This window comes from Acinetobacter indicus CIP 110367, assembly GCF_000488255.1.
Lineage (GTDB): Bacteria > Pseudomonadota > Gammaproteobacteria > Pseudomonadales > Moraxellaceae > Acinetobacter > Acinetobacter indicus.
In genome coordinates this window covers 80,539-138,209 of the sequence record NZ_KI530757.1, presented here as the reverse complement: position 1 = coordinate 138,209, position 57,671 = coordinate 80,539, and the positions used below count along the sequence as shown (strand labels likewise).

Sequence of the window (57,671 nt, the reverse complement as noted above, 5' to 3'; positions counted from 1 at the left end):
TGGATGATGCTTTGTTCCAAAGTCCAAGTGAAAATCCTCTGTATGATATTATTTACTGTGGCTCTATTGCTGGACGTAATGGTCTTATAGAAGTATTGAGAAGGCTTGCAGGAAATTATAAGGTTGTTGTTGTTGGTCAGGTTAGTGATTTAGAAAGCTCTTTATTAAAGCATGAAAATATTACTATTTTAGGTCGGGTAGAACGTAAAGATTTACCAGAAATATATAGAAACTCTAGATTTGGTTTGAATTTTACTCCTGACTTATACCCTTATAACATCCAAACAAGTACAAAAACTTTAGAATATTTAGCCTCGGGTTTAGGGGTAATTTCTAATAAGTATAAATGGTCTGAACAGTTTTTCAATGAGATTGATTATCAACCTGTTTGGTTGGATGATTTTGATTTTCTAAAGACTATTGAAATGAATGGTAGATTGATAGTATCCCTTCCTTTAATACATAGATATGCATGGAAGAATATATTGTCTGATTCAAAATTTGATGTTTTTTTGAGAGAAATTCAAAATGAGAATGTTTGAAAGAATATCAAATAAAGTTTTATTTTTGTGTGTTGTTTTCTTAATTTTTATAAAAATTACTTTTTATTCTTTAATAAAGAATGATTATCTTTCCCTTGGTTTAGGTGGTGGTAACGACTCAGATTATTATCATGACTATGCTTTGGGTTATGTGGATTTTGCTGTAAATATATGGCCTGTTATTTTAAGATTTTTTAATGATTTTGGCTTCTATTCTCGTGATGGAATTTCTTATTTATTTTTATTTATAAATTTATTTATAATTCCATTTTTAGTAGCCAAGTTGTCTGGTCTCAATTTCCAAAAAAATCAGAAATATTATCTTTATAGTGTTTTGCTATGTCTAATCTATCCGACACTTTTTTTCTATACATTCGATATTTACCGTGATGTATTTATGGTGCTCTCTTTTTTGGTAGGGTGCTTAATTGTGAAAAAATGTTTAAGTCGTTCGAATTTTATTTCCTTTTCTTCTTTTTGTATACTTGCTATTTTAATGGGATTATTTTTAATGGCTTTGCGTCCTTATTTAGGGTACGCATTTTTATTGGCGTTAGCTTTGTGGAAAATTAAACTGACAAAAAAGCGTATTTACCTCTTTTCTTTTCAATATCTTATGGTTTTATTTATAGCAAACTATATTGGGGTTTTTGAACGATTAACAGAATACCGTTCTGGCTTTGAGGAAATTGATAGTGGCTCTACATTAGGCTTAGACTTTTCCAATCCTATAATGTTCATACCAAACTTAATTTTAAGTGCTTTAGGACAACTCTTTGGATTATATGTATCTAATCCATTTGCAATTATTTTACTGTTAGTTGAAACAGTTCCAGTCTTTGCTATGTTGGTTTATGTGATTAGAAATATAAAATTAGCTGATAGTTTTGTTCGATTTTTGATTATATTTTTTGTGCTATATGCGAGTGTATGGTTAATTGGAAATGATAACTTAGGCACTGCTGTTAGATTAAGAATATATAACTATTTAGCTATTTATATATGTTTTTTCTATATTTTGGTTTTAAAAGATAAGGTCAAATATCGACAGGTTGTAAATAAATGAAAGTGATTATAGTTGGAACAGTTGCATCTAGCTTCTATGGCTTTCGTGCAGATTTAATTCGTACACTGTTAAAAAAAGGACATCAAGTTTATGCGTTTACTTCTGAATATACGGCAGAAGACCTAAAAAAAATAGAAAAGTTGGGTGCTACACCTATTACATATACATTAAACCGTGGTGGGTTGAACCCACTCGCAGATATAATTGCAACATATCGGCTTTCAAAAAAAATTAAAAAAATTAATCCTGATTTATTATTCTCTTATTTTTCAAAACCTGTCATTTTTGGTACTTTAGCAGCCAAATTAGCTAAAGCCCCGCGTGTTATTGGTATGCTTGAAGGTTTAGGCTATACATTTACAGAGCAGCCAGAAGGCTTAAGTAAAAAAACGCAACTTATAAAAAAGATACAGGTTTTTTTATATAAAATAGCATTACCACAACTTGATCAGCTTATTTTTTTAAATCCTGATGATCCTAAAGATTTACTTAAAAAATATGCAATACAGGTCAAAAAAGTAGAGGTCCTCGGTGGAATAGGTTTAAATTTAGAACATTATAAGTATTCTACAAACTTTACTTCTGATATTTCTTTTATCTTTATTGCACGCTTACTTGCGGAAAAAGGTATTCATGATTACATCGAAGCAGCAAAAATTGTGAAGGAAAAATATCCCTTAGTTAAATTTATTGTGTTAGGTGCTATTGATAAAGAAGCATTAGGAAGTTTGAAAGAGGAAGAGCTAGCAAGTTTGGTAAAAACCAATATTATTGAATATCCAGGACATGTCAGCAACGTTTCCGAATGGATAGAAAATTCTAGCGTTTTTGTCTTACCTTCTTATTACCGGGAGGGTGTACCACGAAGTACGCAAGAAGCTATGGCTATCGGTCGTGCAATTATCACCACAGATGTACCTGGTTGTAGAGAAACGGTTGTAGATGGTGTAAATGGCTTTTTAGTGCCAAAATGGGATGCTGAAGCTTTGGCGGAAAAAATGATTTATTTCATTGAACACCCTGAACAAGTTAGATTGATGGGTGCTGAAAGCTATAAAATTGCCGTTGAAAAGTTTGATGCAGAAAAAGTAAATCAACGTTTAGTGAATATTCTAGGTCTATAAATGCTAAAACGCCTCCTTGATATTATTATTGCTTCTATTGCCCTCATTTTACTGTCACCGTTGTATTTTTATGTGGCACATAAAGTGAAAAAAAATCTAGGCTCACCCGTTTTATTCCGTCAGGTACGCCCCGGTTTACATGGCAAACCGTTTGAAATGATCAAATTTCGCAGTATGAAAGACGCTGCTGATGCGAAAGGGAATCCGTTGCCTGACAGCGAGCGTTTAACCCCATTTGGTAAAATGCTACGTGCGACAAGTTTGGACGAAATGCCAGAGTTATGGAATGTGATTAAAGGCGATATGAGCATCGTCGGGCCACGTCCGCTACTCATGGAATACTTGCCGCTATATAACCAAGAACAAGCCAAACGCCATTTAGTCCGCCCAGGCATGACAGGACATGCACAGGTAAATGGACGTAATGCCATTAGTTGGGAAGAAAAATTTAAACTTGATACCTGGTATGTCGAAAATCAATCAGTCTGGTTAGATTTTAAAATTATGCTAAAAACGGTGAAAAAAGTGCTCGCCAAAGATGACATTAATGAAGCGGGCGAAGCCACAATGTCTAAATTTACAGGTTCAGAAAAGGATTCAAATTCATGATTTCTTATATTGGTGTATATGGTGCAAGTGGTTTTGGTAAAGAAGTTATGCCTTTGGCGAGACAACAATATCCCACATTAGAGAAACAACAATTTGTATTTATTGATGATAGTGGGGCAGGTACTAGTTTAAATGGATATCAGGTCTTAAGTTATGAAGATTTCTTAAAGTATCCTGACCAAAAAAAGGCAGTAACGATTGCAATAGCCAATAGCCAGGTTCGTGAAAAACTGATGAAACGTTTAACTGAAGATCAAATTCAGCATTTGAATATTCAGGCAAGTAATACAGTTATTTTAGATGAAGTTCAGATTGGTGAAGGTAGTTTACTTTGCCCTTTCACTTGTCTGACATCCAATATTAAAATTGGAAAATTTTTTCATGCCAATATTTATAGTTATGTCGCCCATGATTGCGTGATCGGCGATTATGTCACTTTTGCTCCTGGTGTAAAATGTAATGGCAATATTCATATTCATGATCATGCCTATATTGGTACAGGTGCAGTCATTAAGCAGGGTACCCCAGACCAACCGCTTGTTATTGGTAAGGGGGCTGTGGTGGGCATGGGAGCTGTTGTCACAAAAAGCGTACCACCCGGTGTAACTGTTATTGGCAACCCAGCGCGTATACTTGAAAAGAAGTAGTTTTTTAATATTTAAAGAATCAGATTATTCTAGGATAAACCATGCTAAATACTGCCTTTGAACCATGGCCAAGCTTTACTCAACAGGAAGCAGATGCCGTATCTCAAGTATTGCTCTCGAACAAAGTGAACTACTGGACCGGGCAGGAATGTCGCGAATTTGAAAAAGAATTTGCCCGCTTTGCAGGGACTCAATATGCAGTGGCGTTGGCCAATGGTACAGTTGCACTGGATGTGGCCTTAAAAGCCCTGAATATTGGTGCAGGTGATGACGTGATTGTCACCTCGCGGACCTTTTTGGCATCTGCCAGCTCGATTGTGACGGCCGGGGCCAATCCGGTGTTTGCCGATGTAGAACTCGACTCACAAAATATTTCTGCCCGTACCATAGAAGTAGTCCTGACCCCAAATACCAAAGCGATTATTTGCGTGCATTTGGCGGGCTGGATGTGTGATATGGACCCGATTATGCAACTGGCGCAGGACAAAGGCCTGCATGTCATTGAAGATTGTGCGCAGGCACATGGTGCCATGTACAAAGGCAAGCCTGCCGGATCAATTGGCCATATTGGTGCCTGGTCATTCTGTCAGGACAAAATTATGACCACCGGTGGCGAAGGCGGTATGGTCACCACCAATGATGAACAGCTCTGGAAAAAAATGTGGTCGTATAAAGACCATGGTAAAAATTACGACAGCATTTATCACAAACAGCATCCACCCGGGTTTCGCTGGTTACATGACTCTTTTGGCACCAACTGGCGCATGATGGAAATGCAAGCTGTGATTGGTCGACTGCAGTTACAGCGGATGCCAGAATGGACGCAAAAACGCACTGAATATGCCCAACGTATTTTGAAGGTATTTCAGGACAGTCCGTATTTTAGCGTGCATTATCCGAACAATGATTATGTCCATGCCAACTATAAGTGCTATGTACAGGTCAACACAGCGCAGTTGCCAGAAGGCTGGTCACGTGACCGGATTATGGCCGAAATCAATGCACTGGGCGTGCCTTGCTTTAGCGGTTCCTGCTCAGAAGTGTATTTAGAACATGCATTTGATGGTACGCCATGGCGACCCGCCCAGCGTCTAGCCAATGCCCAGCAACTGGGTGAAAGCAGCCTGATGTTCCTGGTGCATCCAACCTTATCGGAAGATAATATTCGCACAACTGAACAGGCCATTGCTCAGGTGATTCAGCGTATATAATTCAATATACGCTACAATAATGTTATATATAAAATGCATCAACTGATGCATTTTACAAACTAAGTTTAATTTGCGGTTTAATCATTCCAATATTAATAATTGAACTGAGCTGTACTATTCCTATTGAGAAGACACATCAAGTGAAATCCGTCATCCTACCTCTCGTCGAATCCCCCCGTGCTGCCAAACTGGCTTTCCTGGTCATTCTGGATTTCTGTGTATTTCCAGTCCTGATCTGGCTGTGTTATGCCATTCGTCAGTTTGACCTTGGTGCAGAGGTGGTACCGAATATTCCGTTTGGTTCACTGTGGGTCAGTGCAATTGCGGTTATCCTGTTGTTTGTGTTTGGGGTGTACCGCTTTATTGTGCGTACTTACAATGAAGTGTTTATGGTCAAACTGGGCCTGGCAACTTTCCTGGCGGTGGCGGGACTCTATGCCTTGGCCTATTTAACAGATGCTTTTATTCCAACCTCAATTCCACTGATGTTCGGCTTTATGATGTTCGCCTGGGTGTGGTTTAGCCGTGGGATCATCCGTTTTATTGTCCGTTCTTATGTACAGGCCGGTGTACCGAAAAAACGCATTGCGATTTATGGGGCAGGCAATGCCGGTCAGCAGGTCGCTGCGACTTTAACCCGTTCCAACGAACATTTACCCATTTTCTTTATTGATGATAATCCGTCCTTAAGTGGACAGAATATTGGTGGGATTGATGTCTATTTGCCGAAAACAGCGCTTAAATGTTTTGACAAATTGCGCATTGATGAAATTTTAATTGCCTTACCCTCTGTGGGGCGTAGCCGCAAAAGTGAAATTGTCAAATTTCTGGAACCGGCACATTTAAAAATTACCGAAATTCCGGGCCTGACCAAACTGGTGGATGGTGAAATCCGCGTTTCCGATATTCAGGAAGTTGATATTATTGACTTGCTGGGGCGTGATCCGGTGCCGCCTGTGGCAGAGCTGCTGGAAAAAAATATTAAAGACAAAGTGGTGATGGTTACAGGTGCTGGTGGTTCAATTGGTTCCGAATTATGCCGCCAGATTATTAAAAACCAGCCGCAGAAACTGGTGATTTATGAACTGACCGAATTTGCGTTGTATAGCATTGACAAAGAATTACGCTTAACTAGCGATGTCACGATTATCCCAATTTTAGGTTCAGTGCTCGATCAGGCCAAACTAGAGCGGGTGATGGAACAGTATAGGGTTCAAACCGTGTACCATGCGGCTGCTTACAAACACGTGCCCTTGGTAGAGTGTAACCCATTGGCAGGTTTGAAAAACAACGCCATTGGTACGGCATTTAGCTTAAATGCAGCGGTCAAAACAGGCGTAGAAACCTTTGTACTCATTTCTACCGATAAAGCCGTGCGTCCAACCAATGTCATGGGGGCGTCTAAACGTATGGCAGAATTGTATTGTCAGGCGATGGCTGAAGCGCAAGATCAGACCCAAATTAGCATTGTCCGCTTTGGGAATGTTTTGGGTTCATCGGGTTCGGTGGTGCCATTGTTTAAACAGCAAATTGCCAAAGGTGGGCCCATTACCGTGACTCATCCTGAAGTGACACGCTACTTTATGACCATTCCAGAGGCCTCGCAATTGGTGATTCAGGCCGGTGCCTTGGGTCATGGTGGCGATGTGTTCCTGCTGGATATGGGCGAGCCAGTACGGATTCAGGATCTGGCCCGTCAGATGATTGCGCTGAGTGGCCTGAAAGTCCGTGAAGCCGACAGTCAGGACGGCGATATTGAAATCCAGTACTCCGGTTTACGTCCCGGCGAAAAACTTTACGAAGAATTACTGATTGATGCCGATAATACCGAAGTGACACAACACAGCCGGATTTTGCGTTCTTATGAAAAAATGTATCCTCTGGATGAGTTATTGCAGGTCTTTGAGCGTTTCAATGATTTAACCGCGGTGCAATCGGATATTGATTGGGCATTAAGCCAGCTGGAGCACTATGTTGATGGCTATCAGCGTGGTAAAGAAGTTAAAGTAAATTAAAATATCGAGATCAGGTTAAAGTATATGATTAAGAAGGCGATTTTACCTGTTGCAGGTTTGGGTACCCGTTTTTTACCAGCCAGTAAATCTATTCCCAAAGAAATGGTGACCGTGGTCGACCGTCCAGCGATTGAATATGTGGTGCGTGAAGCGGTTGCTGCCGGTATTGAACAGATTATTCTGGTCACGCATTCTTCCAAAGCGTCAATTGAAAACTACTTCGACCGTAACTTTGAACTGGAAACCACATTAGAGCAGAAGCAAAAGTGGGATTTGCTAAAAGAAATTACCGAAATTCTACCACCACAAGTCAGTGTAGTTAGTGTGCGTCAGCCACAGCCGCTGGGCCTGGGTCATGCAGTACTGTGTGCCAAAGATATTGTCGGTGATGAAGCTTTTGCCGTGTTACTGCCAGATGTGCTGGTCAAAGATCAGGCAGAAAAAAATGATCTGGCTTTGATGATTGAACGTTTTAATAGCACACAAGCAGCACAGATTATGGTCGAAGCTGTGCCGGAGCATCTGGTCGATCAATATGGCATTGTGGATGTTGCTGCTGCTCCTGCAGAAGGCCAAAGTGCGGCAATGCAGGGGATTGTCGAAAAACCGGCGGTCGGTACTGCACCTTCTAATCTTTCCGTGATCGGGCGTTATGTATTACCGGCCAAAATTATGCAGCTGTTAGCCACCACACCGAAAGGGGCCGGGAATGAAATCCAGCTGACCGATGCTATTGCCGCATTACAGCAGCTGGAAACAGTCGAAGCCTACCGCATGAAAGGCCAGACCTTTGATTGTGGCAGCAAACTGGGTTACTTAAAGGCAGTCTTGCATTACGGAGTGGACCATCCAAGTTTAGGTGAAGCATTTAAACAGTTGATTCAAGAACTTAAAGACTAATACAGGGCAGAGGTCAGCATGAAGGTTGCAGTTTTTGGTCGAACGCTTTATGCCGGGGTGATGGCGGCGCTATTGGCAGAATGTGGGCACAAGGTCTACTGGTGTGACATTTTCGAGCAAGATAGCCCGGAAGCGCCTGATTTTCAGGATGAGGCGGTCAATCGTCTGTTGCAGCAGCAACATGCCCAAGGCTTTCTGCATTACTGTAGCCTGAAAGAGCTGGGGCTAGAGATGGATGTCTATCTGTTTAGCCTGACGCCAGCAGAAGAGCCATTGATGATCGAGTTATTACAGCAGCTCCAGCAGCGCCTGATCATTCATCCGAAACTGATGATCAATGCTTCAACTTTAGGTCTGCAGGGTACGGCACGTCTGAAACAGCTACTGCCTGAAGATGACTGGGTGTATTTGCCGGATATGAGCCAGGAAGGCAATGCACTGGCCAGTATCACCCAGGCGGAGCAGCTGACCGTGGGCTGTATGAACCCGCAGGTACAGAGCAAAGTGCAAGAGTTTTTACGTCCACTATTTCCACGCAAGCAGCAATATCTGTTTATGCCGGTGCTGGATGCGGAATTTACCAAGCTGAGTATTTCCGGCATGCTGGCGACCCGGATCAGTTATATCAATGACTTGGCCGTGGTGGCCGAAAAACTGGGTATTGATATTGAGCATGTGCGTCAGGGCATGGCGGCTGATAGCCGGATTGGCGAGTCCTATATGTATCCGGGCGCCGGTTTTGGCGGAGAAAACTTCTCGCATGATGTCCTGACCTTAGCCAATACCGTTTCAACCACCGGTGTGAAAAGCCAGCTTTTGGCCCAGGTCTGGGAAATTAACGAGCAGCAAAAAGAGCTGCTATTTCGTAAACTGTGGAACTATTATCAGGGCAATTTAAAAGGCAAAACTATTGCCATCTGGGGCGCTGCGTTTAAGGAAAATACCTCACGCGTACACCATTCACCGATTCACGCCATGCTCAAGGCACTCTGGGCGCAAGGGCTCACGGTTAAATTACACGATCCGCAGGCCTTGCCAGAAATTCAGGCACTGTATGGCGAACGCGATGATCTGATCTTGTGTCAGGACCAGTATGAAGCCGTCAAAGACAGCCATGCGCTGTGCCTGTTAACCGCCTGGAAACATTACTGGAGTCCGGACTATAAAACCCTGCTCAACAGTATGCAGCATCCGTTAATTTTAGATGGACGTAATATCTATGATCCGCAATTTGTCAAAGCGCAAGGCTTTGCCTATATGGGAGTAGGACGCTAATGAGCAGTTCAGCAGCGGTACATACGCGTGATTCACTGTTATTACAGTTACAGACTTTAAAAAATCAGTTTGAACAGCGTCATTTAACCGATTTATTTGCCCAGGATGCGCAGCGTTTTGAACACTTTTCTGTAGGTTTAAAATCGCTGGCTTTTGATTATAGCAAGCAGCGTATTGATGCCGAAGTACTGGCGCAGCTGATACACTTTGCTGAGGCACATGACTTATCCGGCTGGATCAACACCCTGTTTTCCACCGATACGATTAACTATACCGAACAGCGTGCAGCCATGCATTGGGCGCTGCGTTTGCCGGAACAGGGCAGTACTCATCCGGAACTGGCACAGCAGGTACAGGCCCAGCTACAGCGTATGTATCAGCTGGTAGAAAAAATTCATGCCGGACAATGCCGCGGTGCCACCGGTGAAGTAATTCAGGATGTGGTCAATATCGGCGTTGGTGGTTCGGACTTGGGGCCTTTAATGGCCACTCAGGCACTGTCCGATTTTAAACATTCAAGTGCCAAGCCACTGAGCGTACATTTTGTTTCGACCATGGATGGCAGCCAGCTCTCAGATTTACTGCACAAGCTGCGTCCAGAAACCACGCTGTTTATTATTTCCTCCAAGTCTTTTGGCACCATTGATACCTTATCCAATGCACAAACCGTCCGTTTATGGCTGGAAAAAGCCTTGGGCAAACAGGCACGCGTATTACAGCATCATTTTGTTGGGGTCTCGACCAAGCCCGATAAAATGACGGCATGGGGCATTGCGCCAGAAAACCAGTTCCTGCTGTGGGATTGGGTCGGTGGCCGTTATTCACTCTGGTCCTGTATCGGCTTGCCAATTGCGCTGATTATCGGGGTGGAAGGTTTTAAAGCCTTTCTGGCGGGTGCCTATGCGGTGGATCAGCATTTCCAGACCGCACCCTTTGCACAGAATATTCCGGTGTTGATGGGTCTGCTCGGGATCTGGAACAATAATTTCCTGGATATTCAGACCCATGCAGTTTTGCCCTATGATGGCCGCTTAAAATATTTTGCCTCTTATCTGCAGCAGCTGGAAATGGAATCAAATGGTAAATCGATTCAGCGCAGTGGTGACGCGGTTGAACTGGATACCTGTCCAATTGTCTGGGGTGAAGTGGGACCGAATGCCCAGCATGCGTTTTATCAGCTGCTGCATCAGGGTACACAGGCGGTCAGCTGTGATTTTATTGCGCCGGTGAAACGCTACAATGCCAACCAGTTTACCTATGCCGAAAGTGCAGAGGCGCTGGTCGAGCAACATCATCTGGCGCTGTCTAACTGTCTGGCACAATCGCGCTTACTGGCTTTTGGTAATCAGGCGCTGGATCAGGCCGAGCTAGCCAGTTTGCCGGCTTATAAGCAATATGCCGGTAATCAGCCGAGTTCAACCTTTTTGATTCAGGAATTAAATCCATATAGCTTGGGGATGCTGATTGCCTTGTATGAGCATAAGGTCTTTGTCCAGTCGGTAATCTGGAATATTAACCCCTTTGATCAGTGGGGCGTAGAAAAAGGCAAGGAAATTGCCAATCAGCTGTTACCGATTTTAAATGGCCAGCAGCAGGATGTATCGGCACTGGATGCTTCGACACAGGGTTTATTACACATTTTATTAGGAAAATCAGATGGCTAATATTCTGGTTACCGGTGGCGCCGGTTATATCGGTTCGCATACTTGTCTGGAGCTGCTCAATGCCGGGCACCAGGTGGTGGTGCTGGATAACCTGTCGAACAGTTCGGCAGAATCATTACAACGGGTACAAGCACTGACCCAGAAAAGTCTTCATTTTATTGAAGGGGATATTCGGGATGGTGCCGGTCTGGATCAGCTGTTCCAGCAGCACAAGATTGATGCGGTGATTCATTTTGCCGGTCTCAAAGCAGTGGGGGAAAGTCAGCAAATTCCACTGGCTTATTTTGAGCATAATATTGCCGGGTCTATCAGTCTAGCGCAGGCGATGCAACGCGCAGGGGTGTTTAAACTGGTCTTTAGCTCGTCTGCAACAGTGTATGATGAAGCCAATATTTCTCCTTTAAATGAAGAAATGCCAACTGGGATGCCAAGCAACAATTATGGCTATACCAAACTGATTATTGAACAGTTATTGGAAAAACTGACAATTGCTGATGAGCGCTGGTCGATTGCCTTATTACGTTATTTTAACCCGGTCGGCGCGCATAAAAGTGGTCAGATTGGCGAAGACCCGCAAGGGATTCCAAACAACCTGATGCCTTATGTGACCCAAGTGGCTGTCGGTCGTCGTGAAAAACTTTCAATCTTTGGCAGTGATTATGATACCGTCGATGGCACAGGCGTCCGCGATTATATCCATGTGGTGGACCTGGCCAATGCACACTTATGTGCACTGAATAACCGTTTAAATGCACAGGGCTGTCGCGCCTGGAATATTGGAACTGGAAACGGGATTTCCGTGTTACAGGTGAAAAATACCTTTGAACAGGTCAATGGGGTGGAGATTCCATTTGAACTGGCGCCGCGCCGGGCAGGCGATGTGGCGACCTCTTTTGCAGACAATCGGCGTGCCATTGCCGAGCTAGGTTGGCAACCGCAGTATGGTCTGGAAGATATGCTGGCCGATAGCTGGAACTGGCAAAAACAGAATCCAAATGGCTATCGTTAAGTAGGTTCAGATCCTAGTACAATAAAAAAATGGAGCATTTATGCTCCATTTTTTATGTTAAGCCTGAATCAAACGGGTCAATTCATCAACATAGTCTTGCATTGGTTTGGGTTGCAGGTCACGGCGGCTTTCAATATTTAAACGCAATAACGGTTCGGTATTGGAAGCACGTACATTAAAACGCCAGGCACCGAAATCCAGACTTACGCCATCGGTCTGGTCAATGGCCGGGTTCTGATCGGCATAGTGTTTAAAGATCTTTTGAATGGTGGCTTGGGTGTCTGCCACTTTAAAATTAATTTCACCTGAACATGGGAACTTGGCAATCATCTCTTCAACCAGACTCGATAAGGATTGACCGGTTTCAGACAGCACCGCAATCGCCAGTAGCCATGGAATCATGCCGCTATCACAATAGGCAAAGTCACGGAAATAGTGGTGGGCACTCATCTCCCCGCCATACACCGCATTGTGCTCACGCATCACATCTTTAATAAAGGCATGCCCGGATTTGGACTGGATTGCTTCGCCCTGATACTGTTCCACCACATCAAAAGTGTTCCAGACTAGACGCGGATCATGCACAATTTTTTCACCGGACTGTTTCAACAAGAAAGCCTGTGCTAACAGACCCACGATGTAATAACCTTCAATAAACTGGCCTTTTTCATCAAACAGGAAGCAGCGGTCAAAGTCGCCATCCCAGGCAATGCCCAGATCTGCGCCATGCGCCAGTACCGCCTCGCGGGTGCTGTCGCGGTTTTCTACCAGAATCGGGTTCGGAATCCCATTCGGGAAAGTGCCATCGGCTTCATGGTGAATTTTGACAAACTCCACCGGAACATTCAGGGCCTTGAATTTGTCTTCAATTGCATCAATCACATGACCTGCAGCACCATTGCCGGCATTCACCACCAGCTTCATTGGGCGAATCTTGGCTGGATCAATATAGGTCATCAGATGATCTACAAATTCCGGCAAAATATTGTAGGACTGTGTGGTTCCTTTGGCTGTAACTTTGGTAAATGTACCAGCTTCTGCTAAGGCCTGAATTTCTTTTAAGCCAGTATCGGCACTGATTGGACGGGCATTCTCGCGCACCAGTTTCATGCCGTTATAGTCCATCGGGTTGTGACTGGCAGTGATTTCAATCCCGCCTTGGACATCCAGATGGAAAGCGGCAAAATAGACTTCTTCGGTGCCAGTCATACCCAGATCAAGGACATTTACACCTGCATCATTCAGGCCTTTGATGGTCGCCTGTTTTAAGTCTTCACTGCTTAAACGGATATCGCAGCCAATCGCCACAGTTTTTGGCTGGTAAATCTGGCCATAGGCACGGCCAATTTTATAGGCAATCTCTTCATTCAGTTCGCTGCCCAGTTTGCCGCGAATATCGTAAGCTTTAAAGCAAGTCAGTTGGGTCATTATTTGTTCTCCATGCAGAAGAAAAAAGGCCGGTGAACTGTAAGATGGTAATAAAGTTTCATCTTAAATTTCTTCTAACTAATTGATTTTCATGGTTCATGATTTGCCTTATTAAAAATAAAGTATCATCTTAAACCATAGTATACTCTTAATCCTATAGAAAAATTAGTAATAAAGTATCATCCCAAATGCAATTCGAAAGCCAAAACACGGATGTCATTGAGGTACAGTTAAAAGACTAATTACCATAAAATTAAGAAATATCCAAATAACACAACATATTTTCCTCAATAGCTCATGCTACAGAAAAATCCATTAAATAGATTTTAAAACTTCTGTAAATCGCTTTACCCAATCTTTAAACTCTTTATCAGACGTAGTTATCTCAAATTTGTTTTTTGGATGGTTAACGCCTTTGGGAATACCAATATTTTTTAATAGTTCTGCAGTAGGCCAACGCAAAGAACGTCTAATAATTTGTTCTTTAAAACTTGGAAAATTTTGATCCCACGCTTCAAAACTTTCGACCTTAACAATTAATGTTGAAAGTGGTTTGTGATTGTCACTTGTATCAACTTCTACAATGGAAAATTTTTTATCTTGAAATTCTAGCTGGACTTCCGCAATACTCCGAAAGTTGCCATCATCGGTCTTATGTAGCTTGGATCGATTGACAGCGGGAAGCTTGGAAATGGTAAATTTAATTTTTAATAGAATATTATGCTGTAATGTAAATTGCTCAATCATGGCTTTAAATGCTTCAAATCGTTTCATGAATAGCTCAAGGTCAACACTTTCATCTTGACAATTTTCAAACTCCCCTCGACCAATTTCTCCAAAAATAGTGGATTCACCTGTACCTACGTTAGGTTCCGGTAATATAGTTACATCATCGTTATTAAATTTACCCTTTTTACCAGAATGTTTAATTGCTGCTTTTTTCGTTTCAAAAGGAGATGAGAGTGATAGTGTAATTTTGGGTGAATCAATGATTGTTATTTGTTTATCACTATTGGCTTCTTTTTTATCATCAATTATAGGATCTTCATTTCGTGTGTGCTTACTACCTCTAGAAGAGCGCTCAGAGCTTACCTGAGTATTTTTTACAGTAAAATTTGGACTACAAAAAATGACAGTATGATTAATTTCACTGGGTAAGTTTGATATTGCTAGAATTTCATTTACATAATATTTGTTTGTCTTTGGACTAAAATATACTTTTAATGTGAGCTCAGCGCCTTTTAATGATGGTGGGATAAAATTAAAGTTCCAGAATTCTCGGAATTTTGTCTGCACTTTCTCACTCAAAAAATTTTTGGAGATGCTTTCAAAGGATGCTCGTGCCTCTGTATCGAGTAATATCCATGCGAGCAAGCGGCGCATCCCAATATTATCATATTGGGATGGTGGGAAGTTACAGAAGTCAAGAATATTGATCAGAGTTTGATTCTCTTCTTTTATGATATCAAATTCCCGAAAAAAACGCCTTTGATCCAATGCAGCACGAGATAGATAGGCAGTATGCAAGAATAATACTCTAGCGAGTTCTATTTGAGGTAAAACAATTTCGATGTCTGTTAGTGTTGCATGAATATCGCTAACAATATGACTAAATTGGTACTGCTTTGATTGATTAATTATAACATCCCATTTTTGCAAGTCATCTATTTTAATAGTGATAATAGACTCATTAAAAGGAGTGAATTTTTTATTCTGATTGAATCTCCGATTTCTTGCTAATAATGGCATATTAGAAAAACGAGCATGGTTAAGCAAATATCTCTGATCTTTAGTTAAATCTTCATCATTTTCTAATCCAATAGTGATATTCCATTCTTCATTCTTTATATCTTTGAAAATAGAACCTAAAAAAGTAATTCTCGCATTTTCAGGAAAATTTTTAATTTTTATCATCAGGATTTTACCATTTTAAACTTTGGTGAATTGACAAAAAATGACTACATATATTAAAGCTTATTTTATTGAAATCTCAAAACTTAATTTTATAAAGCCAGCGATTTAATAAAATTAATTTTGCATAATGTTAGAGAACTCATGAACGATGTATTCTAGAAATTTTTTCGTTTCAGATGTCATTCGTTCTTCACTTAATCCAGCTTTTCGTAGAATACGCCACTGAGGAATTGGTTGTTTATTGATTTTAATATCTATAAACACTTTTGTTAGGCGCCTGATTTGATAACAGCTGATATCTTCACTATATCGTTCTAGAAAAAGTTGAATCAGAGGTAATTTATGTAAATTTTTCTCTAATGTATTTGACATTAAAGTCTGTTTTAACCACCATTTTGCGGAGCGTCTTGATCCCTCTAAATCCCAAATTAAAGCATTATTGAGCTGGATAAGTTGCCGGACATAAAAAAGATCGCGTTTTTGCCAATCAATTTTAGTCCCTTGAGGAATAAACTTCTGATGGAAATTTTGGTTCGTCTGCAATAGCCAGGTTTTATCGTTTCGATATAACCATGCATAAAGAGCTGCCTGCAGGTGACGAGCCGGTTTAACCCCATGGTCTTGTACTAAATCTAACCATTTTTTACGATTTTCAGCTCTAGTTATTTCAAAATTAGTATCCTGGTATTTTATTCGATTATTCTGTTGAGTAATTACTTTCTTGAAAGACTTAACTTGATTGAATATCTCTGCAAAAGACCAGTCAGCATTTAGAAACGCTTCGATTACAAGAATATGCTCAAGATAACTAAAGCTTTTGCGATGCTTTCTGAAAATATTATGTAGCCAGCTGCTTTCAGAAGCTAAGTCATCCAAATGATATTGACTAAGAAATTTTTGTGACCACCGTAACGATATTTTTTCTAAAATTTGATCAAAAGCAATTTGGTTTTGCCCGCGAGTACAGTTATTCCTCTTGGCTAATTCATTATAGAACATCGTCCACTGTTCATAACTTGGTGATACAAAAGGTGGTATAGATAACAATTCTATTAATTTAGAACTAATGAAAAGTTCATCACTTGTTGCTGGTATCTGATTCCATTCAATACAAAAAATATCTGAAGGTACCATGAAGTCATGTCTGTGTAATGATCTTAAATCTAGGGTTGATTCTACAAGCTTACCGTGTTGCGGGCAGCAAGCTCCCTGTATTTGCCATAATCGTACCCAGTAGAATTCGCCTTTTTGAAGTGCTTGCTCTTTCAAACATTGTGGGCAGTAACGTAGTCTATGAATAATAGGGACTCGTGAAGCATTAATTCCCAAAGAAAGATGTACCGAGCCTTGTGAAATATTGGCCATCCATTTGAAACATTGTTGTCGCCTTGCTTCAGGTACAAAAGGTGCATATATAGGAAATAATGTGTGTTTATATATTATATTTTCTAGACTTAATTGTCCCTCAGTATACTGATTAACAATCGAATTCAGATGACAGAGTAAATCAACCGTAGCAATAACCTTTCTATTTTGAAACACTGCGTCAAGTAACTGCTTTGGACTTTCAAATGCTAAACGAACTCCAGCTCGAGCCACTGTACTGTAAATCAACTCTTGTTCATAAGGCATAGGAAAATTTAGCATAACTAACTCACCTGTTTTATCCAATTAGATATATCAAAGATCAAATCAGTTTGAGTTTTTAAATGATCATAAAAGCTTTGATCATTCTCTTTTTGTGAAAATTGAAAACGTAAGTCAACCGAATCCAATGTTTGCCATTGATCATATTTAAGCAGTTTGGTTTTTGATAATTTTGGTTTGGATAATGAGGAATTTTTTGTTGAATCTACATCCTGATTTAACCAATCAATAATAATGGGTAGTAGCTCAGTCAAGTGTTTATCGGGATGCTTAACAAATACTTTTTTGACCAGTGGTACTAAAAGATTGGTGTCATAACCTAATTCAAGCAACAGATTATGCAAACGGATGGATTCTGCATGCCCCTGATATTCAGCAAGCTCATCTCCTTGATCAACAGCACTTTCTTCGATTTTAGAAAAAAGTTTTAACAATTGTCTGTCAATTTCAGGTGTAATTAAATCAGGATATTGTGCAATCCGTCGAGCATCACCTGAACGTAAAGCATCTATAATGTGATGAATGGGTTTAAAATCTTCTTGATATGTAGTTTTGAGCAATTTAACAGTGATTCGTTCTAAACCAGACTCAATTGCCCGTATTTGTGCAAGGACAAAAAGCTTAACAGTTATATCTAAAATACCTTGAGTTAGATCAAACCAACATTGCCGTAACTCATCGGACAATAGAGAATCACTTTTCCTTAACCATTGATATTTCCAAAGAGCATCTGTAAAAGTCATCCACTCTGATTTTCGTACTTTTCCATCCGGGGTTTTTATTGCAGGTTCATTTTTTATAGGTTCCCAATGAATTGAACCAAAACCTACAGCTCTACGTGATGAACGCAAATCACGTTCAAATATGTTACTGGCTTTTGGCGTTCCTACCATAATAATTGGCAAGCTATAAACATTCACTAAAGTCACAAAGAAATTTAACATTTCATCAGAATTTTTCGATCTGTTTGCTATGAGATGTTGAATTTCATCAATCACCAAAAGACCGATTGCATGAAGATGAGCAATGTGTCCCATAAGTTGCAATAGCTTTTGTTCATTATGTCGCTTTTGGGTGTATTGCTGTTCATAGTTAGTTCCTAAAGCACGATCAACGGCACTAAAGAAATTTAAATATAGTGATTTGAGTGATCCATTATATGGACAGTCAATTTTTAGATAGACCAGTTGTGTGAAATTATGTTCAGGATGGTAAATTTTTTGTTTGTAATTTTTAAGAATACGATTTAATGTGGTTGTTTTGCCACTACCAGAGAACCCAATAAAAACCAGACTTTGTGCTGTTGATATTAAATCTGTATGGCGAGAAGCATTAAAATCATTGCTTCTAATATGTTCAAAACTATTCTGTAAATGCCGATTTAAATCCCCTGTGGTAATATTTCGCCCTACATATCCTTTTCTCAGCATAATAGAAATTTTTTGTTCTAATGTTAAATGTCGTTTAATAGGGTGAAAAAAATTATTTAATAACTGCGATATAATATGAGCACGAGTATTGTTAGGAAGTTGCCGATCCGATAATCTGAATTCGACAGTACCTTTAATGGCTTGTATAGTATCATTTGCCTCAAAAATTTCGGGTAATGCCTCGATAAAAGGATTTCCCTGATAATCAGAAACAGGGCTTGCTTTATACACTGCTTGGTAATTTTTATTAGTCATAATTTTATCCTATCTTATCTAAATATCGTGACTATCAGCTTTCATCGTTAGGATCATCAAGATCATCTAGCAAATCTTGATAAATACCAAAACGTAGTCTGTAATCTTCATCATTTTCTAAATCTATAAATTGCCTAGACTTAGGCATCTGAATAATATTACTTTGAGTTTCTGAAGATTGTTCTAAAACCGTCAATGCACCTTTTGACGATTTTTGGCTGTTGTTTCTCTGTTTCAATCGTTCACTATCTTTTTCAGCTTGTTTATTTTTACGAAGATCAGTCAAACGTTGTTTTTTGCTAGATGTGGAAGGTTTTTTGGCATCTGCCCGAGCAATAATTGATTCAATATGTTCTTCAAGATATGCTTGAGATTTATTGGTTTTTAGATCTTGAGCAGCTTTTATTTTCTTTTGTTCGTGTTGAACCTGCCAGACTTCCCAAAAACTACACCCTAAAAACTCTCTCGATCTTGGAGAAAGTGTAGCTTCCCAATAATTTAAACTATGCTCCTCATAAAACACATAAATCATTTCTGGGCAGAGTAAAACTTGAAGTGCGACATAAACCACCTAATTAATTTAAAGGGTTTATGGAGTATATAAAATTGTCATACCATCATCTTAGCTTTGAAGATCGTACTGCATTAATGCTTGAGTCAAGAAAAGAAGGCTTTTCACCCAGAAAATTTGCTGAACTTATTAAAAGACATCCTAGTACGATCTATCGTGAACTTAAAAGAAATAGCATCAATGACGTTTATCAAGCTCAATATGCTTCTGATAACACCTTCGCTAGACGTAGACGTGGTCACAGAAAACTCAAAATCGACTCAATCCTCTGGAGATTTATTGTTGAAGCGATCCGTTGTTTATGGTCTCCTCAGCAAATATCGAAGCGTTTAAAGACATTTTCTGATTTGGATCAAACAATGAATGTAAGCCATACAACGATTTACTCAACTATACGAGCATTACCAAAGGGTGAGTTGAAAAAAGACTTATTATCCTGTCTGCGTCATGAAAATAAAAAGCGAAAAGCTAACGGTGAACCTAAAAAAGATTCTATATTACAGGATATTAAAACTATTCATGAGCGCCCACCTGAAGTTCAAGAAAGAAAAATACCGGGTCATTGGGAGGCCGATTTAATTAAAGGTAAAGACAATAAAAGTTCGATAGCAACACTTATTGAACGAAATACACGGCTCTGTATCTTGGCAACATTACCTGATGCAAAGGCAGAATCAGTGCGCAAGGCTTTAACTGAAGCTCTGAAATATTTACCTGCAGAACTGCGTAAAACGTTGACCTATGACCGTGGACGTGAGATGTCAGAACATAAAATACTCGAAGAAGATTTAGGCATAGATGTATATTTCTGTGACCCACATTCACCATGGCAAAAAGGCACATGCGAAAATATGAATGGTTTAATTAGGCAATATTTACCTAAAGGGATTGATTTAAATCAGGCAGATCAGCATTATTTAAATCAAGTTGCCATGTCACTGAATACTCGTCCTAGAAAAGCGTTAGATTGGCTTACACCATTAGAGAAGTTTGCTCAGCTTGTTGATTATCATAAGGCTTTTGAAACTGTCGCACCTCATGTTTGAATTCGCCCTGCATTACTTGGGTCATAAGCTACTTGAAAAAATTGTGGACGAGAAATAGTTTTTTTGCGATGCATCCAACCTTGTTCATATATTTCAGTACAGTGATAAAACACTCCAAAAATTTTCAACCCAAGATCAGACAAGGTTGCTTTAACTTTAGGTAATAAAGCAATACGTAATGCTTTTTCTGAAACCTGTTTTAACCGACCTACACGATGTTGTATTCCCCAATTCCATAAATGAATAGGAACCAACGGCAAATCGCTAGGCATATCTATATCACGATCATAAGTTGTCAATTGATGTGACAAATTATGTGTGAGGATTGAACCAATAATGATCTGCTTAAATTCAGTTATGGTAAGTGTTGCATCTAATCGGTAGTCAGCGCCCCCACGTTTTTTTTCTTTAACCTGTTGTACTACACCCGAAGCAAAAGGCTTAAATTTTGCCTGAACAGTTCTGAAATAACGTTCAACAATTGGTTTTAAATCTCCGCGGTAAGGTGCTGTATTTTCGATACGAATAGAAAAGTTATATTCTAAAGCTTCAATCTGATGTCCTAATAATTCCCCCCGATCTGCCAAAATAGCATCAGGTAATCCAATACATGGCCAGTCATCATGTGTAATTTCATAACCATATTGTTTGCATAACTCAACTTTATCCGTCATGGCAACTTGTAAAGCTTGCATTGCGGTTACATAGGAAGCATTTTCAAAGCCAATATAGAAACCAACCACCATTCTACTAAATACATCAGCAACTAGATAAATAGTTGGCCGTCCAACAATACAGGCACGATCGGAATCTGAGACAAGATAAACATCAGCAATGGTTGCATCAATTTCATAGCGAGAACCCGGCCCTAGGACTTGGGTGTTGACAGTTGAATGGAGCCCTCTGATGTCTTTTGCATAGATAATTGGATTGGTTCGAGCAGTAAGTTGAGCTACTTTTGGGAACTCACGTTCATAAAAATATTTAAACTGCCAGATGGTCGGAATTTCGCTATCAGGTGTATCTGGAAATAATGAATGATACATCGTAGAAAATTTACGATAGGCATAACTCAAAGAATGTTTATCCTTCGTTAACATATATTTATTGATATTAATTCTGAAGAGTCGCTCGATATTCTGATCAACTAATGCACCAACACCTTCGCTATATTTTCTTGGTCTACCCAGTTTTTTATTTTTTGCAATACGTTTAACACCTTTAGCACCAGAATTGTTATAACTAGGAATAAGTGCATTTGGTGTTTGACCTCGTTGCCAGTATCGACGTGCTAATCTATAAATAGTTTGATGAGTTGTTTTATGCTGCTCAATAATTCTTTTAACAAGGCTAAAACGAACAGATGGATCATAGAAATGTTCATTAGATATGAGTAAATCTATAATGTTCATTCCCATATCACGTTTTTTTTGCTGTACAGAACCTTCTGTCACATTAATTAAGGAAATATCAGCGAAAGGATCTTTAATTATTTCTGCTTCGCCGGCTTCTATAGCTGTAATCAATTCTTCTTTTTTAATTATAGAGGGATTGGCATTGGGGTGATTTAAATCAATCCAGATAATATAAGAAGGAATAATTTTAAGAAGTCGGTAATCTTTACCTTGAAACTTATATACACTATTGATTCGAAACATGGCGAATTTCCTCCCATATTTCAAAATTGCCTAACTTGATCTCAGAGGCTTTAATCTTTTTATAGTCCTTGGTTATATCGAAAATGAAATAACGTTGTGCAAGCAGTTCTCGGAGCTCAGCTAAAGACGTACCAATCGTTAAATTATATGCTTGATCCATTTTTTTACTTAAAGTTATTAAGTCAAGTTCAGGATATTGTGTAAATATATGGATATAATCGTTTAAGCGGTCGTACATTTCAGTATTAGATTGTCTCATGGCTGGATAAAGCCATTTGATGTTATTCAAAACAACTGAAGGAATTTCTTTTTCTGTAAGGATATACCAAGGTGTATCTGTACTTTTCCAATATCTACGCTCAAGTTCTAGTTTTTCAACGATTCTTTCATCCTGTAAGCTATTTGTGTATTTAGTTCGGATGACAAAACTTGGTTGGTTTGTACTTTGACTATTTACATAAAAACTTGAAGTTATAGTTTGTAGAGCGTCTTTAACTTTAGGGTGAGAGATCTGAGCTTCTTCTGAAATTTCGAGAGTAGTGTTGAGAGGCAAGGGAAATTGCTCTCTGATATCAGTAATTAACGGATTCCAGTCTAAAAGTAGAAAAATTGCAAGTTCTAAATCAGATAATAAATGATGGGTGCGTTTTGTTGTATGGCCAAATACTCGGTGAGAACGACCTTTTGAACTAACATCTCGTACAGTGATCCATGGCTTATAATCTTTTAAATAGCCTTGGCCTCGTCCTTCTTTGATCCAGCGTTTCTGCTGATGCTCTGTAACCATAACAAATCGCCCGCTATTCTTCATTTATTTAGAATAGCGGGCGATTATTATTTAATCAATATAGGATGATACTTTATTTCTAAAGATGAAACTATATTACATAGGATGATACTTTATTACCTAAATACATGAACCAGCCTTTTTCTGTTTTGCTTATTCTACCGTCACCGATTTGGCCAGGTTACGTGGCTGATCCACATCGGTACCGCGCAGTACCGCAACATGATAGGACAGCAGCTGAACCGGAATGCTGTAGACAATTGGTGCCAGCACCGCACTGATTGATGGAATATGTACCACATGCTGACGCTCTTTGGTTTTAATGCCGCTGTGCTCATCGGCAAAGACAAACAGCTCACCACCACGGGCCTGTACTTCTTCCATATTGGATTTCAGTTTATCCAGCATGTCATCTTTTGGTGCCAGAATCACCACCGGCATTTCATTGTCGACCAGAGCTAGCGGACCATGTTTTAGTTCACCGGCGGCATAACCTTCGGCATGAATATAGGAAATTTCCTTCAGCTTCAGGGCACCTTCAAGTGCAATCGGGAACTGGGTGCCACGGCCGAGGAACAGGCAGTGGTTCTTTTCCACAAACAGCTCGGATAAGTGCAGAATCGCCGGGTTATGCTGCAGAGTATCCAGAATCACTTTTGGCGTATGCCATAATTCCGCGATAATCTCGGTAACCGTTTTTTCAGCAATGCTTTGTTTGACCTGACCGATCTTCAGAATCAGCAGCATCAGCGCAGCCAGTTGCGTGGTAAAGGCTTTGGTTGATGCTACGCCAATTTCCGGTCCGGCTAGGGTTAACAGGCTGTGATGGGTTTCGCGTACCATTGACGAGGTGGCTACGTTACAAATTGCCATAGTGCAAATGTTCAGCGCTTTGGCCGCAGCACGTTTTTGGGTATCGCGCAGTGCAGCCAAGGTATCGGCCGTTTCACCTGACTGGGAAATACAGATGTACAGGGTATTGTTAACAATTACCGGCGTGCGATAGCGGTATTCGCTGGCAATTTCGACCTGACACGGCACATCAATCAGCTGTTCAAACCAGTACTTGGCAATCATGCCGGCATGGTAACTGGTACCGCAGGCAATAATCTGCACCTGCTGGATGCTGGCGAAGTCCTGCTCGGCCTGGGCCAGAAAGTCTTCACGCAGCGCATTGCCATTTAAAGCCTGAGAAATGGTTTGCTGAATCGCTTCTGGCTGCTCATAAATCTCTTTAAGCATGTAGTGCTTGTATTCACCTTTAGAGGCATTGCTGACCGTCGCATCCAGCTCTTTCACCGGACGGTTCACCAGCTGACCATCAACAAAAACTTCGATGGTTTCACGGGTTAAACGGGCAATATCGCCTTCTTCCAGATAAATAAAGCGGTTGGTGATTGGTAATAAAGCCAGCTGATCCGAGCTGATAAAGTTCTCGCCAATCCCGACACCAATCACCAGTGGTGAACCTTCACGAACGGTAATCAGCTCATCCGGGTGGTCGGTATGGATAATACCGAGTGCATAGGCGCCTTTGAGCTGCGGCACCACCTGTTTCACTGCTTCCAGTAAACTTGGGGTGGATTTCAGGGCATCATTGACCAGATGCGCAACCACTTCGGTATCGGTTTGCGAGGTAAATACATAACCAAGCGCTTCCAGATCATCTTTGAGTTCCTGGAAGTTTTCAATAATTCCGTTATGCACCACCGCCACATTGCCCGAAATATGCGGATGGGCATTGTTTTCAGTCGGCTTGCCATGGGTCGCCCAGCGCGTGTGTGCGATCCCTAAAGAACCGGTTAATTCGGCTTCAATAACTGCCTGTTCCAGATTGGCCACTTTCCCGACACGACGTTCACGTAATACATGACCGCCATTGATTAGCGCCAGACCGGCAGAATCATAGCCACGGTATTCCAGACGCTTTAAGCCTTCAATCAGGATATTGCTAATATTACGTTCTGCAACGCCACCGACGATACCACACATAATCTTTTCCTCTTATTTTTTCAGTTTTTGGGGACGTTGATAATTATCTTTGCTCAGCTGTTTCGAGCGTTCAAAGGCCAGGCTATGGTCAGCCACGTCACGGGTAATTACCGAGCCGGCACCCACCGTTGCGCCGTTGCCAATGGTCACCGGTGCTACCAGCGAGCTGTTTGAGCCAATGAAAGCCGCATCGCCAATAATGGTTTTGAATTTATTGGCGCCGTCATAGTTACAGGTAATGGTGCCTGCGCCAATATTGGAACCGGCGCCGACTTCTGCATCGCCTAAATAGGTAAAGTGATTGGCTTTAGAGCCAACACCAATCTGGGTGTTTTTGACTTCAACAAAGTTGCCAATATGCACCTCATTGGCCAGTACCGCACCTGGACGCAGGCGGGCAAATGGCCCAATCTGTACATCTTCACCGACAATAGCATTTTCAAAGACGCTATACGGCTGGACTTTGGTGCCGGCCGCAATTTTGCTGTTTTTAATCACACAGCCTGCGCCAATTTCAACGCGATCGCCGAGCTCGACTTCACCTTCAATAATCACATTGATGTCGATACGGACGTCTTGACCTACTTTGAGTGAACCACGTAAGTCGAAGCGACTTGGATCAATCAGATGTACACCTTGCTGCATTAACTGTTTGGCCTGGAAGCTTTGAAATTCACGTTCCAAGGCGGCCAGTTGCATCCGGTCATTGACACCTTCGACTTCAAAGGCACGTTCCGGCTGCACCGAAGCCACCTGCATGCCATCGGCAATGGCCATGGCCACAATATCGGTCAGGTAGTATTCGCCCTGTGCATTGTCATTGGACAGCTTTGGTAACCATTGATGCAGTTTGGCATTGCTGACGCAGTAAATGCCGGTATTGATTTCCTGAATCTGGCGCTGTGCCTCAGAAGCATCTTTGTGTTCAACAATGGCCTGAATCTGGCCATTGTCACGTACAATACGGCCGTAACCGGTCGCATCTGGTAGGGTCAGCGTGACCAGACCAATACCGGTAGCCTGACTGGCCTCGACCAGTTGCTCTAAGGTGGCCTGGCTAATGCACGGCACATCACCGGATAGAATAATTGAAACACCATCCTGACCCAGTACCGGCAGCGCCATTTGGACCGCATGTCCGGTCCCGAGCTGCTCGGCCTGTTCCACCCATTGAACCGTTTCATGGGCAAAGGCCTGTTGTACCTGTTCGCCGCCATGGCCATAAATGGTAATAATATTATCTGCTTGTAATTGTTGTGCCGTTTCAATCACGTGACCCAGAAGCGGGCGTCCTGCAAGGGGTTGAAGCACTTTCGGAAGGCTGGAGCGCATACGCGTTCCTTTCCCTGCGGCAAGAATAATCACGGTGGTAGACATGTATAATCCTAGTTATTGCTAAACCAAAATAAAATAAAGATAAATTAAAATACAAATTGCTGCCCAGAGTCCGGCAATCAGATCATCCAGCATAATGCCAAAGCCGCCATCGACCTGACGGTCAATCACCCGGATGGGCCAGGGTTTCCAGACATCAAACAGCCGGAACAGGGCAAAGCCTGCAATGACCCATAGCGTATTCATCTGGCCAAAATAGATCAGCGGTAAAAAGGTAATCGACTGTCCGGCAAATTCATCCCAAACAATACGGCCATCATCATGGACGCCCATGACCCGCGCGGTTTGCCCGCAGATATAAATCCCGACCAGTGACATCAGCAGAATCGCCACAACCGAATAGGCAAAACCAAGCCACAGCCATAGCGGAATAAACAGCAGCGCAAAGGCTGAGCCGAAGGTGCCGGGAGCTTTGGGTAACAGGCCTGATCCAAACCCGACCCCACAGAAGACAACCAGGCGGTCGGGCCAGCTCATCGCTTTAAAATGAATGGCAGGTTTAGGCAAAGTGTTGGTATCCCTGGAATTGGAGCGAATGATCTACGCCATTCTGCACAAAATGAAGTTCGGGTGCTGCATGAATTTGTCCAATCTTGGTAACGCGGACATTCAGCGGTTGTTGTAAAAGTTGTTCAAAATGCTGCGGGCTGATGCTAAAGCACAGTTCATAGTCATCGCCGCCAGCCAGCGCATATTGCCAGCGCTGTGTGTCAGGTAAATGACGCAGAGTGTCGCTGAGCGGTAACAGATCCAGATCCAGCGTAGCACCAACCTTTGAGGCTTTAAGAATATGTCCCAAGTCTTGGGCCAGACCATCTGAAACATCAATCATGCTTGAGGCCAGACCTTTCAGTTGCTGGCCCAGTTCGCAGCGCGGGGTTGGATAATCCAGACGCTGCTGTAGCGCATGGCCTGGATGTTTCAGGCCAAAGGCGGCATCACCGACGGTGCCACTGACGCAGATATAATCGCCCAGCTGGGCACCTGCTCGGGTAATCGCCTGACCGGTATCTATCCAGCCCAAGGCGGTCACGGATAAGGTTAAATGCGGACTTTGGGTGGTATCTCCACCAATTAAGCGCACCCCAAATTGATCGCAGCAATCATACAGACCTTGGCTAAAGGCTTTCAGCCAGTCGTGATCAATTTGGGGTAGGCTCAAGGCCAGTAGAATACTGTGCGGCTTGGCACCCATGGCAGCAATATCAGAGAGATTGACTGCAACAGATTTCCAGCCAATGGCATGTGGATCAGTATCTAATGGGAAGTGTCGTCCAGCAACCAGCGTATCGGCGCAAATCACCAGCTGTTGCTGTGGGGGAGGAGTCAGCACGGCTGAGTCATCACCAACACCTAAGTCGACAGAACTGCCGTGCTGCCGATTGAAATAGGTGTCAATAATGGAAAACTCAGCCATCGCATCAATCTGTCAATTATTTAGATTGCTGTTTTTCTGCTGCACGTAATGAGCTGGCCAAACGGTCAAGAACACCGTTAATGTATTTATGGCTGTCTGCACCGCCAAAATGTTTTGCCAGCTCAATGGCTTCATCTAAAACCACGCGGTATGGAATTTCCAGATGTTCTTTCAATTCATAGGCGCCCAGACGAAGGGTTGCGAGTTCAACGCCGTCAAGGGCATCAATTTCGCGGTCAAGCACAGGGATTAAGAGCGCATCCAATGCTTCATGATTGGCAACCACTTGAGTCAACAATTCATGATAATAGCCGAGATCCACTTTGTGCATGGCATTTTCGACACGCGTGCGTGCTTCAATCTCGTGCACCGGATTGTGGCTCATCTGCCATTCATAAATTCCTTGTACAGCAAAACGACGTGCTTTACGTTTTGCTGCATAAGTTGCTTGAAGTGTTTGCGACATAGCGTTAAATAGCCTTTAACAAGTTAACCATTTCAATTGCAGTTAAAGCAGCTTCGCTACCTTTATTACCTGCTTTTGTACCCGAGCGTTCAATCGCTTGTTCGATACTATCCGTAGTCAATACACCGTTAATGACCGGTAAGCCAGTGTCCAGGCCAACCACGCCTAAACCTTTGGCACATTCGCCTGCAACAAAGTCGAAGTGAGGCGTACTGCCACGAATCACCGCGCCCAGTGCAATAATGGCATCGAAACGATCAGATGCTGCCAGTTTTTTCGCAACAACCGGAAGTTCCCACGCCCCTGGTGCATGAACAACAGTGATATTATCCTCTGATACACCATGACGTTTCAATGTGTCGATGGCACCTTCCAGCAAATGTTCCACCACAAAGCTATTAAAACGACCAACTAAAATCGCGTAACGGCCTTCGCTCGCGAGATGTAACATACCTTCAATACGGCGAACTGCCATAGCAAACCTCGATGATTTCTTAAGTTGTTTGTTGTGCGGTGACGTATTCCACCACTTCCAAGTTAAAGCCGGACAAGGCATTGAAACGTAATGGCGAGCTGAGCAGCTTCATTTTTTCAACACCTAAATCACGTAAAATCTGTGCACCGACACCAATGGTCTGATACTGCTGAGACAGCGCCGCATTGGATTTACTTTTCTTCGGTGCATTTAAGCTGTCCAGTGCCGGACCTAAATCCTGCAGATGACGCTGGCCAATCCAGACCAATACGCCACGATCACTATTGGCAATTTCTTTTAAGGCACGGTCCAGATTCCAGGCCGGTTCACCATCCTGCTTGTTCAGTTTTAGCAGGTCACGGGTCGGATTAAACCCATGCACGCGAACGGTGGTCACGCCATCTTTTGGCTCACCTTTGACCAGCGCCAGATGAATATCCGGGTTACCCAGTTCACGGTAACGATACAGGTCAAAGCTGCCATATTCGGTATCAATGCTTTGCTGATCTAGACGCTCAACGGTTTGTTCATTGGTCATGCGGTAATGGATCAGGTCGGCGATGGTGCCCATTTTCAGACCGTGTTTTTCGGCAAACACTTCCAGATCGGCACGGCGCGCCATGGTGCCATCTTCTTTAATAATTTCACAAATCACCGAAGCAGGTTCTAGACCAGCCAAACGGGACAGGTCACAGCCGGCTTCAGTATGACCGGCACGGTGCAGCACACCACCTGGTTGCGCCATCAGCGGGAAAATATGGCCCGGCTGGACAATATCGGCCGGTTTGGCATGGGCGGCAACCGCCGTGCGAATGGTATGCGCACGTTCAGCCGCGGAAATTCCGGTGGTGATGCCTTCTGCGGCTTCAATCGACAGGGTAAAGTTGGTGCCATGCTGGGCGCCGTTGGCATCGACCATGAGTGGCAGGTTTAACTGCTGGCAACGCTCACGGCTTAGGGTCAGGCAGACCAGACCGCGGGCATGGGTGATCATAAAGTTGATGTCTTCCGGGCGAACATGCGTGGCAGCCATGACTAAATCGCCTTCATTTTCACGATCTTCATCATCCATCAGGATAACCATTTTTCCTGCACGGATATCTGCTACGAGCTCTTCAACTGTATTGAGCGGCATCAACCTTCACCTTCTTTTTGTCTCAACGGACATTTTCATGACATTAATTGTGGCATAGTCTAACGCTTTTTCGTAGGTTTTGCCTATGCTTATCCGTTTCCCGGTCTGCTTCATTGTTATACACAGTGGTTGCTGGCTTGAAAAGGGCCGGTGTCTGGAAAAAGCTTGAATTGTGCAGAATATTTAAGCAATTGATCTGTATAAAAATATACACAGCAAGCCGCAAAAACTGGGAGTTTTTTAAAAACGCTTTTATACATTTAGACTACGATTTAAATCAGCCAGATAAAACAGGAATGGCGAACAGGCTTGGGGTGAGGTTCAAAAATTTTAGAATAGGCAATAAAAAAAGCCCCAATCTTTCGATCAGGGCTTTTTGAATTTGGAGCGGGAAACGAGACTCGAACTCGCGACCCCAACCTTGGCAAGAGTCACCGACATAAAATACACTAAACAACATAATTGGTATGATAATAAACTCTATATATAACAGTTATATAGATTTTTTATTCTGTGTGACGTAATTTAAGGTGGGGTGGGGTACTTTGATTTTTGGTCATAAATTTATTGTGATAATCAACAATAATAACCAACATACATATGCTTAATCTAAGGGTATTTTACTGACTGGTATAATTTTATGATGAGAGAGGTGTTGCCTGAGGCTACGGTTTCTGTTTGGCCTTTTGGCGTAAGACGTACAAATATAAGCTTTCTACCTTTTCACGTGCCCATGGTGTGGTACGCAAGAATCGTAATGATGCTTTAACACTTGGGTCTATGCAAAAACATCTAATTTCGATTTTGTGACTTAAGCCTTCAAAGCCACCGTAGTAATCATTGTCAACGGCATTATTAAATTGCCCCCTTTTACCTTAAAAATGGCAAAGTAAAATTGACCCCTTTGACCTCGTATTAAGTTTTAACCTGTAGCTGAATCCCTATTCTTTTTATCCTTCAAACGATAACTCTCACCGGCTTTGTTGCACAAAGCTGTTCTGAAGAGCTTCTTCAGCAATATAATTTCCAAATGAAGAAGTCTACACACAAAATCTACCGCACACCCAAGTTGCCACTTAAATTTGAACAACTTAGGAAAGCTCTATCTTTAAAATCTTTATGCAACAAAGCCTATTGAAATTTATTCAAAGAAGTATAGATCGATCAAATGATTAAATTTTGAATATTTATGATGGGGTATGTACCAGATTGGCATTGGGATTGCATGAAGTTAGCTTGCATTAATTTTTCATGGAATTTGAACATATGTTAAAACCTTTAGCTTTGTCTCTTGCTGTTGCAGCAAGCTTTTCTTTTATTTCTGCACATGCGGTAGCTGAAGATTTTAAAATTTTAAAACAGCTTGAAAGTAAACCAGTCTTACTCAAAAGTGGGGAATATAAAGGGAATTATTATGTTCCAAGCACCTTGAATACCATCACTTGGGGCTATTTACCTAACAAAGATGCCAAACCTGTGTTGACCATTCCATCAGGCAGCACTATTACCTTTGATACAGTTTCGCATGAAGGCTTGCTTGAAGACCAAGGGCGTGATGCTGAAAAGTATTTCACTTCTAAAGGTGTGAAACCTGAGCATATTTTGAACCGTACCGGGTTTGTCGGAGACTTTTTATTTAAGTTAGGCCACCTGACCTAACGGGTTAATCTTATCATAGTACATTGCTTCAAACTCAAAAGGCGATACATAACCCAGTGCACTGTGTACACGCTTTTTATTGAACCAATCTACCCAGTTTAGTGTCGCAAGTTGTACATCTGCTAAACCTTGCCAATCTGCTTTTAGATATTCAATCACCTCTGTTTTGTATAAGCCATTCACCGTTTCAGCCAAAGCATTATCGTATGAATCACCAGTCGTACCGACTGATGCTCGTAAATTTGCTGCTTCTAAACGATGGGTATAACGAATGGAAAGATATTGCACACCTCTGTCGGAATGATGAATCACATTCTTTGGCATGCCTCGATCATGTAATGCTTGCTCTAATGCATCGAGCACCATATCGGTATTCATTCGTGTAGATACTTTCCAACCAACAATTGCTCGTGAGAACACATCAATAATAAAGGCGGTATAGACCCAGCCTGAATGAGTTTGAATATACGTAAAGTCACTGACCCACAGTTGGTCAGGATGATCAGCAGTAAAATTACGTTTCACTAAATCATCTGCTCGTTTTTGGTCATCTCGGCTACGGGTGGTTTGTTTGTTCTTACCTCGCCAAACACCTTGTATACCTAGCTTTTTCATTAATCGAGCAACAGTACAGCGTGCAATAATATAGCCTTCACGTTTCAGTTTTTGCCAGACTTTACGTACACCATACCGACCTGAACTTTCCTTCCAAATTCGTTTAATCTCCTCAGCATGATGCAAGTCATGTAAATCTCGCTTTGCTCGATGTTCTGGATTTTCGCAGAGATCTAGAGTCCGGTAATAGGTTGAGGGTGCGATCGGTAAAATTCTACAAATCGCCTCGACTCCGTACAGCTCTTTATTATTATGGATAAAATCCACCATTATTTGTGTGGGCGGTCGAGCTCCGCCTGGGCGAAAAAAGCGGCTGCTTTACGTAGAATTTCATTGGCACGTTTTAATTCTTTAATTTCACGTTCCATTTGCTTCATTTTTTCTTGGTCAGATATCTGTTGTACTTTGGCAGGATTTAGTTGATCCATATGCTTTAAATACCAAACACGCAATGTTTCAGGAGTACAACCGATTTTAGGCGCAATAGCTGTGATTGCTGCCCAAGTAGAAGGATAATCTTTTTCAGATTCAATTAGTAATTGAACCGCTCTTTCTCTAATTTCGGGGGTATAGTTTGGTTTTTTCATCGGAATAGTCTCTCAGAATATTGAGTCTCCGACAAACCCGGTACGGTTCACTGTTACGCAGCATATGGATAATGCACAGCTGGATATGGGTTTGCGGGTATACGCTGTTAATCGCATCAGGAAGGCCTTTTAGTCCTGAGAAGCGCTGCTTCGCAAGGCAGGCAATCAGAATATCCTGCAACCCTCGGTTTTTAAGCTCAGTCAGGACATTCAGCCAGAACTTTGCACCTTCATTCTCAGCCATCCACATGCCGAGCAGTTCTTTGTGTCCATCAATATTAATGCCTAAGGCAAGGAATACAGCCTTGTTGATGACACTGCCATTATGACGGACTTTAACCACAATACAGTCCATATAGACGATGGGATAGATCGCATCCAACGGACGGTTTTGCCATTCAGCAACCTGCTCATTGACGGCATCCTCACAGCAGTGCTGTTCGCCTTGGAAATCAGCGTTGGAGATACATCGGCATCGTACATTTCCTTGAAGGTATTAACGATTTCATTGGTGGTCATGCCTTTGGCATAAAGGGATAGAATCTGGCTATCCATTTGCGTGATACGGGTCTGATTCTTTTTAATCAGTTGTGGCTCAAATGTGCCATCACGATCTCGTGGTGTCGTGATCTCAACCTCACCATCATCGCTAAGTTAGTCTTACTAGAATAACCATTGTGGGCATTAGAACCGTGCTTACGAGCATTCTTTTCATGTCCGAGGTGTTCGGTAAGTTCCGCATTGAGAGCCGTTTCAACGGTGAGTTTAGTCAACAATCGGGTGAATTGATTGAGATCGTCTTCTGTTTTGATTCCTTTAGCAAATTCTGCTGCAAGGTCTTTTAGTTGTTCATCATGTTGCCTGACTCCGTTGTGAATATGAACATAGCAAATTCAGGCAATTACACAATTTAATTTACAGTCTCATAAAATACTCTCCCATACTAAGAATAGGGAATATTATTAGTAATGGAACCGACATTGAATAATGGAAATTCGTTCATCCGTCACTTCATAAACTAATCTATGCTTCTCATCAATTCTACGGCTCCAGAATCCTGAAAGATTTGCTTTTAAAGGTTCTGGTTTTCCAGATCCTTCAAAGGGTGTTCTTTGACATTCTCTGATTAAGGTATTGATACGTTTGAGTATCTTTTTATCCTGTGTTTGCCAATAGATATATTCATCCCAGGCATTTTCAGTCCATTCGACATTACGACTCGTCATCTATAATCAACTCTCTTTGTTTGGTTTTACCTGCGCGTAATTGAGCAATTGATTCGTTTAAACGAGTGGTATTATTTGGAGATGAAAGGAGATACAACGTTTCCATTAAACTGTCGTAATGATCTTGTCCCATTACTACAGCATGACCGCCTTCTTTTCTTGTAATGAAAGCGACATCTGCATCATCAATAACTTTATCTAAAACAGATTTTAAGTTGTTACGTGCGTCTGTATATGTAAATACATGCATATATTTCTCCCTCATAAAGTAAGCTGTGTTAAAACGCTACTGACTAGATGATAGTGATTGAACTTTACAATCTAAAATGTACAGAATTCTGTACATGTTGTCAATTTTGTGTAACAGTTTTATATCAAATAGGCTTTGTTGCATAAAGATTTCATAACTATATGATTTTAAAAGTTTTGATTATTTTTTGATCCAAAATTAAATTTATTTAAATCAGATGCTTACATATTTATACAACAGAGCCGACTGAAGATACTATTAAATTAAAGAAGTCTAATTAGATATTTACAATCTAATAGAGTCTAACAACTTGCTTTAAGCTCTATTAATTTTGCATGGTGTCACGAGGAACCGGGATTTGCTATCAGTTCAATCTGGAATATCTGGCCCCAGTAGTCTGAAGCAATGGGGTCGATGGGCAGGGCTCTGCCTTTGCTGATACCTCAGGCAGCTTAAAAGTATTTACGCCAGCCAATAGAAAAAACACCAAAGTTCACTACCAGATAGCGAGTTATAATTTAAATTTGAGTGAGTTGGGGGGATGCTTCAAATTATAAATCTTTGTGCAACAAAGCCCTACTATTCTGAAATGACAGCTTTGTCCGTTATAATTGTATAAACATTTTTAGTGTCTGGTAATTATGTCCTCATTGATCAATTTTCTATCTCGCTTTAGTACTGCAACTCTTCAGCGCAGCCAGAGCTATGCTAAACACATTGATAGGAAAACGATTGAGTTCTTTGAGGAAAATGACGATGTCACGATGTATGCCCAAATTGAAGGGACAGATTATTACGATACTGCAATTACCTATAATCTTAAAAAGGACCGTTTAATTGATGACGACTGCACTTGTCCGGTTGGATATAACTGTAAACATGCTGCTGCTTTAGCCAAATTATTTTATCAAGAATATCGAGAAGGATATCTGAAGAGCTATGTTGACTCTCAGTCATCATCTCACACTCAAAAAGATCGGGTTGCAATTAATCAAGCACAACGCTGGTTAAGTGAGTTTAAGCAGTATTTACAACATACCCAGTTAGAGCAGCAAAAGACAACGAGTAATTATTTACTTTATTATTTAGATCAGCCTTTAGGTCTATTCGGGTTAAAACTTGAGGTTCGCAAAGGTAGACGTAATAAAAGTGGGACGATCACAGGTGTCAGTTCTTATACTGAATATGGCAATATTCTAAAAAAACGTCTGTCTTTGCCTGATGGGAAGCGACAATTATTTAATCAAATTTATTATTATGCCAAGCTCAATCAGAATGAGTTTTCTTATGGAAATAGTCTTGATATATCAGGCATTGTCTTAGAGCATTTTAAATCTTTCATTCAGAGTGGTGATGTCTATTGGAAACAAAAAAGTGATGCTCCACTTACATGGTCAGAACAAAGCTATCAGCTTGAATTTTCTTGGCAAAAGAGCATTGAAAAACAGACTGAGCACTTAGATTTTGAGTTGGTCAATGGAAATGTTCGACTCAATTTAAAATCGAATCCACATCTTCAAATTCTTGTAAGTCAGCCACTTTGTTATATCGATATTCACAAGAATACGGTAGGGCAACTCTATAGTGAATATACATCGGATTTACTGTACTACCTTTGGCGGATGCCAGAGATGCCTGCGACGGTTTTGACTGAGTTTGAGCAGCTTACCCATCAATCTACAACGATACATAACTTGCCGAAACCTGGGTTTCTTCAAGAGATTGAAGTCTTACAGGGTAATCCCCAGCCAATTTTACGCTTCGGTGTTTTAGATAAATTTGATTGGAAATGGGAGGAGTCTGTTTGTGCTGAAATTGAATTCTCCTATGCAGGCTGGCGAATAAAAGCAGGTACATCAGGTGACAGTTTTATTGGTGAGCAGCATGGCAAAATGGTGCGACAGCTTCGGGACTTAGTTCAGGAACAACAGGCAATCCAGCGTTTACAGCTATTGGTCGAATCACTGGAGTGGGTGAAAGATCTGAGCAATGAACAGCAATTAAAACTTGATAAACAACGTCTCGATTCTATGGTTTTTGCTTTCTATGGAGACTGGATCAGGCAACTCATGCCCATCAATCAAATTGAGTTGATGGGCTGGCAGATAGAGCATCTGGAAAACAGCCCCTTTAACCTGCAATATGTAGAAAATTTAAATATTTCCATCACTGAGTCTGAAAGCCAGCAGGACTGGTTCAATATCGGGGCGACGGTTCAGGATAGTGCAGGCAATTGTTATAATTTGCTTGATGCGCTCGTAGCTTTGGTGCGAGAAAATCCTGATTTACTTGATCCGCGGACGTTTATTCATCTGCATGACAGTCAAATTTTCACCCTGAAAACTGCAGTGGATCAACCTGATTTGGCTCTATCCGCCAGGGACATTAAGCCGGTATTGTTGCATCTGCAGAGCATTTTACAGCAAGAAGAGCGCAGTATCGATCGCTATGATGCGAGTCAACTATTAGAATTACAGCATAATCTTGGGATGACATGGCAGGTCAGTGACCAGCTGCAGCAATTTGTACAGAAATTCAAACAAGGCTATCAGCAACAACTGCCGACACCACAAGGTTTTCAGGGGGAATTGCGTCCATACCAGCAGCAGGGCTTAGGCTGGTTACAGTTTTTAAGGGAAACCCAGCATGGCGGGATTCTGGCGGATGATATGGGATTGGGCAAAACAGCACAAACTTTAGCGCATTTACTCATGGAAAAGCAGGCTGGACATTTGCAGGACAGACCTGCACTAATTGTTGCGCCAACATCGCTGATGCATAACTGGTTCAAAGAAGCGCAGAAATTTACCCCTGAGCTCAAGGTACTGCTGCTACAGGGCCCCGACCGCCATCAGCATTTTGAGCAGATTCCGCACTATGACATTGTGTTAACCACCTATCCGCTCTTGGCGAGAGATGAAGAACAACTGAAACAATATGAATATCATCAACTCATTTTGGATGAAGCACAGAATATCAAAAATCCGCGTGCCAAAGCTGCACAGGTGGTACGGCAATTAAAAGCACGACATCGTCTATGTCTAACCGGTACACCTATGGAAAATCATTTGGGTGAGCTGTGGGCAATATTTTATTTTCTGATGCCAGGATTTTTATATTCACAAGAAATCTTTAATAAAAAATACCGCTATCCGATTGAAAAACGCGGTGATCAGCAGTTAAGGCAAAAGTTGGTAAACCGCATTAAACCCTTTATTTTACGTCGCTTGAAAACTGACGTCGCCAAAGAATTGCCAGAAAAAACCACGATTGAAGTCAATATTGACATGAATGAACAGCAATCCAAGCTATATGAGGCTGTTCGCGCCACGATGCAGGCAAGCATTCAGAAAATTGTGGCAGAAAAAGGCTTTAAACGTAGTCAAATTCAAATTTTAGATGCCTTACTGAAGCTACGTCAGGTGTGCTGCCATCCTAGCTTACTGAAACTGGATTCAGTGAAAACCGGGCAGGCACACTCTGCCAAACTTGAACAGTTGATCGATATGGTCGTTCCAATGGTGGAAGAGGGGCGAAAAATTCTTATCTTCTCTCAGTTTACCTCAATGTTGGAACTGATTGAGCAGCAACTTCATCACGCAGAAATTGGCTATGTGAAACTGACTGGGCAGACCAAAAAGCGAGATGAAGTTATTACTGCATTTCAGTCTGGACAAGTGCCTGTGTTTTTAATCAGTCTGAAAGCAGGAGGGGTCGGTCTGAATTTAACAGCCGCAGATACAGTCATTCACTATGATCCATGGTGGAACCCTGCTGCTGAGGATCAAGCTTCAGATCGTGCATGGCGGATTGGACAGGACAAACCGGTATTTGTGTATAAACTGATTACCAACCAAAGCATAGAAGAGAAAATTATTGCCTTGCAGCAAAATAAAGCCGAACTGGCACAGTCAATTTTAAGCACCGATCATGAGGGAGAAGCGAAACTGACGGAAAATGATGTGATGAACTTGTTTGAGAAATTTTAGTTTGGTTACTGGTTGCCCTAATCACCTGTAAGTATCTGAAAGTCTGGATGCAATTTTTTCCAATGTTCTCTTAATTTTTCTTTATGAGCGGAAATCATAGGTAAGTCTAGTAATAGCGCTGGCCATACTGACCGTGCTTTGTCCATAATGGCGTGAAGTTGTTTTTCAATAACACGCCATGGAACACCGACTTTTTCAGCCCATTGTTCAAAGTGTTTCATCTCAGCTAAATACCAATCTTTATTTTTGGCAAGATTTAAGGCGAAATGACGCTCATTTTCAATATATACACTGGTCATCAATATATCGTATGCAGGGGATAATCTTGGCGTTGTTTTATCGTGATAAATCATACTCCAGTTTTTTAAGTGCGCATCTCCATTGGCGAGTAAAATATTGATGAGTAAGCGGCTGGCAAATTGCTGAATATCAATAATTTTGTTATCTGAATACTGGTAAATGATCTTGCCTATCTGCTCATAATTTGTGGTGCTGTATTTCTGATGTGGATATGCACCGAAGATCTGAGCAAAGTCTTCGATGTGAATAAGCTCTGTAGTATCAGCAGTACTCTGTCTATCAAATCTTTTGATTGCAAAAGCATATTGCTCTTGGGGTAAATTTAATGGTGGAAGGTTTTGTAAGAGTGCCATATCCACCAAGCGAATCTCAGGGACATCTATTCCGACCATTTTGGCAAGGCTCATCATAGAATATTCATTTAGCGGAACAAAAGCATGTCTGGAAGAAGGAGTTTTGACAATCCAGTCCCCGAGTAGAGACGATTCCGTTGCCTGGACTAGTGTAAAACGCCCATCTTTGGCTTTCATGGAAAACTTCATTTGGACGCCGGCCAAGGAAAACTTATTATCTGTTCGAATCTCTTGCTTTAAGATCTGATCTGGATTAGAGATCTGCAGTTTGAATTTTATTTCATCTGGAATTTCTTCTGGATCTAATGGAGTCGCAATGAGTGCTCCAGGTAAATCATGACCTAAAGCTGCCAATAACTGAAATTCATTGTCTATATGTACTTTGAGGCTTTGTGCAATTAGTTCGCATAATGCACCTTCTGGTAGCAAGTTTGATAGCAAGGGATGTAAACGCTGATGTGTAACATAGGTCTTTTCTAAAATCTTATCCACTTGAGGATACAAGGGGGAAGTCAGCAGGCTCAAGGTCGGGCGTTGCTGATCAGAGCGGAAAGAATCTGTAAAAACCAGAATATTTTTTCCGCTCTGAAATCCTGCCAAGTATCCAACGATACTGTGATGTAATGTTAATTTCAGGACGGCAACAGTATTCATGGTTCCTCTCCTCCGAGAAGACCCTTCCATGGGTTAGTCATTAAGTCATCCTGATCTTCAATAGTGACTTTAATTTCATCATTCAATAATTGTCTGATCAAATGAACCTTATCATCAGGGATGAGCATCAGTTGAGCATTTAATCCTGCCGCTATAATTTCTAAGGTCTCTAATCGAGGGTTGCCCTGACTTTCCAGTTTTTGGTACTGCTGTCTTGAAATGCCTGTACGGGATTGCATATCAACTTGCTTTAAGCCCAATTGGGTTCGTCTTTTTTTGATTTGCTGAAGTAAAGACTTATTCATTGTAGATACATTTATTGCTTTTAGGTCCTTTAAGAAACATATTAGTTTCTTTTTTTTTGAAAAGCAATTTATGACTTTATCATTTCGATCTGTAAAACAACCTTAGCTACGTAGTGATCTGAAATCACTCTGAAAATACAGTTAAAATACGCGGTTCAATTTACCTTAATCTCCTTACGGAATTGGCAGAAAGATTGTCAATGCCAGGTCTGAACTGTCGGCAACTCTCTGGCAAAATTTCCTGGCAGCCCTGCATTTAACTGCTTAGCACAATCTGATAATAAATAATAACAAACCCGCCGTGCAGTTAGCATACAGTAAGTAAAGGAATGGTTGACTGTGATCATAAAAATAGCATATCAAGCCGGAGGGAAGCTAGATGGCCAAGTATACTGATATCAATAGTTTTAATACTTTAGAAACATTAACCGTCGGTTCAGAACACTATCAGATTTTCAACCTGTCTAAATTGCAAGTGCAGTTAGGTGACCTGTCCCGACTACCAAAATCTTTAAAAGTCTTGCTAGAAAATTTACTACGTTTTGAAGATCAGCTCACGGTGAAAACCGAGCATATTCATGCATTGGCAGGGTGGCTAAACAACCGAACCTTAGAACAGGAAATCCAGTATCGTCCGGCACGGGTGCTGATGCAGGATTTTACCGGTGTTCCCGCAGTGGTTGATCTTGCCGCGATGCGTGCCGCAGTGGCCAAAGCCGGTGGTGACCCGGAAAAAATTAATCCGCTGTCACCGGTGGATTTAGTCATCGATCACTCGGTGATGGTCGATTACTTTGCCAGCCCGCAAGCTTTTGAGCAGAATGTCGCAATTGAGATGCAACGCAATGGCGAGCGCTACCAGTTTCTACGTTGGGGGCAGGCTGCGCTCAATCAGTTTCGCGTGGTGCCGCCAGGAACCGGGATTTGCCATCAGGTCAATCTGGAATATCTAGCACAAGTGGTCTGGAGTAATGAGGTCGATGGTCAGCGCTTTGCCTTTCCTGATACCTTGGTCGGTACCGATTCACATACCACCATGATCAATGGCTTAGGCGTGTTAGGCTGGGGGGTAGGCGGTATCGAGGCGGAAGCGGCCATGCTGGGCCAACCGATCTCCATGCTGATTCCGGAAGTGATCGGCTTTAAGCTTACCGGTAAACTCAAAGAAGGGATTACCGCAACTGATCTGGTACTGACCATTACCCAGATGCTGCGCCAAAAAGGCGTCGTTGGAAAATTTGTCGAATTTTATGGTGATGGCCTGGCCGATTTACCCTTGGCGGATCGTGCCACGATTGCCAACATGGCACCCGAATATGGCGCTACCTGTGGCTTTTTCCCGGTTGATGAGGTGACGCTTTCCTATTTACGTTTAACTGGACGTCAGCCGGAAAGAATTGCCTTGGTAGAGGCCTATAGCAAGTTGCAAGGATTATGGCGCAATCCGGGGGATGAACCAATCTTTACCGACACTCTGGCTTTAGATATGTCGACGGTTGAAGCCAGCCTGGCGGGTCCGAAACGCCCACAGGATCGTGTACTCTTGTCACAAGTGCCGAAGACCTTTGATGCTTTCATGGATCTGACCTTGAAACCGGTCAAAGAAGAAAAAGAGCGTCTGGAAAATGAAGGAGGGGGAGGTACGGCTGTTGAAGCAAAACAGGCCAACCTGCCACATGAAAATGTTTTTTGTATGATTGAGGGTAAAAAATATCCGTTGCAGCATGGTGATGTGGTGATTTCAGCGATTACCTCCTGTACCAATACTTCGAATCCCAGTGTCATGTTGGCAGCAGGGCTATTGGCCAAAAAGGCAATCGAAAAAGGTTTGCAGCGGAAACCCTGGGTGAAAAGTTCACTGGCTCCAGGTTCCAAAGTAGTTACCGATTATCTCAATGCAGCAGGGTTGACGCCTTATTTGAATCAACTGGGTTATAACCTGGTAGGTTATGGTTGTACCACTTGTATTGGTAATTCGGGACCTTTACCTGAAGCGATTGAAGAAGCTGTGCAATGTTTCGATTTGAATGTAGCCTCAGTGCTTTCTGGAAACCGTAACTTTGAAGGACGAGTGCATCCTTTGGTGAAAACCAACTGGCTCGCCTCGCCACCCTTGGTAGTTGCCTATGGTTTGGTCGGGAATATTCGAACTGATCTCACTGCTGAGCCGATAGGTGAAGGCTTTGATGGGCAAGCGGTTTATTTAAAAGATATCTGGCCGACACAGGTGGAAATCGATGCCGCACTGCAGAACGTGAATACCGAGATGTTTCATAAAGAATATGCGGAAGTGTTTGAAGGCGATGCCAAGTGGAAAGCGATCCAGATTCCACAAAGTCAAACCTATGCTTGGGATGAGCAATCCACCTATATCCGACATCCACCCTTTTTTGCAGAAATTGATCAGCCGGTGCGACCAATTCAGCAGATCAAACAGGCACGGATTTTGGCTGTATTGGGAGATTCAGTCACGACGGACCATATTTCCCCTGCAGGCAACATCAAAAAAGATAGTCCTGCCGGACGATATTTGCAGCAACAGGGGGTTGATGCAAAAGACTTTAACTCTTATGGATCCCGCCGTGGCAACCATGAGGTGATGATGCGAGGCACCTTTGCCAATATCCGCATCAAAAACGAAATGCTGGGTGGGGAGGAAGGTGGCAATACTCTGCATATTCCAAGTGCAGAAAAACTCTCGATTTATGATGCGGCAATGCGCTATCAGGCAGAACAAACCCCGCTAGTGATTATTGCCGGGAAAGAATATGGCACTGGTTCTTCACGTGACTGGGCGGCCAAAGGCACCAACCTATTGGGGGTGAAAGCAGTGATTGCTGAAAGTTTTGAGCGGATTCACCGTTCCAATCTGGTCGGCATGGGGGTGTTACCTTTACAGTTTGTGGAGGGTCAGAACCGGCAGATCTTGAATCTAACCGGACATGAAACACTGTCAATTTTAGGCTTGTCGGATGATATTTATCCACATCAAATGCTGGAAGTAGATGTGCAACATACCGATGGTACGTGTAACCATTTTCAAGTGTTGTGTCGCATTGATACCTTGAATGAGGTGGAATACTTTAAGGCTGGTGGGATCTTGCACTATGTCCTGCGTAATTTGCTCACTTCCTAAATTAAATGATGAAAGCCCGATACCTACCACAATGCCGGTCAGTTAAGGAATGAGCCCAGAAGCATTTGAGGCAGCTTCAAAATGAGGCTGTCTCGTGTCTAGGATACTGGGAGCAGTCCAGAATCGGTGATTTAATCAGTTTCAATAAGTTCCTCTTGGTGAAATACAGTTATAGGCTTACGTACGGTATCAGGTGACATGTAATCTAATCCATTAAGCTGAATAGATAGTGGGCGACCAATACATGCTAGATGTAAGCAAAATTTAAATGCAGCAAGAGCATGACCATCTTTTACTGAGTAGAGTTGTAGACGAGGAAATTCCTCTTGAGTTGATGGATGTTTATCTGTTGATGCTTTTGCTAATTTGAAAAGTTGAGGCTGTTGTTTAGCATCTAACTTTGTTTGCAAATCTTGTCCAAATAAGTGCCAAAATTTGGCAGGAAATAAAGCCTTAACCTGGGAGTAAAAATGTTCGAGTTGATCGATATCCTTCCAGCGATAATGGATACCTGTGTGTGATGCGGTCACTCGATTCAAAAATACATTTAGGACGCATGCAATTTGTGTTGGTTTTTTACGAGCTATTTTCTGTAAATGTTCAAAAAAATAAGTCACCGCATGAAGCTCTTCAGCGGTATCAAGCATCGCTGGCTTTAACTGGGTTGAGCTCTCAATACTAAATAAACGCGGATTCCCTTTTTTTGATTTAATATTTGCTAAATTTAGGGCATTTTCATACCAATAATTGACGAGTTCTTCTGGTAAGCACATACGTTGAGCTGCACTTTTAGGATCGTGAGTAGTCTCCAATATATTGAGCGTTTCATAGAAGCGTTGAAGTGAAATTTTAGAATCTTCTGTTCCAACAAAGAAAGCAAAAAAATCATGGGATTGATCTATTTGTAACGACAGTTCATCTAAAATGTCAGTAGCATTACTTTGAAGCCATTTTGTTTGATCGTTCAATAATATAGTTGCTAGAACTGCCTGGTTTTTTTCAAAATTAAAGTCTTTTTCATCATTTGTTATTTTCAAATTTTTAAACGTTGCATTGTGGCCCATAATTTTTTTAGCCAATTCATTAGGCATATCTGGATGATATTTTAGTAGTTTTTGACCAGCTATGAGATAACTTAAATGAATATAGCTTTTGAAAGTTTCAACTGGCTCTATATGTCCTAAGAGATGTGCAATAACAAACCAATGGTTTTGTCCATGTTGATTTTGAAGTAGCTCAGCTCGAATTTTTTGATATTCGTTTTCGCTATAGTCAGTTAGCTTTTGCACAAGTGGTGCATATTCACAGTTCAGTAAAAGCGATAAATGATTCGCTGCAGTGTGACGAAAAGAGTGAAAGGAGTAATGATGCCCTTTAAAGACCTGATTCAATATCAGTTTTAGGGGTACGGTGACAGTGTGTTTATTCAGTTTTTTATTTTCATTCAAGTTGCTGAATAAATATAAACTTTTCTTATTCTCTAAACGTTTTTCAACAACAAAATCGCTAAAGAATTGGTACTCATCATCTTTTAGCAAAGCGTATGCAGGCACAATCCGTTCCGCACTATCCGTTTTGAGCAGATGTTGATTCCCTTGTTTTTTTGAACCATAAGGTTGAACCCAGATAGAAAATTGATTTAAACCCTCGATATCTTTTACACGTAACCCGAGTATTTCGTTAATACGCATACCAGTACGGTAGGCCAAAATATAAATGATTTTTAATAATTTATAATAATGGTCAGAGATGGAGTGTTCATGTAAGAGCTGATTTAACTTCTTTAATATTACTTGGAAGGCTGTGTGACCAATGATGCGTGCACGAGGTCGACTTTGCGATGAGATAAATTCAAGTTCGAAATCTTCTGCTTGAAAAACAATTTGTTGGAAGGTGTGAAAACGTTTCAACATGCGGATCGTTTGGTCTTTAGACTTCTTAAATTCGGGTTGATTGGATTCGTCAGCAAGGCGTGTATTGCTGATGATTTGTTGATAAATTTTGGTCAGCAGATCGTTAACATCTTCATCGGCATCAATGTATTGCAAGGCATGAGTTAAAAACGGTTCTGTAATTCGGGTGTAATATGTATAGATTGAACTATCTGCGAGTTTTTGATTGTCTTGAAATGCCTTCGTGTACTGAGTTGTATCAAAATCAAAGGTGGCTGATAATTCTTTTATTTGCTCTGAACTTGGTTGATAGAGACTGATGAGCCATAAGATAATGCGCTTAGAAAACTCATTAAACTGCTCTTGGTGACGCAGGCAAAAATCAATAATGAGTTTAGCAATGGGTTGGTCCGTTGATGATGTGCGAATAATTTTCAGCAAGTTTTTATGAATAAATATCACATTTTCTACTGCTTCAGACGTATTGAGATCTGGTAGGACTTTGGCTGTAGAAGAGACATTTCGTTCGATTTCATCACTTAATTGAGTTTTAAATTTTGGGAATGCAAAGTTTTCAAACTCATGTTCTGATAAACCACACGTGAGTGTGTTTTCTAACAAACATTGTGAAAGGGCAGGATCAACATCTGCATTCTGCAGTTGTAGCCAATTAAAATTGGCGTAGTCACGTAAAAACTTAAAAGTCTTTTTGGTGTATGGATGTTTTATTTTTTGAAAAATGAGGTGCAGATACGCATTCACGTCTAGACTGATGTCACGAATTTGTCTTGTATTGAAGTGAATGAGCCAGAGTCGTGTGAGTTGATCTGGAACAAAATTACGTGATTTTCGTATTGTTTTTTCATCAACAAATAGATCGCCATAGCTTGGAGAAAGTGGCTCTAAAAAGATGATATTAAAATCGCAAATTTTTTGGATTTTTTCAGGGTTTTTTAAATGTTCGAGCAAAGCATTTAATGAAGCTGTTTGATTTAATCCACCGTATAACATTGAGCAAAGCAGAATATTCCCAATAATTTCATCATCAGAAACAGCGGAACTATCTTGAGCAAGAATCCAGTAATCCCACAGTTTTTCGAGGATGATGTCAATTTCACGACCGGCTTGGATCCAATCTAGGGTGAAAATTGGTTCATCGCGTTTCATCTCAAAGGTGAGATAAGGTAGTGGGAGGTCTAGGTTATTACTTTTATTGAGGTCTTTGATATATGTTCGGAAGAATTCATGAGCATATTTTTTCCAGGCAAGATTCGGTGCTTTACGTTTAATAAACTCATAAATTGCAGGATAAGCTTGAATTAAGTCTTCATTTGAGAATTTTTGTTCATCAAAGTATTGTCGGAGCTCTTGTTCTGCATCAGCTCGTATGTCCTTTTTAGACTCATCTCGTTTGAATTGACGTCTGTCTTCAGCATAGCGTTTTTCTGAGATTTTTTTATTGCGTGATGACATGAGCTTCAACACCTGTAATTTTAAAATATGTTTTCATTTGCTCTAAAACATCTGCAATTTTAGAAAATTGAGAGAGCGATAAACTGGAAAATGGATGTGCTGCTTCTTGTTGCATTAGTTCATGCCCAAATAGAGCTAAAATTTCAGGTTCAGAAAATTTATGAGTCAAAAATGCACGAGCTGTGTGGCGATGCCAATTTTCATGAGCAAGTCCTAATTCAGGATATAAATCTTTGACTGTAGAAGGTCTTAGTGGTGTCCACTTGTTATTTTGAATGATTCCAAGCAAGGGTAACTTACTTGTTTCTATTTGTTGTATGACATCATTTAAAAGTGGGTAATTCATCGCGATTTGAATCGAAAAATATTCTAAAAATTTAAGGAATTTTTTTATCTCTTCAACTAAAAATGAACAAAGCGGGATTAGACGTCCAAATCCATTACGGCCGCCTACTTCTTTGTCAGAAACCATTAAAATTTGGCGTTTTAAATTAAAGTTTTTAAGAAATCCAGGGAATTCAGCAACGGGGCGTGCTGCTGTAAAAAGAAGGAGGATATGCCACATCCATATGTTGTAGTGGTTGTATATAGCAATCAGATCGTCTTCAGCTTGTGAAAAAATATTAAACTTCAATACAGCAAAAATCTCTGTAATGACCTGTGGTTTTGGAGCTTTACGACTACCAAAATGAGTTATTGAATCAGGGAGCGAAGGTACACAACTTTCATATGTGCTTGCTACATCTGCACAAAGTGATTTTAGAATATCAATATATTGTGCATGTAATCGTGGAATATTCTGATGACAATAAGAAACAGATGATGACTGATTGGCATCAATCCCTGTGATTAAATCTGCGAGTTGTTTATTCCCTGTTTTTGCAAGAACCGTATGATGCAGTAGAGAACTCACCTTTACGACAGACAGTTTTGGAATCAATAATTCTTGTCTTAATTTGCGTAAATATTGCTGTATATCATCGAAACTAACCGAATCCATTTTGCGCAGATCCTCAATGAATAGATTCGGGATTGGAATGTCTAAATAGATCGTCTGATTGAGCAAGTTGTCTGAATACTCAAAATTGCGGTTCTCAAATACATTAAAGTGACTGTTTAAGAAGAACTGATCATTTTTATAGATCAATTTTTGGCGGTTATTTAACTTTTTAGCTCGCTTGCTTTGTATATATAGCCACTCATTCACACTGTTGCCTGTTAAAAATGCGAGCATCAAGATCAGAGCACTTTTATTTTGATGTTCAGAGTAGTCCACATGAAGTCTTTTCAGTAGATGGTTCACGCTAGATGGATTCGGAAAAAAACTACTCGACGTAAGTAAATGTTCTTTGCGTTGAATATGTTTTGCAACAAGCGGTAGAATATAATTTTGACTTGTTTCTGAATGTGCTGCGAGTGGTGTGACGTCAGTTGGATTGACAACAATTTGCCGATGAAGCGGCTCATCAATTAACGTTTCTATACTCAGTGCCTTAGGTGAGGCCCCTTTTTTTATTTCGATACTTTCTTCAATGAATTGTTCTTCATCAAGAAACTGATATTGAAGCTGTGTATCGATACTGGCACGTGCAATCTTCGCTTTGTTTTTTAAAACATAGTTAAAAGTAATGCGAATATCATTGAGTAGATTGCGATCAAACTCAGGCAATTCATCCGTATCTAATGTGATCAGATGTTGAATAAATTGCTCTAAGCTCAGCGTTAGATCTTTAAGATAGACATTCCAGAGGCGTTTATATTCTTCTGTATTATGATATTTTTTTTCAGTATCTAAATTTTTATTTGCAGTTCTAAAACGTTGGAATAAGCGCTTTACTGTATTGAAGTGTTCGGCGTGCGCTTGTTTAAAAAGATCTGGCTTGAGATCAGGAAGAGCAATTAAATAAATTGCTGCTTTTCTCTGTACACGACAAAAATAGATAACTCATTGAAATAATGTCACAATAATTGTTTTCTAACGACGAATACTATGACACATCTCAATGAGTTATATCTTATCTTAAACAAATCTCTAAAATGGAACAAGTCACATTTAAAGTGCTTTGCGCTCATCATGCTTGTGATTATTTTAAAGCAAACATGTAATCTTTCTTCTGCATCTAAAGCCTTGCCCATCAAGTGTTTACCACAATCATTTTATCGACGTATGCAGCGCTTCTTTGCAGGTCAGTATTTTGATTATCGTCAAATTTCTCAGTTGATTTTCAATATGTTTTCATTCGACCAAGTGCAACTGACTTTAGATAGAACCAATTGGAAATGGGGAAAACGAAATATTAATATCCTGATGCTCGCAATCGTTTATCGTGGAATAGCGATACCTATCCTTTGGACATTGCTTAATAAACGTGGAAATTCAGATACGAAAGAGCGTATTGCTTTGATTCAACGCTTTATAGCCATTTTTGGTAAAGACCGTATTGTGAATGTGTTCGCAGACAGAGAGTTTATCGGTGAGCAGTGGTTTACATGGTTAATTGAACAAGACATCAACTTCTGCATTCGTGTTAAAAAAACTTCATTGTCACCAATCATTTAGGAAAGAATCATAAAATTAGTGATTTATTTCGCCATCTTAAAGTTGGTCAAATTGAATGTCGTAAACGACGGATTTTGGTTGGTCGGGTGAAACTATATATAAGTGCACTACAGTTAGAAAATGGAGAGCTTTTACTCGTCGTTTCTCCTCAGTTTAATGCCAATGCTATTCAGGATTATGCATTACGCTGGGAAATTGAAACCTTATTCAGTTGTCTCAAAGGACGCGGGTTTAATCTTGAAAATACGCGCTTGACAGACCCTAGACGAGTGAAAAAATTGATTGCGGTGTTAGCTATAAGCTTCTGTTGGTGTTACTTAACGGGTGAATGGCAACATAATCAAAAAAAAGCGATAAAAATAAAGAAGCATGGACGACTCTCAATGAGTTTATTTCGCTATGGTTTAGACTATGTTCAAATGGCGATTCAGCGTTTAATTGGTTTTGGGAAAAAAGAAGAGTTTAAGGAAATTTTGGCAATTTTAAGAAAGCAGAATCCTGATAGGATAAGGGTTCTGTGAAATTTGTCGTGTACAGAGGCTGCTTTTAAAACTAGAATATTCCAATTTTTTGCATGCGTCTGCGATTCAGATAATTGCGAAATTGAATTGACATATGAAGTAATCGGTAGATCACTGATCTTAACTTTTTTAGAAAAAGAGATTACTGAAGGTTTGGGCAGATTTGACTGAAATTCTACATCGATGTCAAAGCAATCGAGATTGAGACCATCTAGATAGTTGTCAGTCTGTTGAGAAGACAATAGTTCAATCACAAAGTTGATATGTTGTGCACGTTCAAATTGCTCATCACCGAACAATTTTTCAATTGTTCTTTTAATTGAAATCATTGGTAAATCAAAATGTTCGTTTAGATCATTAGACATTTAAGATCTCCAAATTTTTTCTGCACTCAGATCGCTATTTGAGTGATCTAAGAGATCTTTTACACATCTGCTGTGTAATGATAATTCATTAAAAATCTGTGTACGTTCTTGCTTGATCTTTTTCATCCGCTGATTGAGTTGGTTTCGAGAGCATGAAAGCAAGTGTGCAAGTAACTCTAGGCTCATTTGATGGTGTGGCTTCAAAGATGATTCTTTGTTAAGAGTTAATAGTGTTTGACGTGAAAGATGTGTATTAATCAAGTGCAATGTTTTTCGTGGGTTCAAAGGCTTAATGTCAAATTTTGTAGATTTGATGAATTGAATAAATTCACGACTGCATAACTCCATCAGAAATGCTAACTCATCATCTGAAAAAGATTGTTGATTGTGAATAATTAAAGTGACTTCATTAATATCTTGCTTTAAATAGCTAAGATATAAGTGAATATTATTGAAAATGGAGTAGCCATCAAATTCTGAAGTTTTCCACACATGGAGTTCTTTTATGCGATTAGAAATATCTAAATCTGCAGTGAGATTTTTAAACATATTTAAGTAGCATAAGTTGAAACCATACGCTTGTGGATGAATGGTGATTCTGCTTTTTTTGAAATTTTTTAGAGTACTTATCTGTGTTGCTGGAAACTTCAAAAGTAGTTCAGATGTCAGATCCATGTGTGCTATTGAATAAAAATAATACAGCAATATTCACGTATATTTAGAGTTTTTGAATATGGCAGGAGGTATCATTTTTTCCTTGTTTTTAAAGTTTATTTATTATTGAAAGTTTCAAATTTTCCTCCTCGATTAGATACTCACTATTAGTTAGCTATATTTGTGAGTTGGCAAAAAATATCATGTTTCTATTATGATGTTCACATAGCAGATTACAATGAATACAGTAGGGATGAGTATAGTTGATTATTACAATAACAATGCTCAAATTTGATCTTTTTTAATGGTAATTTAATGGTAATTAAAACCATGTCAACGGCATTCTAAAATTGACCCCTTTCACCTTACAAATGGCAAAGTAAAATTGACCCCTTTGATCTCGTATTAAGTTTCAACCTGAGGCTGAATCCCTATTCTTTTTTTATCCTTCAAACGATAACTCTCACCCGATATTTGTACCACATGACAGTGATGTAATAGCCGATCTAACATCGCAGCGGTCAACGTGACATCATCCGCAAATGACTTAGACCATTGGCTAAAGGGTAAGTTACTCGTCAATATCGTACTGCCTTTTTCATAACGCTTGGCAATCACGTTAAAGAACAGATTCGCTTCTTCACGTCCAAACGGTAAATAACCAATTTCATCGATAATCAGTAACTTTGGTCCCAGTACCGCACGCTGCATATAGGTTTTCAATTTACCTTGCTGATAGGCTGTACCCAGTTGCAGCATGAGATCGGCGGCGGTAATGAACTTGATCTTAATGTTGTTCATGATGGCCTTATAGCCTAATGCCATAGATAAGTGCGTTTTTCCTACTCCGCTAGCCCCCAGAAACACCACATTTTCTGCTCTAGTGTGTGATTCATAGACATCATTTCAATATAATTGGTGTCTATGAACAGAGAAATTCAACAAAGACTCGTATGGGTTAAATTATTTGAAGAGACCAATGATGCTGGCCTAGTCTGTCGGAGATGTGGCATTTCTAGACCAACATTACGCAAGTGGTGGAAACGATATTCTGAGCAAGGTATTGATGGATTAAGTAGTCAGAGTAAACGCCCCTTAAAATCTCCAAATACTAAAATCAATGCTGAGCTAGAAGCCTTAATATTGGAAATTCGCTCGGCTAGAAATCTGGGTGCTCGACGTTTGCAAACAGAATTGATGAGGCTGCACGGAGTCTCGTTGTCCTTAGCGACTATCCATAAAGTACTATCCACCCATCAAGTCAAACCGATTAAAAAATTCCGTCGTAAAGTAGATTTCATTCGTTATGAACGCCCATTACCAGGCGATAGAATTCAAATGGATACCTGTAAACTGGGTCCTGGGCTATATCAGTACACATCTATCGATGACTGCACACGATATCGCGTTTTAAGGGTATATAAACGCCGAACAGCGGCGAATACGCTCGACTTTTTAGACTGCGTAATTGAAGAAATGCCTTTTCCCATACAACGAATACAGACCGATCGTGGGCGGGAATTTTTTGCTGAAAAAGTACAGAAAAAATTGATGCAGCATGGAATCAAATTTAGGCCAAATAAACCAGGTTCACCTCATTTGAATGGCAAGGTAGAGCGTTCTCAAAAGACTGATAAATCTGAGTTCTACGCTACTGTCGATATTAATTTTGAAGATATCCAAGACAAGCTAGCCGAATGGCAGCATTACTATAACTTGAACCGTACCGGGTTTGTCGGAGACTCAATATTCTGAGAGACTATTCCGATGAAAAAACCAAACTATACCCCCGAAATTAGAGAAAGAGCGGTTCAATTACTAATTGAATCTGAAAAAGATTATCCTTCTACTTGGGCAGCAATCACAGCTATTGCGCCTAAAATCGGTTGTACTCCTGAAACATTGCGTGTTTGGTATTTAAAGCATATGGATCAACTAAATCCTGCCAAAGTACAACAGATATCTGACCAAGAAAAAATGAAGCAAATGGAACGTGAAATTAAAGAATTAAAACGTGCCAATGAAATTCTACGTAAAGCAGCCGCTTTTTTCGCCCAGGCGGAGCTCGACCGCCCACACAAATAATGGTGGATTTTATCCATAATAATAAAGAGCTGTACGGAGTCGAGGCGATTTGTAGAATTTTACCGATCGCACCCTCAACCTATTACCGGACTCTAGATCTCTGCGAAAATCCAGAACATCGAGCAAAGCGAGATTTACATGACTTGCATCATGCTGAGGAGATTAAACGAATTTGGAAGGAAAGTTCAGGTCGGTATGGTGTACGTAAAGTCTGGCAAAAACTGAAACGTGAAGGCTATATTATTGCACGCTGTACTGTTGCTCGATTAATGAAAAAGCTAGGTATACAAGGTGTTTGGCGAGGTAAGAACAAACAAACCACCCGTAGCCGAGATGACCAAAAACGAGCAGATGATTTAGTGAAACGTAATTTTACTGCTGATCATCCTGACCAACTGTGGGTCAGTGACTTTACGTATATTCAAACTCATTCAGGCTGGGTCTATACCGCCTTTATTATTGATGTGTTCTCACGAGCAATTGTTGGTTGGAAAGTATCTACACGAATGAATACCGATATGGTGCTCGATGCATTAGAGCAAGCATTACATGATCGAGGCATGCCAAAGAATGTGATTCATCATTCCGACAGAGGTGTGCAATATCTTTCCATTCGTTATACCCATCGTTTAGAAGCAGCAAATTTACGAGCATCAGTCGGTACGACTGGTGATTCATACGATAATGCTTTGGCTGAAACGGTGAATGGCTTATACAAAACAGAGGTGATTGAATATCTAAAAGCAGATTGGCAAGGTTTAGCAGATGTACAACTTGCGACACTAAACTGGGTAGATTGGTTCAATAAAAAGCGTGTACACAGTGCACTGGGTTATGTATCGCCTTTTGAGTTTGAAGCAATGTACTATGATAAGATTAACCCGTTAGGTCAGGTGGCCTAACTTAAATAAAAAGTCTCCGACAAACCCGGTACGGTTCAAAGCGTGTAGGGCCAATTGGTGCATATTAATCAGGTGAATCATGCGTTGATAACAAGGTAAGTTTTTAAATAAATGACTTTTATCCTGTTTCAGCTATGAAAAAAATGCTTTGAAATTATTGAAGTGAGAACACTTATACCAAATGGCGATAAAGATGATTTCAAAGATACGAGGAATTTCCAGTAGGTTGCTTCAAATTTAAGAAAGAAATCATCAATTACACAGAATAATTCAGTACTATTGAACATCGGGACTAGAGTTGTGGGTTTTGTGTGGTAACTCAACTGATGGCTGTAGTCCTTCTGTTTTTCAAGTCCATTTCTTATCCGCGATTCGGGTTATTTAGCTTATTGAAAGGTCAATACAATTTAGTAACGAGTAGAGCACGTAGTATTCATGGATTCCTTAGCGGAATATATGCTTCGTTATGTGCATATCAATTAACCCATCGGAAGGAATAAGCCAATAATTCAAATGTATTAGTTCAGACTTGATCGTACATTCTTCTTGAAAAAGAGAAAGTTACCCATTTTGATAAAGGTGTCGAAATCTTAATCAAACAAAGGTAACTTTCTTATGTTGCATACTAACAATCAAATCATTAAACACAAAGTAGGTCTGCTTAATTTAGCTGAAGAGCTTCAGAATGTATCCAGAGCATGCAAAGTGATGGGGGTTTCAAGAGATACATTTTATCGCTATCAGGAATTAGTGAAGTCTGGTGATATTGACGCACTGATTAATAAGTCCCGTCGAGTACCAAATTTAAAAAACCGTGTAGATGATACTACTGAACAGGCTGTTATTGATTTCGCAATTCAATATCCCGCATATGGTCAGCACCGTACGAGTAATGAATTACGCAAGAAGGGTGTATTCGTTTCAGGGAGTGGGGTTCGCTCTATATGGCTTCGTCATGATTTAGAAAACTTTAAGAAGCGTTTAAAAGCACTTGAGGCTAAAGTGGCACAGGATGGTATTGAATTAAATGATCAGCAGATTGCGGCACTTGAACGTAAGCATGAGGATGACGTTGCTTGTGGTGAAATCGAAACAGCTCATCCAGGCTATTTAGGCGCGCAAGACACCTTTTATGTCGGGAATCTCAAAGGTGTTGGACGAATCTATCAACAAACATTCATCGACACTTATAGCAAGGTCGTTCATTGCAAGCTCTATACAACAAAAACACCGATTACAGCGGCTGATTTACTCAATGATCGTGTGTTGCCATTCTATCAATCTCAGGACTTACCAATGCTTCGCATCCTCACAGACAGAGGTACTGAGTATTGCGGTAAGGTAGAACAACATGACTATGAGTTGTATCTGGCAGTTAATGATATTGATCACACGAAGACAAAAGCAGCTTCGCCGCAAACAAATGGTATCTGTGAGCGTTTCCATAAGACGATTTTGCAGGAGTTCTATCAAATTACGTTTAGGAAGAAGCTTTATAGCTCATTGGAAGAATTACAAGTTGATCTAGACGATTGGCTGAAATTCTATAATACTGAACGGACTCATCAAGGAAAAATGTGCTGTGGTCGTACACCACTTGAAACTTTACTTGATGGAAAACGGATTTGGGCTGAGAAGAATTTAGCTCAAATTTAACCTGACAGGCACAATAAAAAATGGGTAACTGTCAGATCAGGTTTGAGCTAGTACAATTCAAATTATGGAATCATCGGCTTAAGCAGGATTCGGGTTACTTAAAACTGACCAATATTAGATGCTCATTGTATTTGGCATCAACAGATCATCATACACATCTACTCGATAATTACTAACTAATGTAGCGGCATCAACACCCGATGCTGATACAGTCGTTGCAGTTACATCATCAACAAATGGAGTTAAGTCAATTTCATTATGCGCTGATTCACTGAGCAATGATGCCACTGAGTTCTCATTCAACAACATCCCTTCAGCAGAATGATCGAATAATTCAGCATCCTCTACACTCAATACATCAAGTAAAGATTCTTCACTAATTGAGAACAGTGCAGATTGAGGCACATTGACTTTATTTAAGATTGTTTCACGATCCCAAATGGTGCCGTCATCAAATTCAATAAAGTCAACACCTCCACCATAAGAAGATAATTGATTATAAATATTAATTGTTCCTGTACTTTGATTAAATGTAATTTCTAGATCATTTGATTTAGAGGTAACTACTACATCATTAATATTGAAACCTTCTAACTTTAAAGTATCATTGGCATTAGAATCTGGCAAAATATGTACATAGCCTTTCAGATTATCTTTATTGACCACATAAGTATTACTACCTTCATCACCACGTAATGTGGCTCGAATTCCTTCTCTTACGATGAAGATATCATTACCTTGTCCACCGTATAAATTATCTGTGCCTCCAAGTGCGATAAGAGTATCATCACCAGCATCACCATATAGTAAGTCGTCTTGTTCTCCTCCAATTAAATAATCATCTCCGCCTAATCCTTCAATGACATATATTTCAGAATCAGCTAACAATTCATCATTTTCTTCAGTGCCTACCAACTTACCTAAGGATTTAATATATTCATGATCCCACACTGTACCATCATCAAAGTAAATCCTATTAATAGGATCATAGCTCACTGATATTTTTGCACTTAAATCATTAAATGTAATTTCAAATCCACTAGAGTTATGCTTTATAAATACTTCATAGGGTAATACTGATTTTAAAAATAAAACATTATTAGACCCTGTTAATAATCCATCTAACAAACTAATGTAACTACCATTCGTTAATAATTTTTTATCAATAATATAAGTATCAATACCCTCTCCACCCTGTAGAAGCATATATTGATTAGAGTTTCCTCCATAAATTAGAGTATCGTCACCTTTACCCCCATACAGACGATCTCCAGCACCATATGAAATTAATATATCATTTTGATCACCACCATAGAGATAATCGCTTCCTTCTGTACCTTTAATAATATTTTCATCTATCGAAGAATCAGGTTTATAGGTTCCAGAAACTTCACCAATATTAAATATTTTCTCCGCTGTATTTCCTGCAACATCAGTTGCAATGACTTTATATTTCGCTGAATCCCAACCCACTGTATTATTCAGCTTCACAGCCTGCCATTGATTATTTACCCATTTGTAAACCTCATATGCATCTTTTGGCGCATTAAAAATAACTTGATCATTCTGTGCATCATAACTAAATACAGATTGCAACTCAGGTGCTGTCAAATCAACTGTAATGGTTTTGATATCAGTGTAGCTTTCATTCCCTACAAAATCGGTTACTTTCGCTCTAAAGCTATATGTACCTTCATTGAAGTTAAATCCTTCACCCCGATAATCAAATTTAGTCCAAGTCACACCACCATCTGTTGAATACTGATACTCGACTATACTATTTAGCTCATTGCCTTGAATCGCCAAATCAAATGATGAATCATTCGTGATACCATCAATCTCCGAGATACCAGAATCATCTAAACCAGTAAAAATCAATTCACCTGCTACTGGTGGTGTAATATCCGTAGTGATATAAACCTTATAATCGCTTTGGGTTTGACCATCCATACTGATAATTTCAATATTGAGTTGATCATTTAGCCCTTTCGCATCTAAACCAGATTGAGACCATCCTGACTGATATGTGTAAGAACCATCAGCTTTTAATATGAGATAACCATGCTCTGTTTGGTAGGTCATTGATTCAACATTGCCCGTACCATTTTCAAATCTGATTTCTTGATTGCCCACTTTTAAAATATAGCTTTCTGGGGCTGAAACCTTTCCATTTACATCAGCAAAAATATGCCCGACTACCGGTTCATAGCCCTCAAATACCAATTCATTTACGAGTTTTTCTTGTTTTACAACTAACTTAAAATCTGTATTCCATGAATATGCTTCGAGCTGTAAAGTGTAATGACCAGGCGCTAACCCTTCAGCAATAATCAGCTCCTGAGAAGCCGAACCTACGCTTGAAATTGTTTTAGAACCAGAAGAACTTATTCCATTTCCGTCGATACTGTAGTTATAAGAACCATTTATACTGCCCGATGCGTTTGTTAAGCTGAGAATAATTGACGCATTTTCACCTGTGACTTCAAAATCAACATAAATATACATCGAGCTTTGATCTTGCTGACTATAGACGATGTCATCTTTCAATACCGTCCGTGTTTCAAATATTTCAGCTAATTCAAAGTGTGCATCTGCATTTTCTAACTGAGCAATTGGAGCATATAAGTTTTTCGTTACTGCATTATCCGCCTGATCTTTAGCAATAATTTCAAGTTTCTCACCATTGTTATATACCTTGTCCAAGGTCACGCTGTATGTGCCATCAGTACCTGCAACTGCAGTGCCAATCACTTTACCGTTATAACTTACCGTCACTGTCGCATTTGCTTCAGTCGTACCTGTTACGGTTTT

38 protein-coding genes, 10 pseudogenes and 2 other annotated features (1 of these 50 running past the window's edge) are annotated in these 57,671 nt (G+C 40.5%); of the genes and pseudogenes, 20 read left to right on the top strand and 28 right to left on the bottom strand.

Annotation, left to right across the window (positions count from 1 at the left end; all coding sequences use genetic code 11):
- From P253_RS13575 to galE, 11 genes are all read left to right on the top strand, one after another.
- Positions 1-542 carry the 3' portion of a glycosyltransferase family protein gene (locus tag P253_RS13575; RefSeq protein WP_016658884.1) on the top strand. Its footprint begins 352 nt before the window's first position, so 542 of the gene's 894 nt are visible here — the last part of the coding sequence; its start codon lies off the left edge, out of view; it ends in the stop codon at positions 540-542.
- The gene (locus tag P253_RS13570) at positions 529-1,608 is read left to right on the top strand and encodes a hypothetical protein (RefSeq protein WP_016658883.1); all 1,080 of its coding nucleotides are present in this window, start codon (positions 529-531) and stop codon (positions 1,606-1,608) included. The genes P253_RS13575 and P253_RS13570 overlap by 14 nt, the downstream gene beginning before the upstream one ends.
- On the top strand, positions 1,605-2,732 hold the full coding sequence (locus tag P253_RS13565) for a glycosyltransferase family 4 protein (protein ID WP_016658882.1): 1,128 nt from the start codon (positions 1,605-1,607) through the stop codon (positions 2,730-2,732). Before P253_RS13570 ends, P253_RS13565 begins: the two co-directional genes overlap by 4 nt.
- On the top strand, positions 2,733-3,341 hold the full coding sequence (locus P253_RS13560; protein WP_016658881.1) for a sugar transferase: 609 nt from the start codon (positions 2,733-2,735) through the stop codon (positions 3,339-3,341).
- A complete protein-coding gene (locus tag P253_RS13555) occupies positions 3,338-3,988 on the top strand; it encodes an acetyltransferase (RefSeq protein WP_016658880.1) in 651 nt (216 codons plus the stop codon). Before P253_RS13560 ends, P253_RS13555 begins: the two co-directional genes overlap by 4 nt.
- Before the next feature lie 41 nt (positions 3,989-4,029).
- A complete protein-coding gene (locus P253_RS13550) occupies positions 4,030-5,199 on the top strand; it encodes a DegT/DnrJ/EryC1/StrS family aminotransferase (RefSeq protein ID WP_016658879.1) in 1,170 nt (389 codons plus the stop codon).
- Between the two features lie 140 nt (positions 5,200-5,339).
- Positions 5,340-7,214 carry a polysaccharide biosynthesis protein gene (locus tag P253_RS13545; protein WP_016658878.1) on the top strand — a complete coding sequence of 625 codons (1,875 nt, stop codon included), beginning with the start codon at positions 5,340-5,342 and terminating at the stop codon, positions 7,212-7,214.
- Between the two features lie 24 nt (positions 7,215-7,238).
- Positions 7,239-8,114, top strand: a complete 876-nt coding sequence (gene galU, locus P253_RS13540) for a UTP--glucose-1-phosphate uridylyltransferase GalU (RefSeq protein WP_016658877.1) — start codon at positions 7,239-7,241, stop codon at positions 8,112-8,114.
- Positions 8,115-8,132: 18 nt separating this feature from the next.
- Positions 8,133-9,389: a nucleotide sugar dehydrogenase gene (locus tag P253_RS13535; RefSeq protein WP_016658876.1), complete on the top strand. Its 1,257-nt coding sequence runs from the start codon at positions 8,133-8,135 to the stop codon at positions 9,387-9,389.
- Positions 9,389-11,053 carry a glucose-6-phosphate isomerase gene (gene pgi / locus P253_RS13530; RefSeq protein ID WP_016658875.1) on the top strand — a complete coding sequence of 555 codons (1,665 nt, stop codon included), beginning with the start codon at positions 9,389-9,391 and terminating at the stop codon, positions 11,051-11,053. The genes P253_RS13535 and pgi overlap by 1 nt, the downstream gene beginning before the upstream one ends.
- On the top strand, positions 11,046-12,062 hold the full coding sequence (gene galE, locus P253_RS13525) for a UDP-glucose 4-epimerase GalE (RefSeq protein WP_016658874.1): 1,017 nt from the start codon (positions 11,046-11,048) through the stop codon (positions 12,060-12,062). The genes pgi and galE overlap by 8 nt, the downstream gene beginning before the upstream one ends.
- A gap of 57 nt (positions 12,063-12,119) precedes the next feature.
- Here galE and P253_RS13520 read toward each other — a convergent pair whose 3' ends face one another.
- The 5 genes from P253_RS13520 to P253_RS13500 form a co-directional block, all read right to left on the bottom strand.
- Positions 12,120-13,490, bottom strand: a complete 1,371-nt coding sequence (locus P253_RS13520; protein ID WP_016658873.1) for a phosphohexomutase domain-containing protein — start codon at positions 13,488-13,490, stop codon at positions 12,120-12,122.
- Positions 13,491-13,805: 315 nt separating this feature from the next.
- Complete coding sequence (locus P253_RS13515; RefSeq protein WP_016658872.1) at positions 13,806-15,404, bottom strand: Tn7-like element transposition protein TnsE; 1,599 nt, start codon at positions 15,402-15,404, stop codon at positions 13,806-13,808.
- A 114-nt stretch (positions 15,405-15,518) separates the two neighbouring features.
- Entirely contained in the window at positions 15,519-17,051 is a 1,533-nt protein-coding gene (locus tag P253_RS13510; protein ID WP_016658871.1) for a TnsD family Tn7-like transposition protein, read from the bottom strand.
- Between the two features lie 2 nt (positions 17,052-17,053).
- The gene (locus P253_RS13505) at positions 17,054-18,736 is read right to left on the bottom strand and encodes an AAA family ATPase (protein WP_016658870.1); all 1,683 of its coding nucleotides are present in this window, start codon (positions 18,734-18,736) and stop codon (positions 17,054-17,056) included.
- Between the two features lie 34 nt (positions 18,737-18,770).
- On the bottom strand, positions 18,771-19,307 hold the full coding sequence (locus P253_RS13500) for a hypothetical protein (RefSeq protein WP_212749374.1): 537 nt from the start codon (positions 19,305-19,307) through the stop codon (positions 18,771-18,773).
- A gap of 20 nt (positions 19,308-19,327) precedes the next feature.
- Between P253_RS13500 and P253_RS13495 the strand changes: the two genes are divergently transcribed.
- Positions 19,328-20,353 (top strand): IS30 family transposase, encoded by a 1,026-nt coding sequence (locus tag P253_RS13495; protein WP_016658868.1) that lies wholly within the window; start codon positions 19,328-19,330, stop codon positions 20,351-20,353.
- Between the two features lie 8 nt (positions 20,354-20,361).
- Here the strand turns inward: P253_RS13495 and P253_RS13490 are convergent.
- The 10 genes and pseudogenes from P253_RS13490 to P253_RS15620 form a co-directional block, all read right to left on the bottom strand.
- Positions 20,362-22,011, bottom strand: a pseudogene (locus P253_RS13490) (DDE-type integrase/transposase/recombinase); the annotation flags it as partial.
- The gene (locus tag P253_RS13485; RefSeq protein WP_016165659.1) at positions 21,995-22,798 is read right to left on the bottom strand and encodes a heteromeric transposase endonuclease subunit TnsA; all 804 of its coding nucleotides are present in this window, start codon (positions 22,796-22,798) and stop codon (positions 21,995-21,997) included. The pseudogene P253_RS13490 and the gene P253_RS13485, both read right to left, overlap by 17 nt.
- Before the next feature lie 153 nt (positions 22,799-22,951).
- Positions 22,952-24,790, bottom strand: coding sequence for a glutamine--fructose-6-phosphate transaminase (isomerizing) (glmS, locus tag P253_RS13480; protein ID WP_016658866.1), 1,839 nt, complete (start codon positions 24,788-24,790; stop codon positions 22,952-22,954).
- A gap of 12 nt (positions 24,791-24,802) precedes the next feature.
- Positions 24,803-26,167: a bifunctional UDP-N-acetylglucosamine diphosphorylase/glucosamine-1-phosphate N-acetyltransferase GlmU gene (gene glmU / locus P253_RS13475; protein ID WP_016658865.1), complete on the bottom strand. Its 1,365-nt coding sequence runs from the start codon at positions 26,165-26,167 to the stop codon at positions 24,803-24,805.
- A gap of 18 nt (positions 26,168-26,185) precedes the next feature.
- Positions 26,186-26,662 (bottom strand): phosphatidylglycerophosphatase A family protein, encoded by a 477-nt coding sequence (locus P253_RS13470; RefSeq protein ID WP_162182857.1) that lies wholly within the window; start codon positions 26,660-26,662, stop codon positions 26,186-26,188.
- Positions 26,663-26,684: 22 nt separating this feature from the next.
- The gene (thiL, locus tag P253_RS13465) at positions 26,685-27,602 is read right to left on the bottom strand and encodes a thiamine-phosphate kinase (protein WP_016658864.1); all 918 of its coding nucleotides are present in this window, start codon (positions 27,600-27,602) and stop codon (positions 26,685-26,687) included.
- Positions 27,603-27,618: 16 nt separating this feature from the next.
- Positions 27,619-28,068 (bottom strand): transcription antitermination factor NusB, encoded by a 450-nt coding sequence (gene nusB, locus P253_RS13460; protein ID WP_005181335.1) that lies wholly within the window; start codon positions 28,066-28,068, stop codon positions 27,619-27,621.
- Between the two features lie 4 nt (positions 28,069-28,072).
- Positions 28,073-28,543, bottom strand: a complete 471-nt coding sequence (gene ribH / locus P253_RS13455; protein ID WP_005181338.1) for a 6,7-dimethyl-8-ribityllumazine synthase — start codon at positions 28,541-28,543, stop codon at positions 28,073-28,075.
- A gap of 19 nt (positions 28,544-28,562) precedes the next feature.
- Complete coding sequence (ribBA, locus tag P253_RS13450; RefSeq protein WP_016658863.1) at positions 28,563-29,678, bottom strand: bifunctional 3,4-dihydroxy-2-butanone-4-phosphate synthase/GTP cyclohydrolase II; 1,116 nt, start codon at positions 29,676-29,678, stop codon at positions 28,563-28,565.
- Positions 29,679-30,343: 665 nt separating this feature from the next.
- Positions 30,344-30,517: pseudogene (locus tag P253_RS15620) on the bottom strand (VF530 family DNA-binding protein); the annotation flags it as partial.
- Positions 30,518-30,944: 427 nt separating this feature from the next.
- Here P253_RS15620 and P253_RS13440 point away from each other — a divergent pair.
- Positions 30,945-31,283: pseudogene (locus tag P253_RS13440) on the top strand (acetamidase/formamidase family protein); the annotation flags it as partial.
- A gap of 36 nt (positions 31,284-31,319) precedes the next feature.
- Here P253_RS13440 and P253_RS13435 read toward each other — a convergent pair.
- The 4 genes and pseudogenes from P253_RS13435 to P253_RS13420 form a co-directional block, all read right to left on the bottom strand.
- Positions 31,320-32,539 (bottom strand): IS3 family transposase gene (locus P253_RS13435; protein WP_155757101.1). Its coding sequence is split into 2 segments (ribosomal slippage): positions 31,320-32,263 and positions 32,263-32,539, totalling 1,221 coding nucleotides; the frame shifts between segments, so codons are not numbered across the junction.
- Positions 32,148-32,264 (bottom strand) — a sequence feature (AL1L pseudoknot). It overlaps the preceding gene by 117 nt.
- Before the next feature lie 49 nt (positions 32,540-32,588).
- Positions 32,589-33,417 (bottom strand): annotated as a pseudogene (locus P253_RS13425) (IS256 family transposase); the annotation flags it as partial.
- 84 nt (positions 33,418-33,501) lie between these two features.
- Positions 33,502-33,765: a Txe/YoeB family addiction module toxin gene (locus P253_RS15615; RefSeq protein ID WP_016658859.1), complete on the bottom strand. Its 264-nt coding sequence runs from the start codon at positions 33,763-33,765 to the stop codon at positions 33,502-33,504.
- Complete coding sequence (locus P253_RS13420) at positions 33,752-34,015, bottom strand: type II toxin-antitoxin system Phd/YefM family antitoxin (RefSeq protein ID WP_016658858.1); 264 nt, start codon at positions 34,013-34,015, stop codon at positions 33,752-33,754. The genes P253_RS15615 and P253_RS13420 overlap by 14 nt, the downstream gene beginning before the upstream one ends.
- Before the next feature lie 641 nt (positions 34,016-34,656).
- Here P253_RS13420 and P253_RS13415 point away from each other — a divergent pair.
- Positions 34,657-38,004, top strand: a complete 3,348-nt coding sequence (locus P253_RS13415; protein ID WP_016658857.1) for a DEAD/DEAH box helicase — start codon at positions 34,657-34,659, stop codon at positions 38,002-38,004.
- Positions 38,005-38,021: 17 nt separating this feature from the next.
- On the opposite strand, the gene P253_RS13410 is transcribed toward P253_RS13415, so the two are convergent.
- Positions 38,022-39,311, bottom strand: coding sequence for a type II toxin-antitoxin system HipA family toxin (locus tag P253_RS13410; RefSeq protein ID WP_016658856.1), 1,290 nt, complete (start codon positions 39,309-39,311; stop codon positions 38,022-38,024).
- Positions 39,308-39,616 carry a helix-turn-helix transcriptional regulator gene (locus tag P253_RS13405; RefSeq protein WP_004282130.1) on the bottom strand — a complete coding sequence of 103 codons (309 nt, stop codon included), beginning with the start codon at positions 39,614-39,616 and terminating at the stop codon, positions 39,308-39,310. The genes P253_RS13410 and P253_RS13405 overlap by 4 nt, the downstream gene beginning before the upstream one ends.
- 379 nt (positions 39,617-39,995) lie before the next feature.
- Here P253_RS13405 and acnA point away from each other — a divergent pair, with 379 nt between their 5' ends.
- Positions 39,996-42,752 carry an aconitate hydratase AcnA gene (gene acnA / locus P253_RS13400; protein ID WP_016658855.1) on the top strand — a complete coding sequence of 919 codons (2,757 nt, stop codon included), beginning with the start codon at positions 39,996-39,998 and terminating at the stop codon, positions 42,750-42,752.
- 131 nt (positions 42,753-42,883) lie between these two features.
- Here the strand turns inward: acnA and P253_RS13395 are convergent, their stop codons facing one another.
- Together P253_RS13395 and P253_RS13390 are read right to left on the bottom strand one after the other, a co-directional pair.
- The gene (locus P253_RS13395) at positions 42,884-46,117 is read right to left on the bottom strand and encodes a site-specific integrase (protein WP_016658854.1); all 3,234 of its coding nucleotides are present in this window, start codon (positions 46,115-46,117) and stop codon (positions 42,884-42,886) included.
- Positions 46,101-48,035: pseudogene (locus P253_RS13390) on the bottom strand (hypothetical protein); the annotation flags it as partial. The gene P253_RS13395 and the pseudogene P253_RS13390, both read right to left, overlap by 17 nt.
- A 72-nt stretch (positions 48,036-48,107) precedes the next feature.
- Between P253_RS13390 and P253_RS15610 the strand changes: the two are divergent.
- Positions 48,108-49,198 (top strand): IS4-like element ISAba1 family transposase gene (locus P253_RS15610; RefSeq protein ID WP_085940648.1). Its coding sequence is split into 2 segments (ribosomal slippage): positions 48,108-48,648 and positions 48,648-49,198, totalling 1,092 coding nucleotides; the frame shifts between segments, so codons are not numbered across the junction.
- Between the two features lie 17 nt (positions 49,199-49,215).
- Here P253_RS15610 and P253_RS16020 read toward each other — a convergent pair.
- From P253_RS16020 to istB, 3 genes and pseudogenes are all read right to left on the bottom strand, one after another.
- Positions 49,216-49,563 (bottom strand): annotated as a pseudogene (locus tag P253_RS16020) (hypothetical protein); the annotation flags it as partial.
- Positions 49,564-50,238 (bottom strand): hypothetical protein, encoded by a 675-nt coding sequence (locus P253_RS13375; protein ID WP_004681107.1) that lies wholly within the window; start codon positions 50,236-50,238, stop codon positions 49,564-49,566. It lies immediately after the preceding pseudogene.
- A 384-nt stretch (positions 50,239-50,622) separates the two neighbouring features.
- A pseudogene (istB, locus tag P253_RS13370) lies at positions 50,623-51,099 on the bottom strand (IS21-like element ISAba8 family helper ATPase IstB); the annotation flags it as partial.
- A gap of 42 nt (positions 51,100-51,141) precedes the next feature.
- On the opposite strand from istB, the pseudogene P253_RS13365 reads away from it, so the two are divergent.
- Positions 51,142-51,942 (top strand): annotated as a pseudogene (locus P253_RS13365) (IS481 family transposase); the annotation flags it as partial.
- Between the two features lie 42 nt (positions 51,943-51,984).
- Positions 51,985-53,204, top strand: a protein-coding gene (locus P253_RS13355; protein WP_155757101.1) for an IS3 family transposase whose coding sequence is annotated in 2 segments (ribosomal slippage) — positions 51,985-52,261 and positions 52,261-53,204 — 1,221 coding nt in all. Because the reading frame shifts where the segments join, the coding sequence is not laid out codon by codon here.
- Positions 52,260-52,376, top strand: a sequence feature (AL1L pseudoknot). Its footprint overlaps the gene before it by 117 nt.
- Before the next feature lie 33 nt (positions 53,205-53,237).
- Here P253_RS13355 and P253_RS15595 read toward each other — a convergent pair.
- Positions 53,238-53,491, bottom strand: a pseudogene (locus tag P253_RS15595) (IS982 family transposase); the annotation flags it as partial.
- Between the two features lie 90 nt (positions 53,492-53,581).
- On the opposite strand from P253_RS15595, the pseudogene P253_RS15815 reads away from it, so the two are divergent.
- Together P253_RS15815 and P253_RS13350 are read left to right on the top strand one after the other, a co-directional pair.
- Positions 53,582-53,704: pseudogene (locus P253_RS15815) on the top strand (IS982 family transposase); the annotation flags it as partial.
- A 115-nt stretch (positions 53,705-53,819) separates the two neighbouring features.
- On the top strand, positions 53,820-54,860 hold the full coding sequence (locus P253_RS13350; protein ID WP_016658839.1) for an IS481 family transposase: 1,041 nt from the start codon (positions 53,820-53,822) through the stop codon (positions 54,858-54,860).
- A gap of 114 nt (positions 54,861-54,974) precedes the next feature.
- Here the strand turns inward: P253_RS13350 and P253_RS15325 are convergent.
- On the bottom strand, positions 54,975-57,671 hold a 2,697-nt coding region (locus P253_RS15325), incomplete at its 5' end, for an Ig-like domain-containing protein (RefSeq protein WP_023274427.1).

Coding starts and splice junctions, on each gene's coding strand:
- P253_RS13570 (WP_016658883.1), top strand. CDS start 529: ATGAGAATGTTTGAAAGAATATCAAATAAAGTTTTATTTTTGTGTGTT.
- P253_RS13565 (WP_016658882.1), top strand. CDS start 1,605: ATGAAAGTGATTATAGTTGGAACAGTTGCATCTAGCTTCTATGGCTTT.
- P253_RS13560 (WP_016658881.1), top strand. CDS start 2,733: ATGCTAAAACGCCTCCTTGATATTATTATTGCTTCTATTGCCCTCATT.
- P253_RS13555 (WP_016658880.1), top strand. CDS start 3,338: ATGATTTCTTATATTGGTGTATATGGTGCAAGTGGTTTTGGTAAAGAA.
- P253_RS13550 (WP_016658879.1), top strand. CDS start 4,030: ATGCTAAATACTGCCTTTGAACCATGGCCAAGCTTTACTCAACAGGAA.
- galU (WP_016658877.1), top strand. CDS start 7,239: ATGATTAAGAAGGCGATTTTACCTGTTGCAGGTTTGGGTACCCGTTTT.
- P253_RS13535 (WP_016658876.1), top strand. CDS start 8,133: ATGAAGGTTGCAGTTTTTGGTCGAACGCTTTATGCCGGGGTGATGGCG.
- pgi (WP_016658875.1), top strand. CDS start 9,389: ATGAGCAGTTCAGCAGCGGTACATACGCGTGATTCACTGTTATTACAG.
- galE (WP_016658874.1), top strand. CDS start 11,046: ATGGCTAATATTCTGGTTACCGGTGGCGCCGGTTATATCGGTTCGCAT.
- P253_RS13520 (WP_016658873.1), bottom strand. CDS start 13,490: ATGACCCAACTGACTTGCTTTAAAGCTTACGATATTCGCGGCAAACTG.
- P253_RS13515 (WP_016658872.1), bottom strand. CDS start 15,404: ATGATAAAAATTAAAAATTTTCCTGAAAATGCGAGAATTACTTTTTTA.
- P253_RS13510 (WP_016658871.1), bottom strand. CDS start 17,051: ATGCTAAATTTTCCTATGCCTTATGAACAAGAGTTGATTTACAGTACA.
- P253_RS13505 (WP_016658870.1), bottom strand. CDS start 18,736: ATGACTAATAAAAATTACCAAGCAGTGTATAAAGCAAGCCCTGTTTCT.
- P253_RS13495 (WP_016658868.1), top strand. CDS start 19,328: ATGGAGTATATAAAATTGTCATACCATCATCTTAGCTTTGAAGATCGT.
- P253_RS13485 (WP_016165659.1), bottom strand. CDS start 22,798: ATGGTTACAGAGCATCAGCAGAAACGCTGGATCAAAGAAGGACGAGGC.
- glmS (WP_016658866.1), bottom strand. CDS start 24,790: ATGTGTGGTATCGTCGGTGGCGTTGCAGAACGTAATATTAGCAATATC.
- glmU (WP_016658865.1), bottom strand. CDS start 26,167: ATGTCTACCACCGTGATTATTCTTGCCGCAGGGAAAGGAACGCGTATG.
- P253_RS13470 (WP_162182857.1), bottom strand. CDS start 26,662: ATGAGCTGGCCCGACCGCCTGGTTGTCTTCTGTGGGGTCGGGTTTGGA.
- thiL (WP_016658864.1), bottom strand. CDS start 27,602: ATGGCTGAGTTTTCCATTATTGACACCTATTTCAATCGGCAGCACGGC.
- nusB (WP_005181335.1), bottom strand. CDS start 28,068: ATGTCGCAAACACTTCAAGCAACTTATGCAGCAAAACGTAAAGCACGT.
- ribH (WP_005181338.1), bottom strand. CDS start 28,543: ATGGCAGTTCGCCGTATTGAAGGTATGTTACATCTCGCGAGCGAAGGC.
- ribBA (WP_016658863.1), bottom strand. CDS start 29,678: ATGCCGCTCAATACAGTTGAAGAGCTCGTAGCAGATATCCGTGCAGGA.
- P253_RS15615 (WP_016658859.1), bottom strand. CDS start 33,765: ATGACGAGTCGTAATGTCGAATGGACTGAAAATGCCTGGGATGAATAT.
- P253_RS13420 (WP_016658858.1), bottom strand. CDS start 34,015: ATGCATGTATTTACATATACAGACGCACGTAACAACTTAAAATCTGTT.
- P253_RS13415 (WP_016658857.1), top strand. CDS start 34,657: ATGTCCTCATTGATCAATTTTCTATCTCGCTTTAGTACTGCAACTCTT.
- P253_RS13410 (WP_016658856.1), bottom strand. CDS start 39,311: ATGAATACTGTTGCCGTCCTGAAATTAACATTACATCACAGTATCGTT.
- P253_RS13405 (WP_004282130.1), bottom strand. CDS start 39,616: ATGAATAAGTCTTTACTTCAGCAAATCAAAAAAAGACGAACCCAATTG.
- acnA (WP_016658855.1), top strand. CDS start 39,996: ATGGCCAAGTATACTGATATCAATAGTTTTAATACTTTAGAAACATTA.
- P253_RS13395 (WP_016658854.1), bottom strand. CDS start 46,117: ATGTCATCACGCAATAAAAAAATCTCAGAAAAACGCTATGCTGAAGAC.
- P253_RS13375 (WP_004681107.1), bottom strand. CDS start 50,238: ATGGATCTGACATCTGAACTACTTTTGAAGTTTCCAGCAACACAGATA.
- P253_RS13350 (WP_016658839.1), top strand. CDS start 53,820: ATGTTGCATACTAACAATCAAATCATTAAACACAAAGTAGGTCTGCTT.